We start from the raw sequence: 57,671 nt of genomic DNA on the forward strand, positions 1-57,671 counted from the left end.
CCCGCCCGCCGGCGTGCTCGCCCGCTCGCTAAAAACGCTCCGCGTTTTCTTAACGCCCGCGCCTCGACCGAGGTTCGAATCTCCGCAATGCCCCCGTAAAGGAAAAGCCCCCGTTGCCGGGAGCTTTAAAGTCAATTGGTGCGGCGTATAGGATTCGAACCTATGACGTTCTGATTCGTAGTCAGACCCTCTATCCAGCTGAGGTAACGCCGCAACGCACGGATTATTATGCACGTGACCCCTCGATGGGTCAAGCGACAATTTGGAAAAATTTTACGAAGTGATGATTAAGACGCTCGCGCCTCGACCGAGGTTCGAATCCATGCGGCGTCCGCCTAAAAGAAAAGCCCCCGTCACCGGAGGCTTTCAATTTCAATTGGTGCGGCGTATAGGATTCCGCGCATCCGCTGCGCGGATCCGCACCGGCTTCGCCCGCCTGCCGGCGGACTCGCCCGCTCGCTACGGACGCTCCGCGTCCGCTTCACGCTCGCGCCTCGACCGAGGTTCGAATCCATGCGGCGTCCGCCTAAAAGAAAAGCCCCCGTCACCGGAGGCTTTCAATTTCAATTGGTGCGGCGTATAGGATTCCGCGCATCCGCTGCGCGGATCCGCACCGGCTTCGCCCGCCTGCCGGCGGACTCGCCCGCTCGCTACGGACGCTCCGCGTCCGCTTCACGCTCGCGCCTCGACCGAGGTTCGAATCCATGCGGCGTCCGCCTAAAAGAAAAGCCCCCGTCACCGGAGGCTTTCAATTTCAATTGGTGCGGCGTATAGGATTCGAACCTATGACGTTCTGATTCGTAGTCAGACCCTCTATCCAGCTGAGGTAACGCCGCAGCGCAAGACATATAAAACCACTTTAGCTTATTGGAGTCAAGCACAATCTCAAACTTTTTTGTGGAACGCAGTTTTGTCACGCTGCTCCGCATATACCACCGTTCCCCGTACGATCGATTGGCTTTTCGATCACGTCAAACTTAGCATCAAGTTCCCTCAGGAGCGATCTCACCCGCTGGGCACAATCATAATCGGCAAACGAGATGCTCAGCATGCGCGCAGCCTGGTTAGATGTCCGGACCCCATAGAAATGCTCCAGGGCCACAAGTCCCTCATGCGTCACAAAGGTCTCGACCACATGCGGCGACTCCTCAAAGCACCATTGGGTCAACGGACCCTCGCTCGTCTGTCGAACCACCAGGCCACCCATGCCAGACGGCTCACACGTTACAAGCAGATACTCCCCGCCCTCGTCGCTCTCAAACAAAACCACCCGATCATCAAACAGCTCCATCGCGTCCCCTTTCTCTCGCTCTTATTTAGAAAAAGCATAGCAGGTAGATGGCTGTATACAGAACAGTTGTTCGTGTGTTTTCTATTGAGCTGTCCGCACGGCATGGTATGGACCTGCGCACGAAATAGGGCGCCCCCGAAGGAGCGCCCTTGCATATCCCCTATGCAGCCAAGTTACGCGACCGGCTCGATCTTCTCGAGACCGCCCATGTAAGGACGCAGAACCTCGGGGATCGTAATGGTGCCGTCGGCGTTCTGGTAGTTCTCCAGAATGGCGGCCATGGTGCGGCCGGCCGGCAGGCCGGAACCGTTGAGAGTGTGCAGGTAGCGCGAACCCTTGAAGTTCTCGGGGTCACGATACTTGATGTTGGCGCGGCGAGCCTGGAAGTCACCGCAGTTGGAGCAGGAGCTGATCTCCTTGTAGGCGTTGTAGCTCGGCAGCCAGACCTCGACGTCGTAGGTCTGACGGGCAGAGAAGCCCAAGTCGCCGGTGCACAGGCTAATCACGCGATACGGAAGGCCCAGCTGCTGCAGCAGGTACTCGGCCTCGGCGGTCATGCTCTCGAGCTCCTCGTCGGACTCCTCCGGCTTAGCGAACTTGACCATCTCGACCTTGTCGAACTCGTGCTGACGGATGATGCCGCGGGTGTCGCGACCGGCGGAACCGGCCTCCTCGCGGAAGCAGGGGGTGAAGGCGGTGTAGCGGCGCGGCAGGGTGTCGGCGTCGAGAACCTCGCCGGCGTGCAGGTTGGTGAGCACAACCTCGGCGGTAGGGATCAGGAAGTTGTCGCCCGAGACGTGATAAGCGTCGTCCTCGAACTTGGGCAGCTGCCCCGTACCGAACATGGTCTGACGCTTGACGACGATGGGCGGCCACCACTCCTTGAAGCCACGACTCGTGTGCGTGTCCAAGAAGAAGTTGATGAGGGCGCGCTCAAGACGGGCGCCGGCGCCACCGAGAACGGTAAAACGGCTGCCGGAGAGCTTGTTGCCGCGCTCGAAGTCGAGGATGTCCAGATCGGTGCCCAGATCCCAGTGCGGCTTAAAGTCGAAGTCGAACTCGCGCGGGGTGCCCCAACGACGGCGCTCGATGTTCTCGTCCTCATCCTTGCCGTACGGCGTGGCCTCGCAAGGAATATTGGGCAGGTGAGCCATGAAATCGTACTGCTCTTGCTCGAGAGCGCCTCGGCGCTCGGCCAGACCGTCAATCTTCTCGTTGACGGCGCGCACGGCCTCCTTGGCGGCCTCTGCCTCGTCCTTCTTGCCCTCCTTCATCAGGGCGCCGATCTTCTTGGACTCGGCGTTGCGCGTAGCCTGGAGCTCCTCGACCTCGGTGATGACGGCACGGCGCTCGTCGTCGAGCTCAAAGAACTTCTCGCGATCCCAAGATGTCTGGCGGTTAGCCATGGCGACATCGATGGCATCGGGGTTCTCGCGAACAAACTTGATATCAAGCATTAGATCCTCCGGCGATATACATTCCATTTAGGTTGCAACCTTGTACATGTATGGGCAAGTATATACTTATGAGCGTTTACGACCCAACTCAACTACGCAAGAAGGCACCCAATGGACGCAGTTTTTTCCTTTTTGTTTGGCACCCGCACCGGTTTTGCCATCCTTTTCGCCGGCGGCATCCTGCTGTTTGCGATTCTTGCCTTTGTAATGGAGAAGCGCACCCATAAGATGTATGTCGACCGCGGCCCCAAATCCGAGGACGAAGAAGACGGCTTCTGGGACTAACCGACCAAAAAGGGACAGGTTTATTTTGGTCGGTTTTATCTGGACAAACGCAAGCGCCCCGCAACTGGAATTGAGCCAGTTGCGGGGCGCTTTTTCCACACAAGACAAAACCGCAGGAAAAACCTGCCAAAATAAACCTGTCCCTAAATGGCAGGTTTACTGGAGGGTTGCGTCGATTGCCTTGACCAGTGCGCTGCGCATGCCAGCATCCTCGAGCGCGACGACGCCCTTGATGGTGGCGCCGCCGGGTGAGCATACGGCATCCTTCATCGCCGCAGGATGCTGGCCGCCTGCAAGCTGCAGCTTCGCCGTGCCCAGCACCATCTGGCTCACAATGCGATAGGCATCGGCGCGCGGGATACCGTGCTTGACGGCCGCGTCGCCCAAGGCCTCAATCGCCATGGCGACAAATGCCGGTGCGCAACCGCCCACGGTACCGCCCACAAACAGCAGGCTCGTGTCGAGCTCAACGACGGCGCCAAGCTTACCGAGCAGGTCGAGCACAACAGCACGTTGCTCGTCGTTGAGCGTAGAGGACTTCTCGCAGGCGATAACGCCCTCGCCCACTGAAACCGGCGTGTTGGGCACCGTCGAGATGTGCGCGACACCCGGCAGGACCTGTTCCCACTTGGCGCTGTCCCAAGTCCAGGCGACCGAAAGGACAACCTTGTCGGCAAGAATGTCCTTGAGCGGAGCGAAGACCTTCTCGATCATGTACGGCTTGACCGCAGCAACCACGATATCAGATGCGGCGACAACCTCCGCCGCATCATGGCAGGCGACCATCCCACGCGCCTCGCAGCGCTCAACCAAGGCGTCGTAGCGGCCCGCGCAGGCGCACATGTCGCTCGCAGTCACACCGGCGGCAATCCAGCCATCGGCCATGGCGCTCGCCATATTGCCAAAACCGACAAATCCGATCTTCATATCACATAGTCCTCTCAGACACATTCCTCAAAACGAAAGGTATTGTCCCACGTCATTGTTTCGTATTGCCGACCTATTTGTGATATGGCTCGCCACGGCTGATCTTGCAGGCACGGTAAATCTGCTCTAGCAGCACTACACGCGCCAGGTTATGCGGCAAGGTAATGCGTCCAAAGCTGAGCATCTCGTCGGCTCGTGCGCGCACGTCATCGCTCACGCCGTCCGAACCGCCGATTACAAAGGCAATGTCGCTGCTGCCTCGCAGCATAAGATCGTCGAGCCTCGCCGAGAGCTCCTCACTCGAACGCTCCTTGCCCTCGATAGCCAGCAGGATCACATGCGCTCGAGACGGCAAGGCAGCAAGAATCGCCGCCCCCTCCTTGTCACGCGCGGCATCCACGCCGCCCGCCTTGGCCGGGTCGATATCGGCCACCTCGCGGATATCCACCTTGGCATAGGCGCCCAGGCGCTTGGTGTACTCGGCACACGCGTCCTTCCAAAAGCGCTCTTTGAGCTTGCCAACACAAACGACGGTGTATTTCACGCGTGCCTACTCCTTCGAACCGTTTTGAACTTTGCCGGCGGTCAGCATCTGCTCGAACATAGAGGCCGACTGCGAGAAGTCGCTCGGCAGCACGACCGTCGAGGTTTTACCCGTGCGAGCAAACTCCGTCATCATCTCGGACCACTGCGTAAACATGAACAGTTGGTTGGCCTCATCGTTGCCAACACCTGTCTCCTGGATAATCTCGAGCGAGTCCTTAATGCCCAGAGCGATCGCCTTGCGCTGGTTGGCGATGCCCTCGCCCGCCTTTTCCATGGCCTCGGCTTCGGCGGTCGCCTCGGTGACGCGCTTGATGCGGTCGGCCTCGGCGAGCTCCTGTGCCGCAGCGCGCTTGCGCTGGGCGGCGTTGATGTCGTTCATAGAGTTCTCGACCTCAGTCGGCAGTGCGATCTTGGTAATGAGCGTCGACACGAGGGTGAAGCCGTAGGCAGCCATCTGCTCGGAAACGGTAGCGTTAACATCCTTGGCGATGTCATCCTTCTTGGCAAAGACCTCATCGAGTGTGTAGACGGGAATCGAAGAGCGCAGGGCGTCGGTGATGAAGTCACGCATCTGGTCGACGGGCTCCTGCAGCATATAGTAGCTCTTGTAGATGCCCGAATCCGCCGGGCCAGCACCCATGTCATAGCTCACGTGATATTGAGCCGAGACCTCGAGGCCGATAGTCACATTGTCCTGAGTCTTAACGTCGATACCAAAACCGTTTTTCATCGTGCGCAGGCTCACCGTGGCAGCTTTACGGTCGACTACGGGCACCTTCATGTGGAAGCCCGCGTTGACGATGCGGTTGAACTTGCCTAAGCGTTCGATGATCACAGCATGCTGCTGTTCAACGACATAGCAGGCGCTGGGCAGCAGCAGCAACAGGATGATGATGGGAATCAAAAGGCTGGTAAGGGCGGCGATGATACCGGAAAACAGCATGGTCTCTCCTCTGATAGGCACACGTTGGGACTAGGATACCCGCACGAAGCAGCTGTGTGACACCAACAAGAGGACCCGTGGTCAAAAAAGACCAAATATGAGTACTGTTACCAGTTTAGTAACAGCGTATTTGGGTCAAAATCGCCTCTTTGAACCCGAAGTCTATCGAAATTACTTCATTTCGTCTCATGATTGAGTCAAATTAGCGTACATCTGTTGCGTAAAATGAGCAAAAATGGCTTCGTGAAATGTCTCTATTTTCGTGCCAGTACTCATATTTGCCACTTTTTGACCGCAGGGGCATCTACCGCGCGAAATCGATAGGTCAAATCTGCCAAAAACGGCCCGTAACAAAAAAGCTCCCATTGCTGGGAGCTCTTTCATTCAATGGTGCGGGCGAAAGGACTTGAACCTTCATGGGGTTGCCCCCATACGGACCTGAACCGTACGCGTCTGCCAATTCCGCCACGCCCGCGTGCAGGAATTAGAATAACGGAGCGCCACCGTGAACGCAAGAACTATTTTTGAAAAAGTTTGCAAGCATTTTCCCAAGCGGCTTGCGCGATTGTTTCGGCGTCCTCACCAGTGCGATCGACACGGTCGTTGACCAGCGTGTTTGCCGTGATTGAAATCATTGCCGGCTCGCACTCAAGACCTCGAATGGGCTCCGGCGCCATATACGGGCAATCCGTCTCGAACAAAATGCGATCGAGCGGGGTCGCCGCAAATGCCTCGCGCACGTCATCGTTGCGCTTAAAGGTGGCCGCGCCGCCATAGGCGATATAGCAGCCCAAACCCACAAAGCGCTCCATCGTGGCGCGGTCCTCGCCAAAGCAGTGCAGCACACAACCGGCCTGGGGCACGCCCACCTCACGAAGCACGTTGTAGGCGTCCACGTGCGAGGTACGCTCCTGGTCCGTGTCCTCGTGACGCAGATGCAGCTCCACCGGCACGTTACGGCACACGGCAAGCTCGAGCTGGCGCGCCATGCAGTCAATCTGCACGTTATGGGGCGCCGGCGCGATATCGTCGTCATAGTCCATGTGGTAGTCCAGGCCGATTTCGCCAATACCTGCGCATAAGGGGTCATCGAGTGCGGCAACGACCTGTGCGTGAACGTCGTCGGTATAGTCCGGCGCGCCATACGGATGCACGCCGGCAAGATATTTAATCTGCGGAATATTCTGCATTGGCAGAATCTCACGCGTTAGCCAGTCGCTATAGTCCGCCACACTGCGCTTATCGGCAATGGGGTCGAAGATCGTCACCAACAGGTCGACGCCCGCGGCTTTAGCGCGCACGAGCGTCTCGGGCACTTCCTTGCCCCAAAACGAAAGCAGGTGCGCATGAGTATCAGCGAGCGGCGCCAAGGGCTCCGGACAGGCGACCGTTTTCTTTTTCTTGGTAAACGTCACACGTTCGGCATTAGGCATCATGGATGAGCTCCTGGGCCAGACGGACAAAGTCGGCAACATCGAGTGTCTCGGCTCGCGTGGTCGGCGCGATACCGCAAACCTCAAAGGCGGCATCGAGCACGTCCTTGGCAAAGCCGTTGGCGCTCATGGAATTGCGGATAGTCTTGCGACGCTGAGCAAATGCGGCGTCGATCACGCGGGCCACAAACTCGCAATCGAGCCCCTCGGGCACCACGCCGTCAACGCGGTCGATGCGCACGACGGCTGAGTCCACATGCGGCGCCGGCATAAAGCAGCGCGGCGGCACCTCAAAGCGACCCGTCACCTGCGTATACAGGCCGAGCTTTGCCGTATAGCCGCCATAGGTCTTATTGCCCGGCGTCGCGGCAATGCGATCGGCAACCTCCTTTTGCACCATGACGACGGCACGCTTGAGCGCCGGCATCGTCTGGAAAAATTGCAAAATGATCGTCGCCGCCACGTTATAGGGCAAGTTCGCGACAAATACCGTGGGCTCGCCGCCAGCAGCCTGCTCAATCTGCTCCGGGCCCACCTTGAGCGCATCGCCCATAATAAAGCGGAAGTTGGCATAGTCGGCAGCATGGGCATCGAGCACCGGCTCGAGCTCGGGATCGGCCTCGATCGACGTGACGCACGCAGCCTCCTGCAGCAGCGCAAGCGTGAGCGTGCCAACACCCGGACCCACCTCGAGTACGCGCTCGTCACCTGCAAGCTCGGCAAGCTCGCAGATACGCTCAATCACATGGTTGTCGATTAGAAAGTTCTGGCCCAGGCGATGCTTGGTCGCAAGGCCAAACTCCTCCAGCAGCTCCCTTGTTGCCGTGGGGTTTGCCAAAGGCGAAGTTGTCATAGTTGCCTCCTTAGCATGGTGGCGACGTCTTGAAACAAAAGGGCATGGACCGTTGCGGCCATGCCCTTACACCTAAACTGCGAATTGCCGATATGGCGCGCGGCGTCTTAACCCAGACGCGGGAACAGCGGCTCGCCCTTCTCGACGGGAGCGCCGCCGGCAAGCAGACCCCAAGCGCAAATACCCTTGAGATCGTCGCTTGCGGCCTCGTCCTCGCAGGACAGACGGCGCAGAGCCTCGGCAGAAGTCTGAGGCATGAGCGGCATCAGCAGGTGGGCGGCGATGCGGATGGCTTCGAGCAGGCTGTAGATCACAAACGCGAGCTCGTCAGCCTTGGCCTCGTCCTTGGCAAGCGCCCAAGGCTCGGAGTCCTCGATGTAATGGTTGGCGGCATGGACGAGCTCCATGACCTCGTCCTTGGCTCCACCGTAATCGAGCACGTCCATCTTGGCCATATAGCGCTCGACCAGGCCATCGGCAATCTTTGCCAGCGGACTGTCGAACGCATCGAACGATGCGGGCTTGGCGGGCGCGCAGCCGTCAAAGTACTTGCCGCTCATGTTGAGCGAACGCGAGATAAGGTTGCCCCAGCTGTTGGCCAGGTCGGCGTTGTAGACCTGCTCCATGCGATCGAAGCTGATGGCGCCGTCGGTGCCGGGCACCACGTCGGTCATGAAGTAATAGCGATAGCCCTCGACACCCAGCATGTCGATGACGTCCTGCGGAGCGATGGCGTTGCCGCGGCTCTTGGACATCTTCTCGGCCTTGCCGGTCTCGGCGTTGCGCACGGTCAGGAAGCCGTGGGCAAAGACATGCTCGGGCAGGGCCTCGCCGATGGCCATGAGCATGGCGGGCCAAATGACGCAGTGGAAGCGGATGATGTCCTTGCCCACGATGTGGAACTGCGCGGGCCAGCGATAGGCCAGCTCGGCACGGGCCTCGTCGGTGTCGACACCGTAGCCGACAGCCGTCATATAGTTGAGCAGGGCGTCGAACCACACGTAGGTCACGTGGCCCTCATCAAACGGAACCTGAATGCCCCAGTCAAAGCTCGTGCGGCTCACGGAAAGATCGTTGAGGCCTCCCTCGACAAAGCTGCGCACCTCGTTCATGCGGAACGCAGGCTCAACAAAGTCGGGGTGCTCGTCATAGAGCTTGAGCAGCTTGTCCTGGAAGGCGGAAAGTTTAAAGAAGTAAGACTCCTCCTGCACGCGCTCAAGCGGACGGTGGCAATCGGGGCACAGGTGCTGACCGACGCTGCCGTACTCCTCGTCACCCTTCTGGACCTGCGTATCGGTGAAGTAGGTCTCGTCGGGCACGCAATACCAACCATCGTAGCTGCCCTTATACAGGTAGCCGGACTCCTTCATGCGCTCCCACAGGTACTGTACGGCATGATGCTGGCGCGGCTCGGTGGTGCGGATGAAGTCGTCGTTGGAGATCTCGAGCTTGTTCCACAACTCCTTGAAGTGCGGAGCCTGGCTGTCGGTCCACTCCTGCGGCGTCATGTTGTGCTTGGCTGCGGCCTCGGCGACCTTCTCGCCATGCTCGTCCATGCCGGTCAGGAACTTGACGTTGTAACCGGCAGAGCGGCGATAACGAGCCTGGACGTCGGCGATGATGGTGGAATAAGCCGTGCCCAGGTGCGGATCGGCGTTGACGTAGTAGATGGGCGTCGTGATAAAGAACGAAGGCTTGCTTTGATCCATGGGGTTAGTCCTCCAGAAAAACGTTGCATACAGGGGATGATTCTAGCGCAAGGGCTGGATATCCTCCATCTATTGCATATCGAGCACCATGGCATAGACATCGCGCTTGCGGCGCGAATACTTCTGAGACAGGCGCTTGGCCACCGCAGAGGCGGGCTCCCCCTCCTCAAGCGCGGCGCGGATATCCTCGCGCAGGGCCTCGTCGGGATCTGCCGCCGCAGCGCCAGCCGGCACGATGCCGGCCTCCTCGTCCTCACTCGGCGGCGCGATGACCAGCGCAATCTCGCCCTTTACCTCGCCACGAGCATGCAGCTCCTCGGCAAGCTGGGCGGCGGGCCCACGCAAGACCTCCTCGTGTAGCTTGGTGAGTTCGCGGCAGACGGCAACCTCACGCTGGGGAAAGACCTCGGCCACAGCCTCGAGCGTCGCCACGATGCGATGTGGAGACTCGTAGAAGATGAGCGCGCCGGGCACCACGGCAAGGCGCTGCAGACGGCGCACGCGGTCACCGTGCTTGCGGCCCAAAAAGCCCTCAAAGAAAAATTGCTCGCAGGGAATGCCGGACGAAACGAGCGCCGTGACGCAAGCAGAGGGCCCGGGGATAACTTCGACGGGTACATCGGCCTCACGCGCTGCCTCGACCAGCGCCTGGCCGGGATCGGACACGCTCGGCATGCCGGCGTCCGAGGCAAAGGCGAGGGTTTCCCCCGCCAGCAGACGGTCGACCAGGCCGGCGGCGCGGCTGGCGATCACATTCTCGTCGCAACGGACAAGCGGCTTGGAGATACCCAGGTGCATTAGCAGCTTTGACGTCACACGCGTGTCTTCGCAGCAGATGGCATCGGCGGCGGCAAACGCCTCGCCAACGCGCGGGGACAGGTCTCCCAAGTTGCCGATGGGTGTGCCGACCACATAGAGTTTGCCCGTATGGGTGCTGTTTTGCGTCATATCAACCTATTCAATCATGCCGCGCTCGAGCGTACCGAGCGCCGCGCGGGCATCCCATGCCGCAATACGCTTCTCGGTCTTCCACGTTTGGAAGAACCAACCGGCAGCCGGCGCAAACGATGCCAGCTGATTGGCGATGAACACGCGCTCGTAGGCATTGCGGCCCTCGGGCGTAACCGACGAGTTGGCAAAGATCGCCGCACCCGACCATTCGCCCACCAGCACGGGGAACCCCGTCGAAATCGCTTCTTTAAGCTCGCGCTTGTTACGCGAAATCGCCGTCGTCAGCCCGCGGGGGCTCGTGATGTCGAGTGCATACTCGTCACGGTAATGGTACAGGTGAAGGTCCATGTAGACGTTCTTGTACTTGGTGCCGCGCATAAAATGCTTCCACTCGCTGGGATACCCCGAAGACGAGAAGACGACGATTTTATCCTCGGGCATATACGAACGGACGAGCTCGTAAGCATCGCGATAGAAGTTGCGCAGGTAGTGAGCAGGAATGCCATCCGTCATGGTAAAGAGGCTCTTGCGGACGCTCATCTGCGGCGTGTCAAGCAGCTCAATGCCCAGCAGGCTCTCGGCCTCACCGTAGCGATCGGCCAAACGCTCGAGCACGTCGAGTGCGACATGGCGGCCGTTAGTGGACGAATGCCACTCGGCAACAGCCTCCGGCGTGGTGGGCGAATCGTTGGAATCGCCCTGACCACCGGGCACAGTTGCCAGGTCAAGCAGCACGCGAATGTTGTACTTGGCAGCCCACTCAATCGCGCGGTCGATGTAGTCGACAACCGAGATGTAGGAGGCATCGGACTCCTGTGAGCCAAAGGCATACCAAGGCACCGGCAGGCGCACGGCGTTGAGGCCGATCTGCGCCATACGGCGAAAATCATCCTCGCTCACAAACGTCTCGTAATGACGACGCATGCGCTCGTTATAGGCGGCGGTGCCCATGGCCTCCTGTAGCTCAGCCGCGTTGGATGCACCGGTCGCCGCGTACAGCGACGGGGTCACCCAAGGCTCGGGAATAAACCAGCCAGAGAGATTAACGCCGAGTATCCTCTCCATCACCGCCCCCTTCGGATCGTGCAGGTCGAGCCCGCATCGTATTGCATAGGAAAAGTATTGTTTTGAGTATACCCGCGCGTGCGGACAGGCGACCGAATGGTCTGAAAAGTGACGCAAAAGCGGGAGGAATGTCTGGGATGCGCTTTCCGCAGGGGACTACATAAAAGAAAAGGACCCCTTTGCAGAGGTCCTAGTCAATTCAAGGTGGCGGGGAAGGGAATCGCGTCCGCGCGCTGCGCGGACGGACCGCTGCGGCGCTTGCGCGCCTTGCGAGCTGCGCTGGCAAACGCTTACGCGTTTACTCAGCTCCGCGCCCTCACGGGGTTCGATTCCATGTGGGGTCTGCATAAAAGAAAAGGACCCCTTTGCAGAGGTCCTGGTCAATTCAAGGTGGCGGGGAAGGGAATCGAACCCCTGACACGAGGATTTTCAGTCCTCTGCTCTACCAACTGAGCTACCCAGCCATTTGAGGTGTGCCTTGTTTCAAGGCTTGATTAGTATAACCAAGGACGCGTTCCGGTCAACCGAGAATTTTAAAAAAGTTTTTGAGCACAGCCTTGGTTCTATAAATCGGCACGTCAGAGGCATCAGCCGGAAGCAAGAAGTTTTTCACTCAGAGCCACACGGGCAAACTCACTTGGCGTCATCCCCTCGACAGCCGCCCGTCGACGAATGGCCTCCTTCATTCCCAGAGGAATCTTGACCGACAGCGTTGCCGTCCCCTCACCTGAGAGTGGGGGCCGTCCATGCACAATCCCACCAACGGTGTGTTCGCCATCCGGAAACTCTCCGCGCTCGTACGACTTGCACCACGCGTCAATCATTTCATCCGTTACAACCTGACCATTAGCGGCCGTATACGTCTTGCCCATCATCGACCCCTTTGCCGAGTCTGTTCAATCTTCTGCCAAAATTTCTTCTGGACTGGAGACAAGGCATGAATGATAGGCCACCCACGGACAAGCTCGACCGCGACAAGCTCCACGCTTCGTCCGTCTGGGAGCCATCCAATCGCAAGCCATCTCGGCGGCTCGTCCTTCGACTCGCGACGAATGCACTCAGTAACCGCAAGCCAGGCGCTAAGCACCTGCTTTTCCGTCAGGTGCTTTTTAGCGTTGGGATGGATCTCAACATCCATGCATCTTCTCCTCCATCTTACCCAATTTCGTATGACGAAAGTCCGCTGTCGCCAATTCTTACGCCGGCACTTGTTGGAGGGCAGGGAGCGAGGCGAGGATTGAGGGACGTTCCAGTACGGCCCAGGCGCACGGGTGAGAGCACATGCGCCACGGACGGACGTTTTCATAGCGTGCGAGGATGTTGCCGTTGCGGTCGATAAAGGCGATATCGATGGGATAGGCCATAAAACACGTGTGGACCGAGGAACAGTGCGGAAACGCCATGACGAGCGGCAGGCCGTTGGCGGCAACCGGACGCCGTCCCAGCATGCCGAGCAGGCGCACGACGAACGACTCCGCCACCGCAAACTCGGCCGGCGTCCAACCCAGCCTGTTGAGTGCCCGCGCGTAAGCGATGTAGGACGAGACCGCGGTCACATAACCACCCCCGGACGCCATGGATCGACCGTCACCGCGCGCTCGTGCGACAACGTTGTCGGCGCCCCCAGCGGAACGCCAGCGATGCTGAGAGAAGTCGGCCACGGCTCATAGTGCATGGTACAGGTGTAGGTCCTAAACGTACCGGATAGGGAGAGCAGGCCACCATCCGATGCCTCCGCGCCTTGCTCGCTCGACACTTCGATCTGCAAGTCATAGCCTTCCATGGCATTCAGAATTTGTGTCTGAACCGTCGCCGAGGCATCGGCAGAGCTTTCGTCGCCCTCCCCCTCCGACGCCACGGCGTGCGCCAACACGATGTCGGGCACCACGCGGTCGAAGCGCGCGACAGCGCTGGCAAAGATCATGACGTTGTACACGATGAGTGCCAGCACCAGCAAAACGGGCGTAACCACTGCCATCTCCACCGTCGCTTGGGCGCGCTCCTCGCGCAGACGCATGCGGATACTCATTACGACCCACCGCCCAGAGCGCCAACCAGCGTGGCGACATCGACGGTGAGTGGGATGGAGCCGCCGCCGGGCAGAGGAATCTCCGCAAGCGTGAACACCGTACCGCCAATGGTGCGTTCGACTTGATATTCCAACGCCTCGCAAAGCGCCTTGGGATCGGTCACGCCCAACGGAATACCTCGCAGCTTGTCTTGCGCTTGAGAGAAACCAGCAATGTCAGACCCCGGACTCTTAATGACGTTGGCGGAATCGGTCAGCACCGGCTTTCGCAGGCGCAAGTCGCACGGTTCCAAACCCAGCGCCGCCACGGACGCCGAAACGGTATCGCCGAGCCACGATGCGATGGAGCCCAACGCGCCGCCGCCCCCTCCTAGGTCTTTAATCATCTCGTCCATAAGTTCGTCGGCCGAACCTTGGATATCACCGTATCCTACGAGCAGCCGTCCCCAAACATCCATGACGCCGTCGAGCACGCCGGCAACGCCGCCCGAGCGTTCCTTCAATGTCGAGAAAAATCGCGAAAGCACGTTGTTTTGCGCCGTCGCCTCATCGGGCGCCAGCACCGCGGCAGAGATGGCACCGCGACTGCCAAGCTCAACAGCCGTGTTAAACGAGGAGTTAAGTTGATCGGGGCTGGTCATATCGCCCGAAACCGCAAGGGCGACCACGCCGTTGCGACCGGGCGGCGCGATACGCGGACGCTCAGCCGAAAGCGCTTGAATGGCCTGATCGAATGCGCTTCCCGCGCGATCTGCCTCGCCTTCGGTCTGTCGCTCGAGCTCAAGCTCTTTGTTGCGACATTCGGCGTAGTCTTCCATGGCGTCTTTGAACTTGTCAAAGTGATACTCGAAGCCGTTTTCGATCGATGTAGAAGGAGCGGCGACGGCACCCAGTGTCTTGACTCCAAAATGGCAGCGGTCGCATGCTTCTCTCCCGTCAAAGTCAGCAACCGATGACAGTCCTCCCGGCGCTCCCTTTTTATAGTTTGGGCAGCCAGTTCCATAATGGATGTACGTCTTGCCGTCATTGCTGCTCGTCGGCCACGCGGCATCGGTATAAAGATCGCTCGCCCTGACCTCGTCCGCATTGCGCGGCAGCAGCGGCAGGTCCGCGACGACGCTCGTGCCGTCGTCCACGATGGAGGCACGCCCGAGCTCTTCACCGGCATACCGATAGAACGCCTTTCGAGCGGCAGACTCCGCCTGCATCTCGACACCGCTTCCAAGCGGCTTTTCGTTAGCCAGGCGCTGACGGTAATATGTTCTCGCTCGGTCAAGCGCCACCTGGGGCTCCCACGTGACGCTCGATGCGTAATGTGGGTTGAGCTCGCCCGGCAGCGACGCCAGCTTCTTCGCGCGCTCCCACATGCACGAACGGCTACCAATCGTGCCCTTGTCCGACCCGCCGCAGTCCGCAAGCCAGGCGCGCTCTTTTGCTTTCGCCGTATCCTCAGAAGCCTCCTTCAACTTTTTGGCTGCGAGCTCTAAATCATCTGACGTGTCTTTAATAGCATCGGGCGAGATCTCGGACCCCTCGAGCGCAACGAAATCGGACTCGGACGTCCTGGGCACGGCAAGCGCCGTACCGGTATAGCTCACGCTATCGGTATCCTGCGCCGACACCGCCTGTGTAGCTCGCGCGGCAACCAGATACGGCAGAGCCGTCTCGATTTTCTGTAAGCCTTCCGATGCGCTTTTGGCAAACTTGTTGCGCGTTTTAATGATCCCAATCCCGGTGTCGACCATATTGCCGGCAACCGGCTCGGCACCCGGGATGAGGATGGCGACCAGGCCCGTCCCGATCGTGGCAAACCCCGCCAGCCCCAGACTCAAGATGCTCGCATCAACCACCGTGGCAGCCGTGTGATAGGACGACACTACGTTGGCACCCGCCAGCGCGCCGCTATCGGCCGCCACCTGGGTATCCCCGGCACGCGACATGCTCCATATCGCCGCGGTTGACGAAAACAACAACGTAAGCACCACTAGGATGACCACGGCAGAGGAAAGCGTGGTGTAGGCACCGTCTTCGATAAACAGGTCGATACCGGCTCGACCCATAAAGCCTCCTCGTTTGCGATGGCAGCTCGGACGGCGCGTCAAAACGCGCCTAGACCAGAAACGCTTAATCCCATGCAGCAATCCACGAATCATAATCTCCCTCCAGCCATTCGGGACGCGATTGATACGAGACATTGACCTTGAGCTCAACGTAGTCGCCCTCGGCGGTACCACCCATAGCCTGCGCAAACGCACCGATCACAGGCAACGGCTTGACCTCGCCGGAAACGGACACGGACGAGACGCCACCCGCACCGGCCCGGCCAAGCTCGATATCCCACGACAACGGCCCGCCGGCATGAAAGATCGAAACGTTGGGCACTGCGGCAAGCCGGCGGCGGGTGAACTCCTTAAGATCATCGTCCTCCGCCGTCGTCGTGGTCATGAGCCGCGCGGTCTCGGCGGCGGCAGACTCCATGACCGCGCGCGTATAGAGCAGGCACACCGGTTGCAGTGCGAGAAGGATGAGCGTCAGAAACGTCGGCAGCAAAAAAGCGGCCTCGACCGTAGACTGCGCCCGGTCCTCGCGCGCGATATCAATACAACGCGATGTCCTTAGCGCCCGCAGCGGCGTCGATAACCGACGTCGAGGCAACGCCATGGGATGCCGCCCGCTCGACCAGCGCCGCCAAGCGCCCATCGGTGCCAGCACGCCAAAGTCCCGCGATCGCCAGCACGATGGAAAGCAGCGCCACCGTGACGATGGCGTATTCGACCGTCGCCTGGGCAGATTCCTCGCGCAGGACGTCATGCATTTCACGACCCCTCCTTTGAGTTCGATGCCTGCGGGCTCAGGCGGATCACTCGCAGGCGGCACGAGGCATCGCCGACATCCGCAGCAACCGTCACCATATCGACCCAGCCGTGTCCATCGCGCACGATGGCGCCCCATACGTTGCCCTTAATATCGAGATAGCCGCTCAGGGCGAGCTGGGCCGTTGGCACCTCGCGGTAGGCGCGTAACATATCCGCCGCTGCCTCGGTCATCGGTCGGTCCTCGGACCATGCAAGCCGGACCGCAATCGCGTTGCCCTCAGGCGAATCCGTCGCAGTGGCAGACCGCTTGTCGAGCGTCCGCAGAAAGGTTTGCGCCGTGACAGCGACATCCGAATCGTCCGCATCTCGCGTCTCATCTTTTTGAGACGCCACCGCCGAATCTGAGCCCGAGTCGAAGGCGGCCCCAGAACGCTGCTGCCGCGCGGAGTTAAGCCCCCAAAGCACCGCCGCTATCGCCACGATCAGGCAAGCAAACACCAGCAGCACCCCGATGGGGCGCTCGCCCTCTACAGGCTGTTGATGCCCTCGCTGATCGCATCCCATAGCTCTTTAACCTTGCCTTTAAATGCAACGATGGCAATAATCGCGATCACCACAAGCACGCCCACCAAAATGGCGTACTCGGTGGTACCCTGCGCGCTCTCCTCCTGCAACAGTTCCTTGGCATGCTGGCGAGCGCGGATCGCCCGGCAAAAAGCCCAGTTCCAAGCCTTGTCAGCAACTTCGACCATCGTGTTCATGTATTCCTCCCTACATCATCCCGCCTGCTCCCAGCAGCGGGCCCAATATGGACAGAAGCAACGCCGGCAAGATGAGCGTGCCGGTGGGAATCAGCAGCTTGACGGGCGCACGCTCGATCTCGCGCTCAACCGCGGCGCGATGAGCTGCACGGATCTCGCGACTTTGAGCGGCCAGCGTCTCGGCAAGTGGGGCACCCAGGGCGAGCGCCTGCCCCACCGTGATGGCAAAGGTCTCGAGCGCTCGCACGTCCAGGTCGCGCGCGGCGGCCAACAACTCGTCCTCACGCGTGCCCACGCCCACCTGCCACGCCATGCGGGCCCGCTCAAGGCGAAGAGCCAGCACTGACCGGCGGTTGGCGCAGAAAATCTCAAGCGCCGCATCAAACGAAAGACCGGCCGAAAGACCCAAGCGAACAACATCGATCATCTCGGACACTTCGCCGAGCGACACTCGCGCCGGGCCGCCCGCCCCAACCGCGCCCTTCACTCGCGCGGTCAGGGCATCGGCCACCGAGCGACCCGCAGCAGCGACCAGCACTGCCTCGCGCTTGCAGGTACCTGCGATCTTGCGTGCATCCGCCCGATCCAAACCCGTCGCGACAAATACACTCAGGGCGCACAGGCAAGCCGCAACTGCAACCAGGGCGCTCATAGCTCCACCCTCATAATGCGCCGGATAACCACCAGGGCAACGGCGTTGAGGGCAAGACCCAGCACCACAGCGCCCGCACCGGCAGGCGTCACAAGACCGCGACGAAAATCTGCCGAAAGCAGCGCCAACACCGCGCACATGCCCGCCGGCATCGCCGCGACCATATGCGCCGACATGCGGGCCTGCGACGTCTTGACATCCAGGCGGCGCTTGAGCTCAATGCGCTCCCCCACCATGCTCGACGCCTCGGCCAGCAGGTCGGCAAGCGGGGCACCGGTTCGCTGCGACACCTTGAGCGCCAACGCGACAAGCGAAAGCCCGGGGGCGTCGATGCGGACAAGCAGGTCGTCGAGCGCATCGGTCGCCGAGATGCCGCAATCGATCGCCGCCGCCACCCGCAAAAACTCGGTATGCACCGGCTCTTGCGCATGAGCGCCCACAAAGCGCATGCCCTGGGCCAGCGAATGTCCCGAGGCAAGCGACATGGAAAGTGCGGTAAACGCCTCGGGCATGGCCTCCTCCACATCGTGTTGCTCGCGCCGACTCTCAAAGCCATCCCGGGCGACGCCAACGGCAAACGGAGCAACAAGTCCCAAGGCAAATCCGAGGGGCGATAACGACACCATCGTTAGCAAAACGCAGCAGACACCGCTCGATAGCAGCAGAAATGCCAGGCGAGTCGCGTTATCCTCAATAGCAAGCCCAAAGCGATCTGTGGGGACCAACGATGCCCACGAACGGGCGATCTTTTTCAGCAGATCGTTTTCCACCAGCTCACGCGGCAGCTTCTCTGCCACCGTTTCGAGCGCCTGACGTGCCAGCTCCGACGGCGGTACCCGCGGCACACGAGGCTCTGTCCCACACACCGTCGCGACAGAAAGCCCTGCCAAGCCCCCTACGACGAGGGGCATAGCGATCTCCATTCGTCCACCTCCTCTTGTGTAAGCGTCCCCGACCGCAGGCCTTCTGCGATAAACGGCGGCTCGCGGTCGAGCGTCCAGGTGCGCTCGGCGGCATCGAAAGTCACGTAGCGTTCGAGCTCAACACCGCCCGACACGCCGCGGTGAACCCCCGAATATGAGGCCACAAAGCGCCTGCCATCGGCGTGGCGCTCGGACATCACGATGCCATCGAGCGCCATGGCAATCTGCTCCTCGATGAGCTCGCTCGGCAGATCGATGCCATAACGTGCAAGCAACGTCAGACGCACCACGGTCTCCTGTTCTGAACCCGCATGAAGTGTGGTGAGCGACCCGTCGTGGCCCGTGTTCATGGCCTGCAACATGTCGCAGCACTCGGCACCGCGCACCTCGCCCACCACGATGCGGTCGGGGCGCATGCGCAGGGCATTAGTTACCAGGTCGCGGATCGTCACCGCGCCCTCACCCTCAATTGAAGCCTCGCGCGCCTCTAGGCGCACCACGTGCGGATGATGTGCAAACTTGAGCTCGGCAGAGTCCTCGATCGTCACGATGCGCTCGCCGGTGGAAATCTCGCATGACAACGCGTTGAGCAGGGTGGTCTTACCAGATCCCGTGCCTCCCGCAACCGCCAGGTCCTGTCGCAGCGACACCGCGCACGACAGCAGCTGCGCATACCAAAGCGGCAGCGATCCCAACCCCACGAGCTCGTCCAGCGAGCAGATACGGTCCGAGAACTTTCGGATGGTGAGAATCGGTCCGTCAATCGCCACAGGCGGAATCACCGCGTTGACGCGATAACCCGTTTTGAGGCGGGCGTTGACAATGGGGCTGCGCTCGTCGATACGGCGGCCAAGTGGCGAGATGATGCGGTCGATTAGCACACGGATCTGTTCGTCGTCCTCAAACGCGTGCTCGATGGGATACAAAACGCCGCCGCGTTCAAAGAAAGCCGAGCGGCAGCCGTTGATCATGATCTCGGTAACGGTGTCGTCCTCGATGAGCGGCTGCAACGGCCCCAAGCCCACCACATCATCCAAAATCTCGTCGATGATGGTCTCGCGCTCGGGCGTCGCGAGATCGGTCGGCTCCTCAACATTGAGCGCCGCCTCCACCGCGGGACGCAATTCCGAGCGGGCAAGCGCCGGGTCGATATAGGCGCTGATACGCGCCACTTCGTCGTAACCCATGCGGTCCATTACGGCGCGCTTGGTGCGTCGTTTCACCGCGCGGCGACGCCCTGCATCTACAGGCGCTGCCGTCGCTGCAGCGCCGGCAGCCTTAATCCTCGTTTGCAGGCTCATCGCTGATCACCCTCGCGCGACCAGGGAAGGCGAATACGCGGGCGTTCGGTGCGTGTTGCACGGTCGGCGACCATATCGCTCCAAGGGCCGACGGCGCACCCCAGTTCCACGAGCATCTCGCGCGTGGCCTCGCGCACACTGGTCGCAAAAGCGCTGGTCTGCCCCACTGCCTCGTCAGCGCGCCCAAACGCCATGAGCGCGGCGAGATCCTGTCCGCCATCGGCGATACGAATCTTGGAGCTCAACGCACAGGCAATCTCAAAGCGCATGGCGACGTCCTCGTCTGCCCCGCGCGCACCGAACCGGTTGAACACAGCGCTCATGCGCGTGCGCGGCACACCTACTCGACTTGCCAGTTCAATGACGCGCGACGCCGATGTCGCGGACGACACCGCCGCATCGCCAACGACCAGACAACGGTCGCTCGCCGCCACCGCAGCCGCCACGGCGTCGCCCCAAAAGACCGAGGTATCGATAAAGACCACGTCGGATTCGCGACGCAGAACATCAAGCAATAGCTCCACCGGACGTGCCATGAGCTCGGCTTGCTCGGGCGCCGCGACGGGACCCCAGAGCGTAACGCCCGGCGCCACGCGCATCGATGCGGCTACGATATCCGGCTCGGCGAGCGCGCCCGCCGCCGACGGCTCGATAAGTGCCGCTATATCGCGCGGAGCATCGACGCCTAACAAGTCGTAAAGGTTTCCAAACATCAGGTCCAGGTCGAGCACGGCGGCACGCAAGCCCAACAGCGACGATGTGTGTGCCATGGTGGCAACAATCGTCGACTTGCCGCAACCGCCCGAACCCGAAATGGCGCAGATGACCGGAGCTCGATGCGGCGGAGCGGCGGCGTCTGCCGGCGGCATCTGAAGCGGCGGGGCGGGCGTCGGTGACAGCGTCCCCGTCTCCCCCGCCGCAACCACACGCTGCGTCCAAGCCGGCATGGCAGCTTGTTCGGTCTGCGAGGCAGGCTCGTTCTGTGCAATCTGCTCATGCTGCATCGGCGACAACTCGCCGCACCCGGCAAAGCCCTCAACTTCGTCCAGTTCATCCGCCAGATTCACGCCGTGCACGTATCCCATATCTACAGCCGGGGAGTCGCCAGCATGCTGTGCCGGCCCTCCAGCGTCATCGTATACAAGGGGGTTCCGGGGGCGCCGACCATGCTCGGCTTCCGCTTTTCCATAATCATCAACACGCGGGCCTCTTGTAGCGCGAGGCGCCCCGGGTTCCCTATCAACAAAAGCATCGGGCTCAATCGTCATGCGCCGATCGGAATCAACCGCTCCCTCGCCCGCGCGCCCGTTGCCACATATACTGTGCGCAGCGATGACCTCGGTCGCCCCCGCGCGAAACAGCCCCTCGATATCCGACGGATCGAGCGCTTCTATCAACACGACCACGCGACTCACGCGGCCTTCGGCCGTCAGGCGCGCAACAGTCTTGCGCACATCTTCGGTATCAAACAGAGACGCCGCGATGATGGCAGCCCCGCGGCGCGACGGAAACGCCCGCGCCATGGAAACCAGCCCGTCCAGGTCACCCACGCGAAGCACCTGTGCACCCGCATCACGGCCCTCGACTTCCCGCTGCAACAGCCCGTAATCGCCGCACGCGCAGCACGCAAGCCAGATCGCCTTCATCACTCGTCGCCTCCGCTCTTTTTGCCGCGAGCCGTGGCGGGAATCGTCAAGCTGACCGTTCCCTTGCCCGAGGCGCCCAGCAGTTCCTTGACGTCTTCGGGGTCAGCCGCCAGCGTCACCCATTCGATCTTGCCCTCGCGCGTGGCACCGGAATCCTCACTGGTATCGATCACGTACGCGCCGCACAGCCGATCGGTTACGCCGTCTTTTTGCACATACACATCCACGTAGCTGCCCACGCCCGTGGCGCCGCCGACCGAGTGCTCGGCATCAACCGCCACCGAAACGGCGACCTTGCCCTTAGGCACCTCGAGCTTGTGGCTCTCGGCCTTGGTGTAGACATTGCAGATCACGGCGTTTTTGGGAATACGCGAAGTCGTCACGTCGCCGCGCACCTGGCGCAGCTCGGTCGCTGCGTCACGCGGCAGCAGGCTCGTCAGCCATTCCTGGGTTATGACATTGGTCTCATCGAGGGTCTCGCCCACATCGATATCGCGCGCCGCAACGCATACCTCGACGCGATTGCCCCCGTACTTGGCCAAGGTCTCAGCCTGGACCTGTTCGGCTTGCGAGCGGATCGACGAGCCGTAAACCATGCAGAGCAGAGCAGCGAGCACGCCTGCGACCAGACTGATGGCGATGCGCTTGCTCTTGTTCACGGCCGCTCCTCTCATGGCAGTGCCGGGCGAATGCCCGTACCACCATTGTCTGGGCGGTCAGAGTGCAAAGCGGCGCAATCGCGATCTTGGTTTTCGATGTCAAACCAATCGCTGACCAAAAACTGACCAGCCCGTCAAGCTCGTGGCAAGGTTTTGGTCAGCACGTCAGCAAACTGCATGTTTCGAGGCTTTTCCACAGCAAAAAAGCCGTCTCCCGAACAGTTGGGAGACGGCTGTCATAGGAAAAATCAATTACAAATGGACATCGGGATCGAGCATTTGAGCGCTCACGCGCATGGATGACGCCAGGTTTTGGAACGTTTCCAGACGCAGGCCGTCGATCTGCCCGGCGTCCTCGGCCTCGCGAACGGCGCAACCCGGCTCATGGGTATGTGTGCAATCGCCAAACCGGCACGCTCGCGATGCCTCGACAATCTCGGGGAAGGCGCGCGCCAGACCCCGCTCGTGACCCACGAGCGGTAGGCTGCGCAGGCCCGGGGCATCGGCGATCACGCCGGCGTCGCCCGGCAGCGCCACCATCACGCGCGCAACGGTAGTGTGGCGGCCCTGATCGTCGCGTTCGCGCACACCGCCGGTCGCCAACGTATCGTGGCCCAGCAGTGCATTGAGCAGCGTCGACTTGCCGGCACCCGACTCGCCCAGAATCATGGCGCAGCTCCCAGCGGGCACGCAGGAACGGACCTCGTCCAGGCCGCGGCCCTCGGCAGAGGACGTCACGATCACGCGCACGTCCGGACCCACCAGGCGGCGCACGCGGTCCAGATCGCGCTCGAGCTCCTCGGCATCGCAGCGGTCAGCTTTGGTGAGCACCACCACCGGCTCGGCATCGCAGTCGAGCGCCAACACCAGCGAGCGCGCCACGCGGTCGAGCAGCACCTCGCCAGCACCGAGCGCCTGCACGATTAGCACGCTATCCACGTTGGAGCAGAGCACCTGGCGCTCTCCGCGGGCACGGCCGCGCCAACGTTCAAAGCTCGTATGGCGCGGCAGCACGCACTCAATCACGCCCATATCGTGCCCGGGAGCGCGGCGCACCGCCACACGGTCGCCCACGGCAGGCAGCAGGACCTCGTCCTCGCCGCGCGACTTGGCAAACCCCACGGCATGCTCGGCGCGAAAGGTGTCGTCGGCAGCAGCCACCAGCGGAAACCCGCGATCCAAGCGCACCACGGCGCCAAGCTGCATCTGCTCGGGCTCCTCGGCATGTGCGCAGAAATCATCAAAGGCAGTCTGCTGGGCTTCATCGACCGGCAGGTCATCAAACGCCGGAACGTCCTGCAGCGCGTCGAGTCCCGGCACGCTTGCCAGCAGCTCCTCAGCAGATGCGGGAGCCTCGGTCGCGAGCTTCCGGCGACGATCGCGCTTAGCCCGCGCCCCCGTCGTCTTTTTCTTCGCTTTAGCCTTAGCTTTGCCCACAGATTCCTCCCAGCACAAAACCACACAACTGAGCAGGTATTTTAAAACAAAAAGAGCTGGCCGGGCAAAGCCCGACCAGCTCACAAACTTTCCCTCAGCTTATGGTCCTGAGAGGTTATCCGAAGGCCCACCCGCCGGGAGGGGTTTCCCAAGGGCACATCCCGCAGCCGCAAAGCGGCGAGGACGTGCCCGTGGAAACCCCGCAGGCGGTCGGGCCGGTGGGAAGGATAGCCTTTCGACCTACTCCTTCTCCACGGCGCGCATGATCGCCTTGTAGATCTCCATCAGCGGAATGATCAGGAAGGCAAGGCCCAGCGCGGCGATAACACCCTTGAGCTCGAGCGTCACGGGACCAAAGAACATCTCGGCAAGCGTCGGCTGCACGGTTACGATCACCGTCAGTACCAGCGCCAGCGCGGCGGAGGCCCACAGCCACTTGTTCTGCTTCTTCATGGTGAACAGCGACGCACGACGGCTGCGCATATTGAAGCAGTGGAAGATCTCGACCATATTGAGCGTGATGAACGCCATCATCACGCCTTCCTCGTCGGCATTGCCTGCGATCATATCGGCGATGTGGATGTAGCCCATGTCAAAGTACACGCCCACAAAGAAGCTCGCCAGCACCAGCACGGTAATGATCAGGCCCTGGACCACGCAGTCCAGGCCCATATTGCCGGCAAAGACGCCGTCCTTGGCGTTGCGCGGCTTGCGCTTCATGATGTCGCCCTCGGCGTCCTCCATGCCCAGCGCGAGCGCGGGGAAGCAGTCGGTGACCAGGTTCACCCACAGCAGCTGCACCGGCTGAAAGATGGTAAAGCCGATGAGCGTGGCGATGAACACCGAGAAGACCTCGGCAAGGTTGGCCGAAAGCAGGAACTGGATGACCTTGCGGATGTTGTCGTAGATACGACGGCCCTCTTCGCAGGCACCGATGATGGTGGCGAAGTTGTCGTCGGCAAGCACCATGTCGGCAACGTTCTTGGTAACGTCGGTGCCGGTGATGCCCATGCCAACGCCGATGTCGGCGCGTTTGATGGACGGGGCATCGTTGACGCCGTCGCCCGTCATGGCCACGATCTGGTCGCGCGACTTCCAAGCCTCTACGATACGGGTCTTGTGCTCGGGCTGGACGCGGGCGTACACGCCGTAGTCCTCGATATGCGCGTCGAGCTCCTCGTCGCTCATGCGATCGAGGTCGGCACCGGTGATGGCATGGCTGCGATCGGTGACGATTCCCAGCTGCTTGGCAATGGCCACGGCGGTATCGATATGGTCGCCCGTGATCATCACGGTGCGAATACCGGCATCGTGGGCCTCGCGGATGGCGTCGGCGACCTCGGGGCGGACAGGGTCAATCATGCCGGACAGGCCGCAGAAGACCAGGTCATGCTCGAGCGCAGCGGGACTGCAGTCGGCGGGAACCTCGGTGTAGGTGCGGCTCGCCAGCGCCAGCACGCGCAGGGCCTCGTCGGCCATGGCTTTGTTGGCCGCCACGAGCTCGGCACGACGCTCCTCGGTCAGGGGGACGACCTTATCGCCCTCGTAGATGTGGGTGCACAGGCCGATCACCACGTCGGGCGCGCCCTTGGTGTACTGCTCATACTCGCCGTCCAGGGTCTCGACGACCACGGACATCATCTTACGACCCGAGTCGAACGGGGCCTCGCCCACACGCGGATGCTCGGCAGTCAGGCCGGTGAGGCCCGCCTTGCCGGCGTCGTTGACAAGCGCGCACTCGGTCGGCTCGCCCACGGCCTCGCCTAAATCCTCGTCCCACTGGGCATCGGAGCACAGCGCCATACCGGCCAGGAACTTCTCCTTAGGCGCAGCAAGCTCGTGCTTGACGACGGTCATCTTGTTTTGAGTAAGGGTACCGGTCTTGTCGGAGCAGATGGTCTGCGTGCAGCCGAGGGTCTCGACGGCAGAAAGCTTGCGGATAATCGCCTGGCGCTTGGCCATCTTGGTCACGCCAAGCGACAGCACGATGGTCACAACGGCGACCAGGCCCTCGGGGATGGCAGCGACGGCGAGCGAGACGGCGACCATAAAGGTGTCGAGCAAAGCGGTCGGGTCGGTAAGGACGTTGCCCACGCCGTGGCGGAGGATATCGACGCCAAAGATGACGACGCAGATGACGATAACCATGATGGTAAGGATGCGGCTGAGCTCGGCGAGCTTCACCTGCAGCGGCGTGAGCTCTTCCTTAGCCTCGGCCAGGGCGCCGGCAATCTTGCCCATCTCGGTGTTCATACCGGTGCCGACCACGACGGCGCGGCCACGGCCGTACACAACGGTGGAGCCCATGTAGCACATGTTCTTGCGGTCGCCGAGCGGCACGTCATCGGTGCCCGCAGCAAGCTCGATCACGTTGGCGTGCTTCTCGACCGGCACGGACTCGCCGGTGAGTGCGGCCTCTTCGATCTTCATCGTGGCGCTCTCGAGCACGCGGCAGTCGGCCGGGACGGAGTCGCCCGCCTCGAGCATGATCACGTCACCGGGCACGAGCTCGGCGCTCGGCAGGTGCACGAGCTTGCCGTCGCGCAGTACCTTGGACTGCGCCGCGCTCATCTCTTGCAGGGCTTCGAGGGCCTCCTCGCTCTTGGCCTCTTGGACTACGCCCAGCACCGAGTTGACGATAACGACGAACATGATGATGGCGACATCAGCAAAGTCGGGCTCGCCCTTGACCATGCCCGTGAGCGCGCTGATAACCGCGGCCGCGATCAACATGATGACCATGGGGTCGGCCATCTGCTCAAAGAAACGCTTCCAAAGCGGCGTTTTCTCGGCTTCCTCAAGCTTGTTAGGGCCTGTCTTGGCAAGACGCGACGACGCCTCGCCGTTGCTCAGGCCGAGGTTCTCATCGACACCTTGGTCGCTGAGCACCTCCGCCGCGGCGGACAGGTATTCCTTTTGCATATAGAGTCCCCTCCTGGGATTCGGGCCACTCAGCAGATTGATGCCCGATCATAATTCCCAGGAGAAGGGCAAGGGCTCATCAAGGCTGCCGTGCTGAGCGGCAGTTGATAGTGGAGCTATGGTACCCCAAAGCGACGCGTCTAGCCAAAACATTCCATCTGGAAACACGGCACAGGCGCAACGGTGCAGACAGTGTGATGCTCGAGATTGATAAAACGTTTTTTCTTCAGCGCATCGGCAAACTGAAATATCGCCCAGATAGCAGCGGTAAGACCGCTTGGTAAAAGTTTTTCTTTAGTCTTTTTTGACTAAAAGATGAACTTCTAAATCGGCGTACGGTCGATTTTTTGGGGTATTCGGTCGTCATTTCGTTATAATCAACTCAGTTTTATTTCTTATGGTTTATCTATCAGCGCAAGACGATGTCAGATGGAGGTCTGAATGTACAAGCGCACTAAGATTGTATGCACCATGGGTCCCGCCTGCGATAGCGACGAGACCATCCGCGAGATGATCAAGGCGGGCATGAACGTCGCCCGTTTCAACTTCTCGCACGGCTCTTACGACGAGCACCACGGTCGCATCGAGCGCGTCCGTCGTATTTCCAAGGAGCTCGGTCTGCCCGTCGGCATCCTGCTCGACACCAAGGGCCCAGAAGTCCGCACCGGCCTTCTGGTCGACGGCAAGAAGGTTGCCGTCAAGACCGGCGACAAGATCGTCGTCACCGCTCAGCCCACGTCCGAGGATTTCCACGGCACCGCTGAGCACATCTCCCTCGACTACCTGGCTCTGCCCTCCGAGGTCGAGAAGGGCTCCCTCATCCTGATTGACGACGGCCTGGTTGCCCTCGAGGTCGAGTCCGTCGACGGTCAGGACATGACCTGCGTCGTCAAGAACGACGGCCTGATCGGCGAGCGCAAGGGCGTCAACATGCCCAACGTCAACATCTCGCTGCCCGCCATCACCGAGCGCGATCGTCAGGACATTCTCTTTGGCCTGACCGAGAACATCGACTACATCGCCGCTTCCTTCATCCGTGACGGCGAGTCCGTCCGTGGCATCCGCAAGCTTTGCCGCGAGAACGGTGGCGAGCACGTGACGATCTTCCCGAAGATCGAGTGCGCCCTTGGCGTCGAGAACTTCGACGAGATCCTCGAGGCTTCCGACGGCATCATGGTCGCCCGTGGCGACCTGGGCATCGAGATCAAGCCCGAGCTCGTTCCCCACATCCAGAAGGAGATCATCGCCAAGTGCAACGCGGCCTACAAGCCCGTCATCACCGCTACGCAGATGCTCGACTCCATGCAGCAGAACCCGCGCCCGACGCGCGCCGAGGTTGCCGACGTTGCTAACGCCATTTACGACGGCACCGACGCCGTCATGCTGTCCGGCGAGTCCGCTGCCGGTAAGTACCCGGTCGAGGCCGTTAAGATGCAGGCCAGCATCGCTCTCGAGACCGAGAAGTACCTCCCGGCCCACGCTCCGCTCGAGGTTCCGGCTGACGCTCACGGCACCCGCGTCGTCAACAACGTTGTGGGTATGTCCGCTGTGAACATGGCCACCACCGTTGGCGCCAAGTGCATCACCGTGCCGACGACCACCGGTCGTACCGCTCGCCTGATCTCACACTTCCGTCCCAACATGCCGATCTGCGCGTTCTCCCGCCACGAGTGGGCCGTCCAGCAGATGATCATGTACTGGGGCGTCATCCCGCACCAGGCAGAGATTACCCAGGGCACCGTCAACGGCACGATCGTCAAGGCGATCGAGACCGCCAAGGAGCTCGGCTACGTCGAGGCCGGCGATCTGACCGTCGCCACCGCCGGCGATCCCCGCATGAGCGTCCAGCTCGAGGACAAGGTTTCCTCGACCAACGTCGCTTACGTCGCTCAGGTGCGCTAAATCGCACTTGCAAGCAGATTTGCATTGCAAAGGGCCCGGAAGGCTTCGCCTTCCGGGCCCTTTTTCTGTGTGCCAATACCTGCACACGGCAAAACACGCACTCATTTCTTTACCAAAAGCGCGAAATCCACCCTTCAGGGCCCAAATAATAAAGTCCCAAGCGCTAAAAGTGTTCGCCCGGTGGCAAACCCACACCTTAACCGACGCTGCTAAATCGTTTTAGCAAGGTCAAAAATGACTATGTTTTCGGAAGTGCGGGGAAAAATTGCTCACCCCCAAGCACAAGCCCTTTTATTTCAACAAAACCCCTGATAAAGTTGGCTCAAATACTCCTTGTGCTTTGCCTGCTTCTCTTTTTCCCCGCACTTCCGAAACCGATAGCCTTTCTAGCCCAAACAACGCTCAAACGATCGGATTGCTATGTCATTTCTCGCTTGCGGACCCTCGGCTTTCCAGTACTATCGCATCCCGCCCCAGATACTGGGACTCTATCCGGCAATCCTGCCGCCCGACCATGACCATCGCTTGGTGCATTACTCAAAACAGCCAGTATTTGAGGATCTACTCGACAAGCCGGTCTGGAGATTCGTGGGCGAAAAGGGTCGCCGCGCGAACGGCAAGCTTTTTCGCAGCCGCCTGCTGACCCAGGAACCACCTCCCGGGTCGTTTAGGCAAACTGAACATGGATTTGATGTCACATCGCCCGAGTTCACACTGCTCAACCTTGCTACGCAGGTCTCACGCAACCAGCTGCTCATGGCGTGTTATGAGATGTGCAGCTCATTTGCAGTATTTACGCCCTGCGAGCGTGCGCAAAAGCAACTTGATGAGGCAATATCCCTTAAGCTCATTCCACCCGACTGTGGCTGGGAGCGCGTTGTTGACACCAAGGGCAATGGCACCAATTTGTGGAAACGCGCGCCGCTCCTCAGCGCGGCGGATATCGCCGCGTTCGCCAAGCAGGCCGCAGGCCTGCGCGGCGTCAAGCAACTCCGTTGGGCCGCCAAACGCATGACAGGACAGACTGCCTCACCCTTCGAGGTCCAAACATCCATGCTCATCTCACTCCCCCGCGACGAAGGCGGCCTGGGCATAGACATCACCAATAACGCGCGCATCCCGCTCAGCGAAGCCGCACGTTCGCTGTATGACAAAACCTGCTGTTACGCCGACATCCTCATCGAAAGTTTCACCGACAGCATGGGTGTCATTCTGGAATGCCAAGGCCGCTCCGCTCATGACAGCGAAGCCGCGAGCCTCTCCGATGCCGAGCGCGCCACCGCACTCACAAGCATGGGCTACGACGTCATCCAACTTACCTATGACCAGATTAAGGATAAGAAGAGCTTCGACCACATAGCCGAGCTCATCCATAAAAAGGCTGGGCTTCCCTACACCCCAAAGACCAAACAGGAGTGCGACGCCGAAGATGCCCTGCGGCAAAAGCTATTTGTCGATTGGGACGAGCTGTTCACTACCGGGCCGGCCAGCTAGCAGCTAGCAATCAGGGGCAGTGCGGGTGTGCCGGGAGCGGCTACGCGCTCGGCAAAGCCTGCCTCGGTTAGCTCGATGACCTCGGTAAACGTTGCATCGAAAAATTCCTCGGTTAGCAGGCGATACGGCGGATGATCGGGCTCACCGGGGTTTTCGCGTACAATCTCGTGCATGACGCCGATAGTCTTGAGCACATACTCCTTATGGATGGGATACTGCCCAAAACGCGTCGCCGCGGTATACAGGCGATTGGTCGCACGCGGAATCGAAACAATGCCCAGCGTCTTGCCAAACCAGTCAAAGTCGCCTTGCTTTTTAATGCGGAACTCCTCACACGGCTTGCCGCCGTGCGCCTCCAGATACTGGTTCACACGCGTGTTCCATACCGTGTCGGCCACCAGATGCGACCAGACGCCCAGCGTTAAATCGAGCAGCGACTGCGCCACATCTTCGGACGCAAGCGAGAACTCACTAGCGCCGGGACCGGCAACCGGCTCGGCATACTTGTAGCGCTGGGGATAGTGCACGCGGTTCAGTCGCTCGCGTTCCTCGACAATCGACGTCGCCGCAGCCGGCGCACCTATCGGCATACCCTTGAGCAGCGGCGCCACATAAGTGTCCCAAAACTCCTGCTCACGCGGCTTGGGGATAGGCTCGGGCTTGGCAAAGTGCGTAATGCGGTACGGGATGGGATCGGCGATGCCAGGGACCATATAGCCCACGAAGATATCCGGAACCACGCAGCCAAACAAAAAGGCATTGCGGTCGCGCACACTATCGGCAAGCACACTGGTGCGATCCAGCAAACGCTCCGTCTGAGCGATATGAATGTTCCAGCTTGGCATAGCCACCCCCATAAAAAACCTGGATAACTATACCATCACGGCAAAGCCGCGCAGGCGGCTACGCACGCTTTACGCAGCAACTAGTCCGTAGCACCGCTTTCGGTTCCATACGACGGCGAAGGCGCCTCGACCACATGGTGATATCGATCGATATAGATGGCGCGGGCACCCAGGCGTCGCACCAGATCCTGGTGATGCGTACTCATCAAGACCGTCTTACCCGCCGCGACGTAGGCCAGCAAGAAGTTGACCACGATGTCGCATGAATCTTCGTCGAGTCCATTGGTAGGTTCATCAAGGACCAAGATATCCGGGTTCATCGACACGACGGCCGCCAGCGCCACACGCTTCTTTTGCCCGCCCGAGAGCTGATAGGGAGAGGCGTCGGCAAGGTCGGCAACCTGGAACAGCCCCATGGCATCGCGCACGCGGCGCTCGAGCTCGTCTGCCGGCAGCCCCATCTGGGCGGGGCCAAACGCGACCTCCTCGCCAACCGTGGCGCAAAAGAGCTGCGCATCGGCATTCTGGAACACAAAGCCCACGCGCTGATGGAACCGCTGGGCCGTCGCGGAATCCTTGAGATATGCCGCATCGACCGCATGCCCGTCGAACAGGTACGCACCCGCGTCCGCGAGTTCAAGACCGTTAATAAGGCGCATGATCGTCGTCTTGCCGCAGCCATTCGGACCAAGCAGGGCAACGAGCTCGCCACGATCGACCTGCAGCGACACACCATCGACAACCGTATGCCCCGCATAGGAAAACACCACGTCGCGTAGCTCGATGAGCGGCGCGACCTCGGCGCCCGCACCGTTCGTGCCCGCCGCATTATTCATATCGATCGTCAAAACGCCGCCCTTCCCTACTCACATCGACAGTTCGACCGTCCGCGCTACAACACCGCGCACAACACGACGAGCAACGCCACAACGGCCGCGTAAACGGCATCGCGCCAGCCAAACCCGGCGCGCGCGGGCGCCGGATACGCACCGGCAAAGCCGCGACAAAGCATAGCCTCGTCCATCGCGCGGCTGCATTCCATCGCCTTGATAAACGTCATGCCCATGATACCCGCCAGCGAGTCGGTGCGCGAAAAACCCGCAGGCGCGGATCCGACGCTGCGCAGCATGACCGATTCGCACAGATCGTGCGCCGTGAGTCCCAGCACCTCGATATGCTTGAGCGCCATATCAAACGTAAAGATAACTTCGTCGGGCAGATGCAGCATCTTGAGCGCCGCCGACATGCGGCTCCAGGTAAGCGTCCACGAAACGCCCAGTACCAGCGACACATTAATGAAGGTCTTGAGCGCGATCTTGAGCATGGCGCCCGTGGCAGAAGCGCCCAGCAGCAGAGCAGGCAGCGCCAGAACCACTGCGAGTCCCGCGGCGCCGAGCGCCGGCACAAAGGTCGCGCGCAGCCCGCGTACAGGGCGCACGGCAACGAGCACCAGCGCGATAGCCGCCATCAACATGAGATACAGCGGGCTTTGCGTCAGACACACGCACAGGACGCAAACGAACATCCCCACCAGGCGCACCGGAGCCGAAACGCAAGAAAGGGCGCGGTCGACCATCGACCCGCCCTCGTGCGCACCTCCACCCAGGCGAACCCGCTCAAGCAGGCTCGCCAGGTGCAGGACATTCTTTTGCATCACACGATGCCGAGCCCCCACGGGCTCGTAACGCTGCTCGACCGTAAGCCAGCTAGGCAGCTCGGCTATTGCCATGAGCACCGCTTTCCTTGACCGTCAGCGAGACCAGGCGGAATGCGATGGTAAGCACCGCCACGCCAATCACGCCCGAAAGGATATACATCGCGGCCTGGCCGGCAAAGCCAAGGCCCTGCTCCTCGGAATAGACCTGCAGGTAGTCGCCCGTGGGCAGCGCATCGGCAAAGGTCGGAGCATCGAGGCCGACCGAAGCCTGCAGACTGTCGTCACCAGCCTCCTGAACGGCGGTCGCGGCGCCCTCAGCGTCCCACTCGCCCCAGGCGTCACCCGTGGCCAAAAGGCCCAGCGGCGTGGCCAATACAAGTACGGCGACCAGAATGAGCGTGGGGATTAGGGAAGTCTTCTTGGCGGTACCATCGGCGGCAAGCTGGCCATCGACGGCCTCGGGCCCGACGATAATGCTCGGCGCCGTCTTCTTAATGAAACCGTAGATGGCGGCCGTCGCCACGCCCTCGATCACGCCGGCAACCAGCATATGCGGAATCAACATAGCCGGAATAGCCACGGACAGTGGGAAGGGGCAGTACAGCGGCGCGCCCGAAACGTTGGTAAAGAGCATCGGCTGAATACCAAACTCGATTGCCGCGCACAGGGCCGCCAGGCACAGGCCGACCCAACCGCTCACGACGGCAGAAACCGAGGTGCCCCAGCTCTTGTCGTGCAGACGACTGTTGAGCGCACCGAACACGATAGCAGCGACAAACGGCAGCACAAAGGCCATGTTAAAGCAGTTGGCGCCAAACGACAGAACGCCGCCGTCGCCAAACAGCAGCGCCTGCAGCGCCAGCGCGACCGAAACCGCGATGGCAGCGGCCTCGGGACCCAGCAGCAGTGCGATGAGCGCACCGCCGACGGCGTGACCCGTGGTGCCGCCGGGCAGCGGCACGTTGAACATCATGAGCAAAAAGGAGAACGCGGCGCAGATGCCCAGAAAAGCCATGTGCTCGCGATCGAGCGTGGCGCGCACCTTCTTGATGCAGTGAACCCAAACGGGCACCATCGCCACCGCCATGACGGCATCGGTCTGCGGGGACAGATAATTATCTGGAATGTGCATGTATGCCTCCCGATTGTCGGCACGCAATCGCAGCGCCGTTTGAATCACCTTGATAGTGTTACGTATTGATAGATTCGTAACACGCCGCCGGCTATCATAGCAAACGGCGCACTGCCAACAAAGCAGTGCGCCGTTTTGCAATACATTCGTCACAGACGCAAGCGATCTTAGCCGCGGACCTCGCCGTTTACGCCCTTGCACACCTTGGTGACGATCTTCTGGTGCGCCTTCTCGACCTCTTCGCTGGTGAGCGTGTGATCGTCGGAGCGATACGTAAGCGCAAAGGCCATGGACTTCTTGCCCTTGCCAATGCGGACCGGATCGCGGTAGACATCGAACAGGCGCACGCCCTCGAGCAGCTTGCCGCCGGCACTGGTAATACGGCGCTCGAGGTCCTCGCAGGTCACGGAGTTGTCGACCACGATTGCAAGGTCGTGCTCAACAGCCGGGTACTGCGAGAACTCACGGTAGTTCTCCTGGTTGCGGGCACCCTTGATCAGCTTGTCCAGATCGAGCTCAAAGGCAACGACGACCTCATCTATGCCGCAGGCCTCGCGCGCCTCGGGGTGAATCTCGCCGACCCAGCCCAGCACGGTACCGCCAGACAGAACCTCGGCCGCACGGCCCGGCTGCAAGAAGGCGTAGCCCTCGCCCTCGGCGGGACGGAAGCGCACCTTCTCGATGCGCAGCTGAGCGAGCAACTCCTCGACAATGCCCTTACCAAAGAAGAAGCGCAGCTTGCGATACTTCATGTTCCAGGACTGCTCACTCCACTGGCCCGAGAGCACACCCGCCACGGACTTGGTCTCCTTGGGCAGGCTGGCGTTCTCGCGGCCGTGGAACAGGCTGCCGACCTCGTACAGGTGCACGTTGGGCGTGCCGTGGGCCTCGTTGTAGGCCACAGACTGCAGCAGACCCGGCAGCAGCGAGCGGCGCATCTCGGTCTGCTCGGCCACCAGCGGGTTCATGAGCACCACGGGGCAGCCGCGGCCCTCGGTGGACATGCCAATCTTCTCCAGGTCGCCCGGGGCGGCAAAGCCAAAAGTCGTGGTCTCGTTGAGGCCGCAGGCGCGCAGGATCTCGCCAACCTTGCGGGTGAGCTTCTGCTCGCGGGTCAGGCCGCCGATGTGGTTCTTGGCAGCCGGGATGGTCGCCGTCACGCGGCCCATGCCCCACAGGCGCAGGACCTCCTCGATCAGATCGATCTCGCGCGGCAGGTCAGGGCGGAAGCTCGGCGGGGTAACCATAAAGTCCTCGCCGTCGCGCTCGACGGTGCAGCCCAGGCGGGTGAGCGAGCGCTCGATAAAGTCGGGCTCGATGTCGGCGCCGCAGATGGCGTGCACGCGGGCCAGGCGCAGCTTAATGCTGTCGATGGTCTTGGGCGCGGGGAAAACGTCGACGTAGCCGGGAGCGACCTCGCCGCCGGCGATCTGCTCGATGAGCGCGCAGGTAACGTTGGCGACATCCACGCAGCCGGTCTCGTCGACCTGGCGCTCAAAGCGGATGGAGGCATCGGAGATCAGCGACAGGTCGCGGCTGGTGTGCGAGGTGCGGCCGGCGTTGAAGCAGGCGCTCTCGACCATCACGTCGACGGTGTCGTCCTCGATCTCGGAATCCATGCCGCCCATAACGCCGGCCAGCGCCACGGGACGCTCGCCGTCGGTGATGAGGCCCATGCCGGCGTCGAGCGTGCGCTCCTCGCCGTCGAGGGTCGTGAACTTCTCGTCCTGCCGGGCGGCGCGAACCACCACGCGGCGATGGCCCTCGCGCTCGGCAAAGGTTGACAGGTCAAAGGCGTGCAGCGGCTGACCGGTGAGCATCATCACGTAGTTGGTGATGTCGACGATGTTGTTGTGCGGACGCACGCCCAGGGCGTTGAGGCGCTTGACCATCCAGTCGGGCGACGGGCCGACCTTCACGTTGCGCACGATGCGGGCGACATAGCGGTCGCACAGGCCCTCGTCGGCAATCTCGACCGAAAGCTCGTCGTCGGTCGCGCGGCCGGTCTCGGCCTTGATGGCGGGCAGCTCAACGTGAAAATCGCGGTCGAAGATGGCACCGGTCTCGCGGGCCATGCCGATCATGGACAGGCAGTCGGGGCGGTTGGGCGTGATCTCGCAGTCGAGCACGGTATCGCTCGAGCCCACATACTCGGCAAACGGCATGCCGCAGGGCGTATCCTCAGGCAGAATCATAATGCCGGAGTGGTCGCCGCCCAGACCGAGCTCGCGCGCGGAGCAGTTCATGCCCATGGACACGACGCCGCGGAGCTTGCTCTTCTTGATCTTGACGTCGCCGGGCAGAACTGCGCCGATCATGGCCGTGACGATGTGGTCGCCGGCCTCGAAGTTCTGCGCGCCGCAGACAATCTGCAGCGGGGCGGGATTGCCGTCGGCGTCGAGGTTCTTGTCACCCACGTCAACCGAGCACACATACATATGGTCGCTATCGGGGTGCGGGGTCTTGGTGAGCACCTTGGCGGTCACCACGTGGTCGAAGGACTCGCCCACGGTGTCAATCGCCTCAACCTCGGTGCCGGTGCGGATATACTCGTCCGAAAGGGTCTTAGGATCTTCCGGAATATCGATCATGGTCTTGAGCCAGTCGTAAGAAACGCGCATCTAACTGGTCTCCTTTCATAAATGCGGCTTTGAGCCAAAAACTGCAACGGAGACGGGTTTTCCAAGTGCCGCAGATTGCCTTGAAAGAGGAGGGCCGCGTACTTAGGTACGCAACCGACGATTGAAAGGCAAGGTGCGGTGCTTGGGAAAGCCGCCGGGCCTAGAACTGATTTAAGAAGCGCATATCGCCCGTCATGAGCGTTCTGAGGTCGGGCAGGTCGTAGCGCAGGGCCGCGACGCGCTCGGCGCCAATGCCAAAGGCGAAGCCGGTGTACTTCTCGGGGTCGATGCCGCAGTTGATGAGCACGTTGGGATCGACCATGCCGCAGCCCAGGATCTCGATCCAGCCGCTGTGCTTGCAGAAGTTGCAGCCCTTGCCGCCGCACACGTGGCAGCTCACGTCCACCTCGCAGGAAGGCTCGGTGAAGGGGAAGAAGTGCGGGCGGTAGCGCGTCTTGCGGTCCTCGCCAAACATGCACTTAACAAAGTAGTCGAGCGTGCCCTTGAGGTCGCCAAAGGTGATGTCCTCGTCGACGACCAGGCCCTCGATCTGGTTGAACTGCGGCAGGTGGCAGGCGTCGGCCGTGTCGGGACGATAGACGGTGCCCGGGCAGATCATGTAGATGGGCGGCTTTTGCGACTCCATGGTGTGGATCTGCACGCCCGAGGTCTGGGTGCGCAGCAGTACGTCGGACTCGCCATGGGCGTGAGCCTCGGGGTGCGCGACGCTGCCGGGGTTGTTGTCGACCACGTAGAAGGTATCGCGGGCCGAGCGGCTCGGGTGATCCATGGGCGCGTTGAGCGCGGTGAAGTTGTAGTAGGAGGTATCGACCATGGGGCCGGACTCGACGGTGTAGCCGATGCCGCAGAAGATGTCCTCGGCCTCCTCGATGATCTGCTTGATCAGGTGCTGGTGACCGATTTGCGGACGGATGCCCGGCAGCGTAATGTCGACGGCCTCGTGCTCGAGTGCGTGCTTGAGGGCGGCGGCCTTCATCTCGGTGGTGCGCTCGTCGAGCATGCCCTCGATCAGCTGGCGCATCTCGTTGGCGCGCTTGCCCATGACGGGACGATCCTCGGGAGCGAGCTTGCCCATCATACGCATCAGGCCGGTGATGCGGCCCTTGCGGCCGAGCAGCTCAACGCGCGCAGCCTCGAGCTTTGCGGCGTCGTCGGCGCCTGCGACGAGCTCCTTGGCCTCTTCCTCGAGTTTGACCAGATCATCAATCAGACTCATGTCTTCCCTTTCGTCTCTCGCGTATCCGCGCTCCGGGACGGCTGACGCCACCCGATGCTGCGGATGCGCGGCCCGGTTCGGTAACAAAAAAAACCGCCCTCGGGCATGTGCATTGCCCAAGGACGGTTAAATTCCGCGGTACCACCTTGTTTGACCCGGCGGATGTCTGGCCCGCCGCGCCCACTCTGCGCCTCTTGTCGCGAGGCTCACGGCTTCCCTACTGGGGCTTTGCTGCCACTGGCCGCGCGCCCGTTGAGGTCGCTGCTCGGGAGTGAACGCTTGGCCCTTGCCACCGCAGGAAGGCTTGCAGCCCATGACCTTCCCTCTCTTGCCGGCGACACGGCGGGCAAAACCCTCTCCGTCAACGCATTGGGCTATAGGATAACACATTTCGCGAACGCATCGCCGCGTTCCGTTTTGTTCGCGCTGGGTACAAAGCAGGTAGCTGTGCAAACTGGCCGTGCACCCGCCTGCGGTGCTCGGCCTGCGAGATTAAGGATACGATATGGGAAAGAAACTCGATAAGAAGGCCAAGCCCGCAGCGGGCAAGACGCCTAAAGGCATGAAGGTCGACAAGGCCGTCAAAAAGTTCCGCAAACTCGAAGGCAAGCTGTGGACTCGCGAGTACCTGCTCAAGATTGCCGAGTTCGATGGAGCGACGATTGCTCCTGCCAACGGCGCTGCCGCCCGTGCCGACGCCATGGGTACGCTTGCCGGCGAGCATCACAAGCTGCTGACCAGCGAGAAATCCGTTGAGCTCGTACGCTCGTTAGCGCGCGAGACGGTTGCAGGCGGACATGTAGACGACCCGCAGCTGCTCGACGAGATCCGCGTGCTCGGCCGCGACCAGCGCGAAGCGAGCGTTGTCCCTACCGAGGAGGCCGAGGCCTGGACCAGGCTCACCTGCGAGGCCGACGCCGTGTGGCACAAGGCCAAGACGGCCAATGACTGGGCGAGCTTTGAGCCCTATGTGGACAAGATTGTGGGCCAGCTCAAGCATCAGGCCGAGCTTATGGACCCCAAGCGCGACCCATACGACGTTTGGCTCGACCAGTACGAGCGCGGCCTTTCCGCCAAGAGCTTCGATGCATTTTGTGACGAGGTCAAGGCCACGGTCGTGCCGCTCGTGCACGCCATCGGCGAGCGCGGCCAGCAGCCGGCCGCCGACTTTTTGCACGCCCACGTGCCCGAGGCTGCTCAGCGTGCCATGAGCTTCGACCTGATGAAGCTTGTCGGCCTGAACCTGGACGACACCACGCTTGCCTTTACCGAGCACCCGTTTAGCGAGGGTTTTGCCGTGGGTGACGCGCGCATCGCGACGCACATCTACGAGGACGATTGTATCTCCAATGTCTACAGCATCATCCACGAGGCGGGACACGCCATGTACGAGCTGGGCGTGAACCCCGCCTATGCGCGCACGTGCCTGGAGGGCGGCACCTCTATGGGCATCCACGAGAGCCAAAGCCGATTCTTCGAGAACACCGTGGGCCGCAGCCGCGCCTTTATGGGGCCGCTGCTCGAGGTACTGCGCCGCCACGCGCCCGAGGTCTATGGCAGCGTGGACGAAGACACGCTCTACCGCGCCGTGAACATCGCGCAGCCGTCGCTGGTCCGCACCGAGGCCGACGAGCTCACCTATCCGCTGCATATTATGGTGCGCTACGAGATCGAGCGCATGCTGTTTGCCGGCGAGGCCACGGCCAAGGACATCCCCGCGCTTTGGAATCGCTTTATGGACGAGTACCTGGGCATTCCCGTTCCCGACGACACGCACGGCTGCCTGCAGGATACGCACTGGAGCGGTGGCTCGTTTGGCTACTTCCCCACCTATGCGCTGGGCAGCGCCTACGACGCCATGTTTGTGCCGGCCATGTGCCGCGACGGCGTCGACCTTACCGATGCCTGCGCGAGCGGTGATCTGGCGCCCGTCCGCGCCTGGCTGGGCGAGCACATTTGGCAGTGGGGCCGCGCCAAAGACGCGCCGGAGCTCATCAAGGGCGCCTGCGGCATGGCATTCGATGCTCGTTACTACTGCAGCTACCTGCAGGACAAGTTCACCACGCTCTACGAGCTGTAAAGCTTAGGCGACACGCCAACGCAAAGGGGCGCCGCAGGATCTATCCGCGGCGCCCCTTTTCCACCTAAGCCAGAGACCCGGCACTTGGGGACGCTCCTTTTATGCCGGCACAATAGGAACGTCCCCAAGTGCCGGAAAATGAAATTGAACGTCAGATTGCCGCTTGGAGCCGTTTGCAGCGTCGATCGGTTACGCGGTTTGGTAAAAGCGCGTAACTAAAGGGCTTCGAGTGCGGCGGCGATGCGCTTCATGGCGGCGTCGGCGGCCGGTTGGTCCGGAGCCTCAGCCAGCACGCGAATCACCGATTCGGTTCCGCTCTTGCGCACCAGCACGCGGCCCTCGCCCGCCAGTGCGGCCTCGGCCTCGGCGATGGCGGCCTGCACGCCCATGTTGTCCAGTGCGGCGTCCTTGTCGGTCACGCGCACGGCGACCTGCGCCTGCGGCAGCAGCTTGCACGGAGCCGTGAGCTGCGAGAGCGTCTCGCGCTCGGCACGAATCACTTCCATCACGCGCAGCGAGGTCATAATGCCGTCGCCCGTGCGCTCGATATCGCCAAAGATCGTATGACCCGTCTGCTCGCCGCCCAAGCTGTAGCCGCCCTCGCGCATCTTGGCATACACGTGACGGTCGCCCACGCCGCTAGTCACGGCGCTCAGGCCGGCAAGTTCCAGCGATTTAATCAGGCCAAAGTTGCTGGCGATCGTCGGCACCACGGTACCGCCCGAGAGGCGCCCGTGCTTGTTCAGGTACACACCGCACACGTACAGGATCTGGTCGCCGTCGACCACGCGACCGCGCTCGTCCACGGCCAGGCAGCGGTCGGCATCACCGTCGTAGGCAAAGCCCACGTCCAGGCCCTGCTCCACCACGTGGCGCTGCAGGCGCTCCATATGCGTGGAGCCACAGTCGACGTTGATGTTAAAGCCATCGGGCGCAGCATTGATCACGCGCACGTCGGCACCCAGCGCGTCGAACACCGGCTTGGCGACCGAGGAAGCCGAGCCGTTGGCACAGTCGAGACCGATCTTGACGCCCTGCAGCGAAAAGTTCGCGCTTGCAATGAGCGAGGCAATATAGCGGTTGCGACCCTGCATGTAGTCGACCGTGGCACCGATGTGGTTGCCCGTGGCCAGCGGCACCTCGCTCTTGTCATCGATGTAATCCTCGATGAGCTCCAGTACGTCCTCGTCCATCTTAAAGCCGTCGCTGTTGACGAGCTTAATGCCGTTATCGCAAAACGGGTTGTGGCTCGCACTGATCATGATGCCGCAATCGAAGCAGCCCTCCACGGCCTGATGCGCCACGCCCGGAGTGGGGATCACGTGCAGCATGTAGGCGTCCGCGCCGCTCGCGACCAGGCCGCTCACCAGCGCCGCCTCGAACATATAGCTCGAGCGACGCGTATCCTTGCCCACGATCACGCGCGCCTTGGCCCCGCGGTTGGCGCCGTAATACCAGCCCACAAAGCGGCCGATCTTATAAGCGTGCTCTACCGTCAGCCCAACGTTGGCCTCGCCGCGAAAGCCGTCGGTGCCAAAGTACTTCATAAGAGATCCTCCCTATAGACAAAGGCGCGCCGCCAAAGCAACGCGCCGCCAGCCTATTATCCTTTAAAGCAACCGCAGGGGCTACACCGTGAGGAACATCATCACGATGATCATGGCAAAGCCGATAAGGTCGGTCGGCAAAAACACCGTGCCCAGCATAACGGCGCTGGTGATGGTCGCCGAAACCGGCTCCACAGTTCCGATGAGGCTCGCACGTACCGAGCCGATGTCCTTAACGCCCTGCATATAGAGCATGTAAGCAAAAAACGAGCCGATAACCACGAACACCGCGAGCGCCTCGACGCCGGCAGCGTCGAGCGCCGGCATATGCGCCCAAGGCTGCACGAAGAAACACGAGACCACGCCCGCCGTGAGCATTGCCGAGCCCGTGACGGTAGGGCTGCCGTATTCGGGCAGGATCTTGGCGGGAATCACCGCCATGCATGTAGCGCTGACCGCACACATGAGACCCGCGATCAGGCCGAGCGGCGAGATATTCAGGCTGGTGGGGTCGCCACCGGTGGCGATTAAAAAGGTGCCACCCAGAGCCAGACCGATGCCGATGACTTCGCGAGTACGCGGCATGCGGCGATCGGTCACGCAGGTGTAGCCCATGATGATAACGAGCTGCAGGCACTGGAGCACCGTCGCGGTTCCGGCGTTCGTCAGACGCACGGCCGAAAGATAGCAAAACTGATTGAACAGCAGGCCAAAGGCGGTAAAGAGCAGCAGCTGCCTGCGATCGGCGGCTGTGGTCCAGAGCTTAATCAGGCGCTCGCGGTCGCGCGTAACAACCACGGCCATAAAGAGTAGACCGGCGAGAATCTGGCGCACGCTCATAAGCCACAAGGTGTCGACGTGATAGGTATCGAACAGAAAACTCGCGCTGGTGCCCGAGAAGCCCCAAAACGAACCGCCCACCAGCGTAGCCAAGACGCCCATGATCAACTTGCGCGTCGAAGCGCTGTTCAGGCGGTCGCGCCATGCACGGCGGGTGCTGCGGCTGAGCTCGTCGGTGCCCTCGGGCACATCAATGTTCGATATATCGGTCATCGGCACCGAAGCTCCTGCGCCTTCGACCTGCTCGACGCACTCTTTGCTCATTCCACTCCCCCGAAACAGCCTGGAAACAATTCGGCTTACCTTACCACGGCGAAGGCACCAGCCGGAGGCTTGTCCGCTTATCGGTAGGACAATTCCGCAGGCGTCTTTCCATAGCTCGGTACCGCAATGGCCTTGCATTATGCGACAGTCAAATCGCGGCAGCAGGCTCTTTTGAAATGGATATGACAAAGCCCCCGAATTCCACAATGCAAGGGTTGATTTCCGATCTCAGCCGAACACATTGAGCAGATAGGCCGTTCCCGCACCTAGCCGAACGCCCCCGCGGCCCCTCCCGGGGCCCGGGGGCGCCGTTTTCCCAGTTGAAGGAACGGTGGAGATGTGTTTCGATGGGTCCGGTGGCCATGCTCCGCCCGCCGCCCGGCGCCTCTTCCCAGACTCAGCCGGACGGTCGGTTCCGTCTATTCCGTTTTCCCTTAGGCTAGGACAGCGGGGCATCGCCCCTTTCCGCGCGCGCCCGCGCGATGAGCCCCGGCGTCAGGTCGAGCTCGCCGATGGGCACGTCCTCCACGCCGTACGCATCCAGCAGCGCCTCCGCGTCGGCGCCGAGCATCGCCCGGAAGGCGCGGGCGGGCGTCGCGAAGCCGAGCGCGCCGCGCAGCTCGGAGTTCACGTGCGACATCGCCAACGACAGGTCCGCCGGGGCCAGCCGGTCGAACCTGAGGCCGCGGCCCTTGGGGGCTGCTCGAAGCAAAAACGAACGATCCCACGGACCTCGCGCGCGCCGTCGAGCTCATCGAGATCGGCGGGGGCATCGACGCGTGTCGTGATCTCGCACTCAAGCTCGCGCAAGAGGCGCAAGACACCAGCCGTGCGCTCGCCGAGAACGGCGTCATTTCGCACAACGCCGCTGACCTGCTCTGCTCCATGGCCGATTTCTTCATCAATCGGAGCGTATAGCGGAGTCGCAAGCGCGTAAACCCTCGAAACCTCCCCCAGCAGTGCATTTTGCTCGCGTTTCCGCAAGATTTCGATTTCAGAATGCACATGTTGGGGAGGTTTTGGATTGCTGTGGCGACCGGCGGTCCGATGTAGCCGCAAAAGGCCCATCAGCCGCCGTACATCCTCGCCGGCCGCCTCAGCTCGCCTTGGCACGCAGGCGACGATACAGCAAGCCGCCCAACGCCACGCACAGCAGTGACACGGCAACGACGACACCAACCACCAGCCAGTTTCCGCTGCCCGCAGCGGATGCCGCGGCCGTCGAAGTCACAATGGAGGGAATGCGCCCAAACGTTGCGATGAGCACCACGGGGGCGAAGCGCATCTTGGTGAGGCCGGCGAAATACGTCAAGAAGTCCTTCGGGGTTCCCGGGATCAAGAAAATCACCAGCATGACCAGCTCGAGTCGCTTCGCATTATTGAGCCACGAAAACCGGTCGAGAAGGCTGCGGTCGAAGAAGAGGCCAACCAGGCTCCAGCCCCATCGACGCGTCGCCCAATAAATCGCCGACGTCGCCAGCCCCGAGGCGACGAGACACAGCGCCGTCCCCTCCCAGAAGCCAAACGCGTAACCACTCGCCAGCTCCACAGGCTCGCCGGGCAAAAAGGCCAAGAAGATCTGAGTGACGTTGATTCCAAGCATGACGAGACGACTTATCACGCTGTGGTCGGTGACGAACGACCGAACCGCCTGAGGGTCTGCAAGCCATGCCAAGATCCCCGGAAGATATTCCCAGCATGCAGTCGCGAGGATCGCGGCCGAGGCCGCAAGCGCCAAAAGCACGCGACGGCGCAGGATTCGACGGCGGGCATCGAGGCCATCGTCCTCTGCGACGGCCTCGGCCGACATTGCCGCAGCGGTCGCGAATGAGGGGGCGTTTGCGGTCCGCGCGCCGGCAGAAGAGGCGTCGTCCAGCGCGTCATGAGCGCCCGCGACTCGATTGCGAAGCTCGCTCAAAGCGCTTACGTCAAGACGGCGAGCGGCGCCCCCGCAAGAAACCTGATCGGAATACCCTTCGGCTTCGGGCTGCATCCTCATCATCGCGTTACCTCCTTGTGTACCTGACAAGGACAGTTTCGCAACTTGGTGTCTATGTTTTGTCTACCAGCAATGACAATTCAGTAAGCCTTACGTTAAGGTAAGTCATTCTTAAGGTAATAGCAGGTAACTGGTTCGCCGACGGCTCGATGAGCCCGGCGACGCCCGCGCAGCGCGCGCCCTCGTCACAACTCCCCCGTTTCGTCCCCATCGCCGCCCGTGCTAAACGTCGCCGTCACACGTGCCCCGCCGGTCGAACCATTCCCTAACTCAAGCGCTCCCCCGTGTAAACCGCACAAAATGCTCGACACATTCAAGCCCAGCCCAAAATGCTCGGCAGATTTGTTCTCGCTAAAGAACGGATCGCACCCGCGCCGCAGGGCTTCGGGCGTAAAGCCCGGACCATCATCGGCAACGCTCAGAGCCAACCTGCCCTCGCGAACAGAAATCTCAACCTCGATGACGCCCTTCGCATGGCCGCACGCATTGCTCAAAAGGTTGTCGAGGACCTCTTCGACCAGGGGTAGGTCGATGTAGACCATGTCGGGACGGGCGCCATCTTCACCCTCGTCGATTGCAACCCTCAACGCGAGCCCTTCCCCGCGCGCCGCAACAACCTCGTTCGCATGCGACTCGAGCTCATCCATAAGAGACCGCGACGCCAGCGGCTTGCGGTCTACAGGCCGATCTTCGAGCTTGCTCAGCCCTCCCATCTCCGTTGCGTACCGCTCCAAACGCACCACCTGGGCCGACAGGGCATCCAACGAACCAACATCGAGCTCATCGCCGCGACGCAGGCGCATCTGCGCCATCTCGACCGTCCCCTTGAGCACCGTGATCGGCGTTCGGAGGTCGTGCGCAAACGCCGCATTGAGCTGACGCCGCCCTTCGGCGGTGCGCCACAGCTCGCGCTGGGCATCGAGCAGCGACGCCCTCATATTCTCCAGCGTCTCAGACAGGCGACCAAGTTCTTTGCCCCGCACGCGCTCGATCGAGAAATCCAAATCCTGACCGGCGATGCGCCCCGCGGCGCTCGCCAGCTCCCCCAAGGGCCCGGCGATGTGAACGCGGTAGAAGTGCTTGAACGTGAGCCAACCCAGGCCGCCGTACGCCAAAACGGGCACAAGCCCCGTCGCAAGCGTGAGGACCCAAGGCATCGGACCATCGGGAGGCGGTGAAGCCGCATAATAGGCAGTGTTCGAGACGAGCCCTTCGCCAAACGTCTCCTCAAGATCGGCTCCCGTCATGTTTTCAAACAGCTCCACGCTCTGCGCGCGGCCCGCGCGGCTCAACGCGTCATAGCGGGCGAGGTTCTCCGCCGGAATCGTGCTGTTCACCTCGAGGATCTCCTCCTGCGGATAACCCTCGTTGTAATTGAGCCCCCAGTCGTAGAGGTGCACCTGGCCGCTACGAACCATGTCGACGGTCGCGTACAGCGTGCTGATGGTGCGCCCGCCCTCCGGCACGTAATCGCTACCAGTCCCCCAATCGCCCGTCGCAATGAAGACCGCGTACGGCCCATCGCCTGGCAAGTTGAGCTCGGATGCGGGAAGCAGCTGCTGAGAGGTGGGGTCGTAGATGTATGGGCCCGAATCGATCACGCCGTGCTCGGTCAAACCGTTATCGAGCGTCACCTCAAGTTCGTAATATCCATTATTCCAAGCCGCGAGCACCTCGATGGCACTCAGCGCAAGCACCGTGGCCACAACAAGATAGGCGACCAGATACGCCGTGAAGATCACGCCCAACGGCCGCAGGCTCCACCAGGTACGCAGGCGCTCTTTTCGCGGCAGACGTTTCAGCTGTTCGCGCTCAAGCTCGCGGGCCGCGCGTCGCTCGGCGCGGCGAGCTGCGCGGCGGTCGCGCCTGCGGACAGAACCGCCATTGTCCCGACAACCGTCCTCGCAAGCGACAACTCGGCCGTCTTCGTGAGGCGCATGGCGCCCGCGTGGGCCCTTACCAAAACCTGTCACTTTGCCACCCACTTGTAGCCCACGCCCCATACCGTTGCGATCGGATCGTCCGCGATCCCCGCCGACGTAAACTTGTTGCGAATGCGGCGAATGTGCTCGCGCACCTGCGACGGGTCACCCGCGGCGTCCCATCCCCACACGCGCTCGTAAATCACATCGCGGTCAAACACCTGGCCAGGGCGCTTGCTCAACAGGGCGATGATGTCGAACTCGAGCTTGGTCAAGTCGACGGTCACCGCGTTCGAATCGCCCCCGGCGGACGAATCCCGATTACCACCCGCACCGTGAACCTCAACGATGCGTTGAGCGTAATCGATGGTCATCTCGCCAAAAAAGCGGACGGCGCCGTCGCTTTGCCGATCGCGAGCCCTTCCCTCGCGCGCCATGTGCGCCGCCACGCGACGACCCAGGACCTCGAGAGAAAAAGGCTTGAGCACGTAGTCGTCGGCACCCGCCGCAAAACCATCAAGCTGGTCCATATCCTCAACGCGCGCCGTTAGAAAGATGATCGGGCAGCTCACATGCTTCCGCACGCGGCGGCAGACCTCGAAGCCGTCCATCCCCGGCATGTTTACATCGAGCAGCATGATATCGGGGGCGGGGCCAGAAGAAGCCGCCGCCAGGGCCGACGGCCCATCATGGGCAACCGAAACCTCGTAGCCCTCCATGTAGAAAAACTCCGCGAGCATATTTGCGATATCAGCCTCATCATCTACGACCAGCATGTTCATTGTCGGCCCCCATACTACTCAAACAACGGCACACGCCTCGTGCAATCGTGCGCAAGACGGCGAAGCCAGCACATACTTCCCTGAAACCTTGCCACAAACCTGTCTACGCTTTGTCGATAATTTGACCGCAAACGGTCACCTGCAGGCGGCGAGCGGCTTTTTCTCACCAGACCACAATGCAAGCGATTTTTAAAAATGTTCTTGCCACCGAGTTCAGGCTCCGTTATATTATCCCTTGCGCACTTGCGCACCCTTGATCGGGCGTTTAGCTCAGGGGGAGAGCGCTTCCCTGACACGGAAGAGGTCAGAAGTTCAAATCTTCTAACGCCCACCAAATGTTCACAGCTCAGAGGCTATGTCTCTGGGCTGTTTTGTTTTATGTCGCCAAATCCGCTGGCAGCTCCAACCATCATCGCAACGTAGCATCAATTCACCTGACGAATGGCTGCCAAATAAATACAATACCCCAACATCAACAATAGCCAGGCACAAAACTGCGCCGCAAACTGCTCCAACCGCCCAATAGCCACCGAGGCCGAGACCAACGCGTCTCGAACCCATCCGAACCGCAACTTCTCAGCAAAACGCCGCGATGTCTGCGCTCTGCGGTATCCTTGAGCCACTTGCACCTGCAGCACCAAGGAGCCGCCATGCGCACCGAGCTCGATGTTCCCTTTTCGCACAAAGAAGAAGCCAAGGCGCTGGGCGCCAAATGGGACCGAACCAAGAAGATCTGGTATGTACCTAGCGGCGTCAACCCCGAACCCTTTGCCGAGTGGCTGCCCGGTGTTGACCGATCCGACCTCTCGGCGCCGTATATATATCTAGTACTGGGCAAGCGCGAGTGCTGGAAGTGTCACAAAGAGACCTCGGTCGCGGCCTTCGGCATTCCCTATCGAACCGATAACGACGAGAGCATCGCCATCGCGCACGCACCCAACGAAGCCGGGCACATTGCCATCGACACGGCCAACGCCAACGCACTCGCCATCGTGCCCGCTCTTGGCTGCGCGCCGGGCGAGATCCGCGACTACCTTCATAAGCGCTGCGGCTACAAGCCCGTGGGCGCGCGAGCCTCCAAAGCCCCGTCGCTCGGCAACACGTGCACCAGTTGCGATGCGCTGCAAGGCAGCCGCTATCTGTTCGAGGAGCCCTCATCCCCGTTTGCCCTCACTGCCATCAACAAGCTGCCGGCACTGGAGTTTGTGCGCGTCGAAGTTGCCGGCGTCTTTGGCGTCCCGGCTACGCGCACTGACTTTGACCAGGCGCTCTTTACCTGGGCACGTGACCATCACGCCGAGTTCCACAAGCAACTCGGTGAGGGGATTTATTTGTAGGGACGGAGAGGCCTTCACAGCCAGCTCCTCCGCATCACCTATCCCTCGTCGCCGGCGTCGTACACGATATCGAGGCCACAAACAGGGCATTTCTCCGGGTACACCGGCATATGAACGCCTGTCCGTTTTCTCACTTCGTCACTGAGTCTGTCGCGCGCATCGATGAACCGAATGTCGAGACACGGTATTTGCGAGCCGCAACAAGGACAGGCGACGACAAACGACCCGCAATCAACTTCTACGCTCGGAAACATATTGTTGTCGATAAGGGCACGCGGCAGTTTTCCGTACTTCCCCATCACGACATCGCCTCGCCAGCTCACGCTCGCTCCCTTCCCGTAATTGAAACCAGGAAGAGCATGCACCAGCAAGTGCGCGCGAAATTGCATCGCCACGCGATCCGATCAAACAACACGATCTTAAAAGACCACCAAAGCCAAATACGCTAATACGGCAGAATCCCCGCCTTTTCACGCTTCCTTTCCGAGCGATCGAACTCAATGCGATGGGCCTCAAGAAACGCCGTATTGGGTCGCCACTGACGCTCATTCGGCTGCCTTAGCGTCGCACCTGCAAAGGAAGCGTAGTCGGTCTTATCCAGCAGGTACGATCCGCACAGCCGATATTCACCGCAAACAGGCTCAAACGAAATCAGATGAGCATCAAATAGGGAATGTAAGTCGCGCCGAAGCAGAATGCCATTGCTGGCAACTTGCGATTTAGGGCCCGAGTAATTCTCGATATGTGCAGCCTCCAGAGCTTCGCTGACGCCGCAGTCCGACACCGCGCAACGGCCGTCATAGGCGGCAACGAGCTGCTTGCGGAACCATTGTTGCCCCAGTCGCTCGCGCCTTAACGCATAGCGAACTTTTTCGTCATCGGTCGCATCCCGTCCGGCAAACTCAATGTCGACTGGCATGTGCTTCAGATAGCTCATGTCGGACGCAAAACGAGGGTCAGGCCCGCCTTTATGAACGGGACCATGCAGAACAAACCAGCCGTTTTCGGGCTCGAACCGTTCAACAAACGCAAGGCCAAGCACCTTATAGCCCACCTCAGTTGCAAATATGACTCCAACTGGAACGCCACATTCCATGCAGTTGAGCATTTTCCGGTTATAGTCTTGGTCTCGAGAACCAACGGTGCCCGGCGCTTGAACCGAATACTTAATGACCCACGTGCCGTCATCCAAATAGAGCGGAGGAACATCGGTATAGAAACTCTTTTTAGAGTTATGAACCGAGAGCGCAAAGATCTTATCGGGATCTTGCTTCACCCGATCCTGGCCCGGCCAGAAGATCCCTGAATCCCGCGTTACGGGAAAGAAGTCCGAGCCAATTCTCAAACGATACTGATATTGAGGGCTATCTTCCTTGGTGTGGTGCGGAAGGCTGGTCCAAACGCCGCCGCGCTGCTCCTCACCCAGAAACCACTCCCATGCCTCAACGTATTCGGAAGGCACGAGACTGCAGGCACGGTCATAGCTTGGTCCATCCATCAACGGAACAGCAAGGTCAAAGTCGTTCATCGCCAGCACCTACAACCATACGAACACGAGTCATGCCCTTCAATAATATGGCCGAGAGTCAATTATTACGAGATCTCATTCCGCAATCGGCACATCGTTGATGCTCTCGGTTTGCCGCTGGCGCGCCCGCGCCCCACTACCCCACTCCCCTGTATACTGATGTAGCACGTGTTTCGTCCGGGCTTGCTGGGCCGGATTGTTCATGGGAGGGTCTTATGGCTGCTTCGAATCCGCCTAAGGGGAGCGTTTCTTCTTCGCCCATCAAGCCGGTGACGCGCAAGGCCGTGCGTTGCCAGCGCGAGGTCGCTTGGCTTGTCACGCAGGCGGCGGGCAGGATTGTGGCGACCACTCAGGACGTCAATGCGCCTACGCCGAGCTTTGTGTTAGCGGCGGCGCTGGATTTTGTGCGCCAATTGGAGCTTGCCGCACAGGATGTCAGCGGCCACCTCGACTACCAGAATGTTATGGCACCCGACCTGTTGACCTTTTGCCGCATGGCCAAGTTGCCCGCCGCACCCAATGCGCTTTCGGACGCAGGCTATATGTTTACGCTTTCGGGCGCGGACCTTATCCGCGACATCTATGCATACTGCAGCGAGCTCGCCGAGCGCCACGTCTTTGACGCGGCAGAAGTCAAACCGGGATATGTCATCAAACTGGTTCTTAGGCTGTTCTTGATGGGCGGGTTCGGGGCCATGCCGGCGTAAGCCGAGTCTTTAGCATCACCGTCGACTGGGCAACAACTGCTTTACCCTGGTGGGCGCCAATCGAGAGTCGATTAATGGGTCGCCTCGTCCACTAACGCATTTATTCCACGCGCTCTGACAGTCGATATTTGCGGTTGCGGCTTGTCGACGGCGCCGTCGGCTCAAGCTCACCCTGCGCAATGAGTGCATTGACGCGTGCCCTAACCTGGGAAACCGTGAGTCCCGTGCGCTCCGCCAGTTCGCGCGTCCCCAATTCGCCGTAGCGCTTGAGTGCCGTCATAATCAAGTCCCCGCCATGATCGACCGGCTCAACCTTTGAACGGTAAAGTACGACCTTGAACCGATCGAACCCCGGGCAGAACAGGGGATCGGCCAGACCATGCGCGCGCATGGCATCGATCATCATCGGGATGCCCGAGCCATTTCCCTCAGCCGGCGAGCCTGCGCCATCCGGCAGTGGAACAATCGACATGAGTTTCACGAGCGTTGCATTACGACATCGGGAGCTGCCGTCAAACAAGTTCTCGCGAGTCTTCCCTCCATAAAGGCCGCCGGGATTCGTCACCTCGATACGGTCGTCAAAAACGTCGACGGCGATCGATTGCCCACAGAACCGATCCCCGTATTCCCTGTGGATAACCGCGTTGGCGACTGCCTCGCGCAGGACCTCCTCGGGAATCTCCAGCGAGTCGATACGCGAGATGCCTTGGACGGTCGAGGTGCGGCGCAGGTTTTTGGCGACAGCCGCGACGGCATCCGAGATCATTTCGCCCAACGTTCCCTCGCAGATCGTACGGTCCATGAACCTCAACGACCCCGCCGCGCCCTTCTGCGTTCCGGCATAGACCGCCACATCGATAAAGAGCTTGGGATAGAACTGCTGAGGATAGGCACCCGCGGCCAGGAGCCCGGCCTTAGTAACATTGCCCTGGGAGTCGAGGAAATTCAGGCGCTCCAGCTTCGTTTTCTTGTCCGGCGCGCCGCGCATTGCACGGGGTGTCAGCGAGAAAGCACGCTCTATCGTGCGGTCGACCAGGGCCTCGTCAAGATCGCCTGCGACCGCGCCGGGTACTGCATCGCGATCACTGGGGCTCGTCCGTTCATACGATGACAAGGACAGGACCTCAGTCGACGAAAGCGGGACATCTTTGTCATCGATGCGTTTGTAGCTGCCGCCTTGAGCGCCCCGCTCTATGACATAACAAGGCTTGCTCGACGGGTCGAGCTCCTCAATCGCGATGACCAGAACCACGGTGCCCTGAAGCTCCACGCGTTCAATGGTGTATTTGGGCGGATTGGCCAGTTTTCCGCGGCCGCCGGCATCACCCATGCCCGCTACGAATTGGTTGAGCACCTTCTCGGTCTCAAAGTTCTCAACCGGGACAAAGCCCGCGCGCTCGCTCACGCCGAGCACGATAATTCCGCCAGCGGTATTCGCGAATGCACTAACCGTTTCCCATACGTCGCGGGAAAGCGTCGTGGCGCTCTCCTTGACCTCGACGTTAAGATCGTCCGAGCCCATGCGCCTTAAAGACTCGAGCAGACCGGTCAGCTCGTTTTCGTTCATCTGCATGTCCTTTCGCTCGATCCTGCGGGTGTACCCCAGACGGACACTTCTCATCTCTCGGTTATCTCTCATAAGTATCTCTCATCTTTCTGTTATCTCTCATATTAAAGATGAGTGAGAGATGAGAGATAGGATGTCTGCTAGTTGCTTCATTTAAACATGTTTTTGCTGGTAGAACAATCGATATTGAAACAATATCACGATTGCTTTTTCTCTATTCTGTTCAGTTATCTCTTATAATTATCTCTCGTCTTTCTGTTATCTCTCGTATTAGAGATGAGTGAGAGACGAGAGATACGTGAGCGTGGATTTTTGGACGGTCGGAAAATGAACGTGGATATTTGGACGGTTTTTGGGCGTTTTGAGGCTAATTCCGTCCGAAAAACCACTGTCATTTGGCGGGCGTCCGAATTTCCACGCTCGTGTGTCCGAAAATCCACGCTCATCCGGCAGATTGGTCGAGGGCCCCATATGGGTATACTCTCGAGGATTCGACTCGATTCGCCCCCGCTGGGGCGTCAAAGGAGACTGCATATGCCCACCACCTCAACTGACCCTCGCGCCGCTGCTGCCGCGCTGCTGGTGCCCGGTACCACCTGCCACGGTTTTGCCGTCGAGCGCTGCGAGACCGTGCCCGAGCTCGACTCGGACGCTTACGTGCTGCGCCACACCGCCTCGGGCGCTCGCCTGCTGTACCTGGCATGCGACGACGAAAACAAGGCCTTTGCCATTGGCTTTAAGACGCCGCCGGCCGATTCCACCGGCGTGTTCCACATTCTTGAGCACTCGGTGCTGTGCGGATCGGCCAAGTTTCCCGTCAAGGAGCCGTTTGTCGACCTGATCAAGAGCTCCATGCAGACGTTCCTCAACGCCATGACCTACCCCGACAAGACCATCTACCCCGTCGCCACCACCAACGAGCAGGACCTGTACAACCTGATGGACGTGTACCTGGACGCGGTGTTCAACCCAGCCATCTATACCAAGCCCACCATTTTTGAGCAGGAGGGCTGGCACTACGAGTTGGACCTGCCGGAGAGCGTCGAGGACGAGGGCGACGGCGGCTCCGCGAGCCTGCGCGAGGGCACGCTGCGCTATAACGGCGTGGTGTTCAACGAGATGAAGGGTGCGCTGTCCGACCCCATGAGCGTGCTGGACGACGCCGTCAACGCCGCGCTCTATCCCGACACCGCCTATGCGCACGAGAGTGGCGGCGACCCGCGCGCGATTCCCGCACTCACCTACGAGCAGTTCCTGGACACGCACGCGCGCCACTACAATCCTTCCAACTCCTACATCACGCTCTACGGCGACCTGGACGTGGACCGCGCCCTGGCCTTTTTGGACGAGCGCTATCTGTCGCAGCCGAGTGCCGCGAGCCGCCGCATGGACGCAGCCGTTGCCGCCGGCGAGGACCCGTCCGCGCTGGCGCCCAATCCGCTGGGCGTACAGGCGCCTGTGACCTGCGAGTACAAGCGCATCGAGATGGCTACCACGCCCGAGAACGCCCTGGTGGGCCTGGGTCTTGTGCTGGGCAGCGCGCTCGACCGCAAGCGCACGATCGCGGCGGACATCCTGTTCGAGGCGCTGCTGGGCTCCAACGAGGCACCAGTTAAGAAGGCCATTCTGGCCGCCGGCCTGGGCGGCAACGTGGTGAGCTACACCGCGGCCGAGAGCCTGCAGCCCTACGAGCTCATCATGCTGCAAAACGCGCAGCCCGGCGTGGCGCGCGAGCTGCGTCGCGTGTTCCAAGACGCTTGCCGCGACCTGTGCGAGCATGGCGTTCCGCGCGGGCGCCTGGAAGCCATCATCAGCAGCAACGAGTACGACCTGCGCCAGCGCGACTACGGTATCGCCGACGGCGTGGCCATTGCGTGCGACGCGCTGAGCACCTGGCTCTACGATGACAACGCCGCGACGCTGGCGCTCAAGTACGGCCCGGTGTACGAGGAGCTGCGCGGCGAGCTGGACGGTAGCTACTTTGAGGACCTGCTGCGCGAGCTGGTGCTGGAAAACGACCACATGGCGCTCGTCGAGCTGGTGCCGGTGGACGCCGCCGAGGGCGCAGAGGGTGCCGAGGCCGCCGAGCTGGCAGCCAAGCGCGATGCCATGACCGATGCCGAGCTGGCCGACGTGGTCGAGCGCACGGCCGCGCTGCGTGCCGCGCAGGAGGCAGAAGACACGCCCGAGGCCAAGGCCACGCTGCCGCGCCTGCGCGTGTCCGACATTGGCGAGGCGCGCCCCGAGCCGCCGCTGGTCGTAGACACGACCGCGCCCATCCCCTGCCTGCGCCACGGCATCCCCACCAACCGCCTGGCCTACGCCATGCAGTATTTCGACCTGAGCTGCGTCGCGTTTGAGGACCTGCCCTATGTGACACTGCTCTGCCGCCTGCTTAAGCAGCTGCCCACGCGCGAGCACTCGGCCGAGGAGCTCGATAATCTCATCGCCGGCAAGCTGGGCTTTTTGAGCTTTACGACCGATGTCATGACGCAGCCCGACGTGGACGGCGTGCGCCCCTACCTGCTGGTAAGCGCCGGCGCCCTGTCCGAGAAGATCGATGCGCTGGCAAACCTGCCGCGCGAGGTGTGGTCGAGCACGCTGCTGCTCGATGCCGACGCCGATCGCGTGCGCGACGTGCTCACGCAGATTCGCATTGGGCTTGAGCAGGGCTTTATCAACAACGGCCACTCGGCAGCACTCGGTCGCGCGATGAGTTACAGCTCGCCTTCGGCCGTGGTGCGCGAACAGCTCTCGGGCGTGGACTTCTACCTGTTCTTGCGTGATCTGCTCGAACACTTTGACGAGCGCTTGGATAGCCTGCGCGCCAAGTTTGCCGAGCTGGCGGGCCGCATCTTTGTGGCCGATGGCTGCCTGGCGAGCTTTACCGGCAGCGACGAGGACTTTAACGCGTACTGGGCCGCCGCGGGCGACCTGGGGTTGAGCGCGGACGCTGGCGGCGGCGCTGCCGGCCGCGACGCGCTCGTGGTGCCGGTGCCGCGCGACCGCCACGAGGCCTTTGTCATCCCCAGCGACATCTGCTTTGCGGCAAGCGCGTGCGACCCGCGTCGTCTGGGCATCGACGTGACGGGCGCCTGGGCGGTTGCCGCCAACGCGCTCTCCTACGATTACCTGTGGAACGAGATCCGCGTAAAGGGCGGCGCGTACGGCTGCGGATTCCGCGCGGCCGGCGAGCGCCAGGCGGCGTTCTACACCTACCGCGACCCGGCAATCGATCCCTCGATTGAGCGCGTGGCGCGCGCGGGAGAATGGCTCGGCAGCTTTGAACCCGACGAGTCCGCCTTTGAGGGCTTTATCGTGAGCTGCGTGAGCGGCATGGACGCGCCGGTGAAGCCCTACGCGCTCACCAAACGCCGCAACACGACTTACCTGGCCGGCCTCGATCCCGACGCGCGCGAGAAGCGCCGCGCCCAGATGCTCGCCGCCACGCCCGGTGAACTGCGCTCGCTCGGCGCCGATGTGACGCGCATCGCAGCCGAGTCGCCGACCTGCGTCTTTGGCGGCCGAGACGTCATCGCCAAGAGCAACGCCGACTTTAACGTCGTCGACCTGATGGGCTAACGCACGGCAAAGGTAGATTTTTGGGGCATGTCTGAAAATCTACCTTTTTTCTGCGGTTTGAGCGGGGCGGCGCAGCCCACCGCGGCGGTTTGTCTCAATCTGTAACATTTAGGTCCAATTTTGCCGAGTTACTGTTACAGATTGAGACAAACCGCCGCAGACGCCCACTCCACAGCACAGACCACCACAAAGGTGCCTGTCTCCTTCCTCAGTTGTGATTCGAACACTTGTTCTATACGCACACATGTTCTATAGTAGAGGTGCTTGCATCAAACTGAAATTGCAACTAGAATATAGTTGCAGAATGTGAGGCGGGATGACTCGATCCGATAAACTCATCGCCCAGCTGCTTAGCTGTCCTTCAACGTATAGATTCGCTGACTTTCTTAAAGTTATGGCTTCATATGGCTTTGAAATGGACAGCAAAGGCAAGACATCCGGATCGCGCGTTCGCTTCTACAGGCCATCAGATGGCAGGATGATCGTAATGCACACGCCTCATCCATCTGACGAATTGACAGCGGGGACCATTCGAAACATCGTTCGCTTTCTGCAAGATGTCGGAGGTAGTCATGAGTAACGTTTTGGCATACAAGGGTTATTTCGCCCCAGTCGAGTTCGATGCCGAACAGCATGTGCTAACAGGTATGGTCGCCGGCATTAGGGACGCAATCGTATTTGAAGGCTCCACGGCTGAAGAAGTGGAGCAATGCTTCCACGACGCCGTCGACGATTACCTTGAGTTTTGCGCCGAGAAGGGCAAGGAACCCGAGCGGGCTTTTAAGGGCTCGTTCAACGTAAGAACGGGCTCTGAGCTCCACAAGCAAGCAGCGCTGGCGGCGGCAAAGAAGGGTGAGTCACTCAATAAGTTTGTGACTGAAGCGATCGCTGCGGCGCTGTGAAGCCAACGTCGAGTCGAAGCCGCCACAAAGGGCGCCTTTGCGGCGGCTTCGACGTTTGCCCAGATAAAACCTGCCAAAATAAACCTGTCCCTTTTTGGTAGGTTTGGGAGAGGGAGCTGGGATGGATAAGGCTGAGTTGCGACGGGCGGTGATTTCCCGGCGCGATGCTCTTGATTTGGATGTGCGTGCGGCAAAGTCCGCCGTTATCTGTACGCGGCTGGTTGAGCTGTTGGATCGCTCGGATGCCGCGGTGCCGCACACCGTTGCCATCTATGCCGCGATGGGTTCCGAGGTCAACCCTGCCGCGTTTGCCGCTGCGGTCGCCGCGCGCGGCTGGCGCGTGGCCTATCCGTGCATGCTCTCGGCAATTAATGCCGCAGCTTGTGGCCAGCGCATGTGCATGCGAGCAGTTGCCGCCGACGATGCGTTCGCGGCTCCGTTTATCGCCCACCCCGCGCGGGCCTTCGCGGCCACGGACATCGACAGCGACCGCTTCCCCATCGTGCCTGCCGAAGCACTCGACATGATTGTTGTGCCGCTCGTGGCCTTCGATCAAACCGGCGCGCGTCTGGGCTACGGCGGCGGTTGCTACGACCGCTACCTGCCCATGCTCTCACCCGCATGCCAAATCATCGGCATCGCCTTTGATGAACAACGCATCAACCACGTCCCCACCGATGCCCACGACCTGCCGCTGCCCAACATCATCAGCGCCTAATCGCCGCCACATCAGCCACGGCTACAGCAGTACCATCGCAGTCTAGTGCTCCTCGCCGGCGCGGGCCAGGTCGTAGGGCGTGGTCTGGTAGACGTAGTAGTTGAGCCAGTTGGTGTAGAGCAGCTGAGCCTGGCTGCGCCAGACGTTGCGCGGCTCGGCGGTGGGGTCGTCGCCCGGGAAGTAATGTGCCGGCACCTCGGGATCAAGCCCGCGCTTCACGTCGCGCTCGTACTCCAGACGCAGCGTGTCGGTATCGTACTCGGGGTGGCCAAATACAAAGAAGCGGCGACTGTCGGTCGACTTGACGATGTACAGGCCCACCTCGTCGGACACGGCAACGACCTCAAGCTGCGGCTCGGCTTCCACGTCCTCGCGGCGCACATCGGTATTGCGCGAATGCAC

50 protein-coding genes and 5 tRNA genes (1 of these 55 only partly in view) are annotated in these 57,671 nt (G+C 61.2%); 11 read left to right on the forward strand and 44 right to left on the reverse strand.

The features are described 5' to 3' along the window. Window positions 1-136: 136 nt before the first annotated feature. The 4 genes from DW029_RS03905 to serS form a co-directional block, all read right to left on the reverse strand. Window positions 137-213 (reverse strand) — tRNA-Arg (locus DW029_RS03905). A 546-nt stretch (window positions 214-759) separates the two neighbouring features. Further along, a tRNA-Arg gene (locus DW029_RS03910) sits at window positions 760-836 on the reverse strand. 77 nt (window positions 837-913) lie between these two features. Further along, a complete protein-coding gene (locus tag DW029_RS03915) occupies window positions 914-1,291 on the reverse strand; it encodes a hypothetical protein (protein ID WP_117734697.1) in 378 nt (125 codons plus the stop codon). A 173-nt stretch (window positions 1,292-1,464) separates the two neighbouring features. Beyond that, window positions 1,465-2,748, reverse strand: a complete 1,284-nt coding sequence (serS, locus tag DW029_RS03920; RefSeq protein WP_117734698.1) for a serine--tRNA ligase — start codon at window positions 2,746-2,748, stop codon at window positions 1,465-1,467. A 111-nt stretch (window positions 2,749-2,859) separates the two neighbouring features. Between serS and DW029_RS11440 the strand changes: the two genes are divergently transcribed. Beyond that, window positions 2,860-3,033, forward strand: a complete 174-nt coding sequence (locus DW029_RS11440) for a DUF6724 family protein (protein WP_171025133.1) — start codon at window positions 2,860-2,862, stop codon at window positions 3,031-3,033. A 156-nt stretch (window positions 3,034-3,189) separates the two neighbouring features. Here the strand turns inward: DW029_RS11440 and proC are convergent, their stop codons facing one another. The 25 genes from proC to DW029_RS04050 form a co-directional block, all read right to left on the reverse strand. Next, a complete protein-coding gene (gene proC / locus DW029_RS03925; RefSeq protein WP_118345342.1) occupies window positions 3,190-3,960 on the reverse strand; it encodes a pyrroline-5-carboxylate reductase in 771 nt (256 codons plus the stop codon). Between the two features lie 73 nt (window positions 3,961-4,033). After that, on the reverse strand, window positions 4,034-4,504 hold the full coding sequence (rlmH, locus tag DW029_RS03930; protein ID WP_022094530.1) for a 23S rRNA (pseudouridine(1915)-N(3))-methyltransferase RlmH: 471 nt from the start codon (window positions 4,502-4,504) through the stop codon (window positions 4,034-4,036). A gap of 6 nt (window positions 4,505-4,510) precedes the next feature. Continuing rightward, entirely contained in the window at window positions 4,511-5,449 is a 939-nt protein-coding gene (locus DW029_RS03935; protein WP_117743156.1) for an SPFH domain-containing protein, read from the reverse strand. A 388-nt stretch (window positions 5,450-5,837) separates the two neighbouring features. Then, window positions 5,838-5,924 (reverse strand) — tRNA-Leu (locus DW029_RS03940). 43 nt (window positions 5,925-5,967) lie between these two features. Next, window positions 5,968-6,885: a TatD family hydrolase gene (locus DW029_RS03945; RefSeq protein WP_118345343.1), complete on the reverse strand. Its 918-nt coding sequence runs from the start codon at window positions 6,883-6,885 to the stop codon at window positions 5,968-5,970. After that, window positions 6,875-7,735: a 16S rRNA (adenine(1518)-N(6)/adenine(1519)-N(6))-dimethyltransferase RsmA gene (gene rsmA, locus DW029_RS03950; RefSeq protein WP_118345344.1), complete on the reverse strand. Its 861-nt coding sequence runs from the start codon at window positions 7,733-7,735 to the stop codon at window positions 6,875-6,877. The genes DW029_RS03945 and rsmA overlap by 11 nt, the downstream gene beginning before the upstream one ends. Before the next feature lie 107 nt (window positions 7,736-7,842). After that, a complete protein-coding gene (gene metG, locus DW029_RS03955) occupies window positions 7,843-9,444 on the reverse strand; it encodes a methionine--tRNA ligase (protein ID WP_118345345.1) in 1,602 nt (533 codons plus the stop codon). 69 nt (window positions 9,445-9,513) lie between these two features. Beyond that, on the reverse strand, window positions 9,514-10,392 hold the full coding sequence (rsmI, locus tag DW029_RS03960) for a 16S rRNA (cytidine(1402)-2'-O)-methyltransferase (protein WP_118345346.1): 879 nt from the start codon (window positions 10,390-10,392) through the stop codon (window positions 9,514-9,516). Window positions 10,393-10,398: 6 nt separating this feature from the next. Then, window positions 10,399-11,460, reverse strand: a complete 1,062-nt coding sequence (locus DW029_RS03965; RefSeq protein WP_117634285.1) for a glycoside hydrolase family 5 protein — start codon at window positions 11,458-11,460, stop codon at window positions 10,399-10,401. Between the two features lie 391 nt (window positions 11,461-11,851). Further along, window positions 11,852-11,924, reverse strand: a tRNA-Phe gene (locus DW029_RS03970). Window positions 11,925-12,047: 123 nt separating this feature from the next. Beyond that, window positions 12,048-12,335 carry a hypothetical protein gene (locus DW029_RS03975; RefSeq protein WP_147336903.1) on the reverse strand — a complete coding sequence of 96 codons (288 nt, stop codon included), beginning with the start codon at window positions 12,333-12,335 and terminating at the stop codon, window positions 12,048-12,050. A 321-nt stretch (window positions 12,336-12,656) separates the two neighbouring features. Beyond that, window positions 12,657-13,016 carry a DUF192 domain-containing protein gene (locus DW029_RS03985; protein WP_233502120.1) on the reverse strand — a complete coding sequence of 120 codons (360 nt, stop codon included), beginning with the start codon at window positions 13,014-13,016 and terminating at the stop codon, window positions 12,657-12,659. Next, a complete protein-coding gene (locus tag DW029_RS03990; RefSeq protein ID WP_055285913.1) occupies window positions 13,013-13,489 on the reverse strand; it encodes a TadE/TadG family type IV pilus assembly protein in 477 nt (158 codons plus the stop codon). The genes DW029_RS03985 and DW029_RS03990 overlap by 4 nt, the downstream gene beginning before the upstream one ends. Further along, window positions 13,489-15,549 carry a hypothetical protein gene (locus tag DW029_RS03995; protein WP_118345348.1) on the reverse strand — a complete coding sequence of 687 codons (2,061 nt, stop codon included), beginning with the start codon at window positions 15,547-15,549 and terminating at the stop codon, window positions 13,489-13,491. Before DW029_RS03995 ends, DW029_RS03990 begins: the two co-directional genes overlap by 1 nt. A 64-nt stretch (window positions 15,550-15,613) precedes the next feature. After that, a complete protein-coding gene (locus DW029_RS04000; protein WP_117734710.1) occupies window positions 15,614-16,150 on the reverse strand; it encodes a TadE/TadG family type IV pilus assembly protein in 537 nt (178 codons plus the stop codon). Next, a complete protein-coding gene (locus DW029_RS04005) occupies window positions 16,086-16,304 on the reverse strand; it encodes a hypothetical protein (protein ID WP_117734711.1) in 219 nt (72 codons plus the stop codon). The genes DW029_RS04000 and DW029_RS04005 overlap by 65 nt, the downstream gene beginning before the upstream one ends. 1 nt (window position 16,305) lies before the next feature. Beyond that, window positions 16,306-16,869, reverse strand: a complete 564-nt coding sequence (locus DW029_RS04010) for a hypothetical protein (RefSeq protein ID WP_118345349.1) — start codon at window positions 16,867-16,869, stop codon at window positions 16,306-16,308. Beyond that, entirely contained in the window at window positions 16,833-17,066 is a 234-nt protein-coding gene (locus DW029_RS04015) for a hypothetical protein (RefSeq protein WP_117734713.1), read from the reverse strand. The genes DW029_RS04010 and DW029_RS04015 overlap by 37 nt, the downstream gene beginning before the upstream one ends. 10 nt (window positions 17,067-17,076) lie before the next feature. Beyond that, on the reverse strand, window positions 17,077-17,718 hold the full coding sequence (locus tag DW029_RS04020; protein WP_117734714.1) for a type II secretion system F family protein: 642 nt from the start codon (window positions 17,716-17,718) through the stop codon (window positions 17,077-17,079). Continuing rightward, window positions 17,715-18,641 (reverse strand): type II secretion system F family protein, encoded by a 927-nt coding sequence (locus tag DW029_RS04025; RefSeq protein WP_118273095.1) that lies wholly within the window; start codon window positions 18,639-18,641, stop codon window positions 17,715-17,717. The genes DW029_RS04020 and DW029_RS04025 overlap by 4 nt, the downstream gene beginning before the upstream one ends. Beyond that, complete coding sequence (locus DW029_RS04030) at window positions 18,614-19,942, reverse strand: CpaF family protein (RefSeq protein WP_118345350.1); 1,329 nt, start codon at window positions 19,940-19,942, stop codon at window positions 18,614-18,616. The genes DW029_RS04025 and DW029_RS04030 overlap by 28 nt, the downstream gene beginning before the upstream one ends. After that, window positions 19,939-21,588 (reverse strand): P-loop NTPase, encoded by a 1,650-nt coding sequence (locus tag DW029_RS04035; RefSeq protein ID WP_117763565.1) that lies wholly within the window; start codon window positions 21,586-21,588, stop codon window positions 19,939-19,941. Before DW029_RS04035 ends, DW029_RS04030 begins: the two co-directional genes overlap by 4 nt. Continuing rightward, window positions 21,588-22,247 carry a Flp pilus assembly protein CpaB gene (gene cpaB, locus DW029_RS04040; RefSeq protein WP_233543792.1) on the reverse strand — a complete coding sequence of 220 codons (660 nt, stop codon included), beginning with the start codon at window positions 22,245-22,247 and terminating at the stop codon, window positions 21,588-21,590. Before cpaB ends, DW029_RS04035 begins: the two co-directional genes overlap by 1 nt. A gap of 252 nt (window positions 22,248-22,499) precedes the next feature. Continuing rightward, the gene (gene rsgA, locus DW029_RS04045) at window positions 22,500-23,453 is read right to left on the reverse strand and encodes a ribosome small subunit-dependent GTPase A (RefSeq protein ID WP_199582536.1); all 954 of its coding nucleotides are present in this window, start codon (window positions 23,451-23,453) and stop codon (window positions 22,500-22,502) included. 471 nt (window positions 23,454-23,924) lie between these two features. Then, complete coding sequence (locus tag DW029_RS04050; protein ID WP_118345352.1) at window positions 23,925-26,606, reverse strand: cation-translocating P-type ATPase; 2,682 nt, start codon at window positions 26,604-26,606, stop codon at window positions 23,925-23,927. A gap of 441 nt (window positions 26,607-27,047) precedes the next feature. On the opposite strand from DW029_RS04050, the gene pyk reads away from it, so the two are divergent. Together pyk and DW029_RS04060 are read left to right on the forward strand one after the other, a co-directional pair. Next, window positions 27,048-28,508 (forward strand): pyruvate kinase, encoded by a 1,461-nt coding sequence (pyk, locus tag DW029_RS04055; protein ID WP_089572705.1) that lies wholly within the window; start codon window positions 27,048-27,050, stop codon window positions 28,506-28,508. 525 nt (window positions 28,509-29,033) lie between these two features. Continuing rightward, window positions 29,034-30,002, forward strand: coding sequence for an endonuclease domain-containing protein (locus tag DW029_RS04060; RefSeq protein ID WP_233543793.1), 969 nt, complete (start codon window positions 29,034-29,036; stop codon window positions 30,000-30,002). Here DW029_RS04060 and DW029_RS04065 read toward each other — a convergent pair. From DW029_RS04065 to pheS, 6 genes are all read right to left on the reverse strand, one after another. Next, the gene (locus tag DW029_RS04065) at window positions 29,999-30,847 is read right to left on the reverse strand and encodes a hypothetical protein (RefSeq protein WP_118345353.1); all 849 of its coding nucleotides are present in this window, start codon (window positions 30,845-30,847) and stop codon (window positions 29,999-30,001) included. The two genes, DW029_RS04060 and DW029_RS04065, sit on opposite strands and share 4 nt — an antisense overlap. A gap of 80 nt (window positions 30,848-30,927) precedes the next feature. Continuing rightward, window positions 30,928-31,695: an energy-coupling factor ABC transporter ATP-binding protein gene (locus DW029_RS04070; protein WP_118345354.1), complete on the reverse strand. Its 768-nt coding sequence runs from the start codon at window positions 31,693-31,695 to the stop codon at window positions 30,928-30,930. Window positions 31,696-31,739: 44 nt separating this feature from the next. After that, window positions 31,740-32,576: an energy-coupling factor transporter transmembrane protein EcfT gene (locus DW029_RS04075; protein WP_118345355.1), complete on the reverse strand. Its 837-nt coding sequence runs from the start codon at window positions 32,574-32,576 to the stop codon at window positions 31,740-31,742. Further along, window positions 32,554-33,636 carry a cobalt transporter CbiM gene (cbiM, locus tag DW029_RS04080; protein WP_117743140.1) on the reverse strand — a complete coding sequence of 361 codons (1,083 nt, stop codon included), beginning with the start codon at window positions 33,634-33,636 and terminating at the stop codon, window positions 32,554-32,556. The genes DW029_RS04075 and cbiM overlap by 23 nt, the downstream gene beginning before the upstream one ends. 167 nt (window positions 33,637-33,803) lie before the next feature. Beyond that, window positions 33,804-36,257 carry a phenylalanine--tRNA ligase subunit beta gene (gene pheT / locus DW029_RS04085; RefSeq protein ID WP_118098062.1) on the reverse strand — a complete coding sequence of 818 codons (2,454 nt, stop codon included), beginning with the start codon at window positions 36,255-36,257 and terminating at the stop codon, window positions 33,804-33,806. A gap of 160 nt (window positions 36,258-36,417) precedes the next feature. Beyond that, a complete protein-coding gene (gene pheS, locus DW029_RS04090; protein ID WP_117794012.1) occupies window positions 36,418-37,494 on the reverse strand; it encodes a phenylalanine--tRNA ligase subunit alpha in 1,077 nt (358 codons plus the stop codon). 505 nt (window positions 37,495-37,999) lie between these two features. On the opposite strand from pheS, the gene DW029_RS04095 reads away from it, so the two are divergent. After that, window positions 38,000-39,574, forward strand: coding sequence for a carboxypeptidase M32 (locus tag DW029_RS04095; protein ID WP_118345356.1), 1,575 nt, complete (start codon window positions 38,000-38,002; stop codon window positions 39,572-39,574). Window positions 39,575-39,789: 215 nt separating this feature from the next. Here the strand turns inward: DW029_RS04095 and glmM are convergent, their stop codons facing one another. The 6 genes from glmM to DW029_RS04125 form a co-directional block, all read right to left on the reverse strand. Further along, window positions 39,790-41,121, reverse strand: coding sequence for a phosphoglucosamine mutase (glmM, locus tag DW029_RS04100; protein WP_118345357.1), 1,332 nt, complete (start codon window positions 41,119-41,121; stop codon window positions 39,790-39,792). Between the two features lie 81 nt (window positions 41,122-41,202). Further along, window positions 41,203-42,225, reverse strand: coding sequence for a DMT family transporter (locus DW029_RS04105; RefSeq protein ID WP_199582528.1), 1,023 nt, complete (start codon window positions 42,223-42,225; stop codon window positions 41,203-41,205). Window positions 42,226-42,664: 439 nt separating this feature from the next. After that, window positions 42,665-42,937 carry a hypothetical protein gene (locus DW029_RS04110; protein WP_199582531.1) on the reverse strand — a complete coding sequence of 91 codons (273 nt, stop codon included), beginning with the start codon at window positions 42,935-42,937 and terminating at the stop codon, window positions 42,665-42,667. A gap of 384 nt (window positions 42,938-43,321) precedes the next feature. Continuing rightward, window positions 43,322-44,227, reverse strand: coding sequence for a TVP38/TMEM64 family protein (locus DW029_RS04115; protein ID WP_233543794.1), 906 nt, complete (start codon window positions 44,225-44,227; stop codon window positions 43,322-43,324). A gap of 182 nt (window positions 44,228-44,409) precedes the next feature. Beyond that, window positions 44,410-46,197: a HAMP domain-containing sensor histidine kinase gene (locus DW029_RS04120; RefSeq protein ID WP_233543795.1), complete on the reverse strand. Its 1,788-nt coding sequence runs from the start codon at window positions 46,195-46,197 to the stop codon at window positions 44,410-44,412. After that, the gene (locus DW029_RS04125; protein ID WP_118345358.1) at window positions 46,194-46,928 is read right to left on the reverse strand and encodes a response regulator transcription factor; all 735 of its coding nucleotides are present in this window, start codon (window positions 46,926-46,928) and stop codon (window positions 46,194-46,196) included. Before DW029_RS04125 ends, DW029_RS04120 begins: the two co-directional genes overlap by 4 nt. Window positions 46,929-47,187: 259 nt before the next feature. Here DW029_RS04125 and DW029_RS04130 point away from each other — a divergent pair. After that, window positions 47,188-47,262: transfer RNA gene (locus tag DW029_RS04130), tRNA-Val, on the forward strand. Between the two features lie 316 nt (window positions 47,263-47,578). After that, the gene (locus DW029_RS04140) at window positions 47,579-48,265 is read left to right on the forward strand and encodes a DUF5710 domain-containing protein (protein WP_118093930.1); all 687 of its coding nucleotides are present in this window, start codon (window positions 47,579-47,581) and stop codon (window positions 48,263-48,265) included. A gap of 445 nt (window positions 48,266-48,710) precedes the next feature. Here the strand turns inward: DW029_RS04140 and DW029_RS04150 are convergent, their stop codons facing one another. Further along, complete coding sequence (locus tag DW029_RS04150) at window positions 48,711-49,793, reverse strand: HNH endonuclease (protein WP_118345360.1); 1,083 nt, start codon at window positions 49,791-49,793, stop codon at window positions 48,711-48,713. Between the two features lie 215 nt (window positions 49,794-50,008). On the opposite strand from DW029_RS04150, the gene DW029_RS04155 reads away from it, so the two are divergent. After that, window positions 50,009-50,500, forward strand: a complete 492-nt coding sequence (locus DW029_RS04155) for a hypothetical protein (RefSeq protein ID WP_118345361.1) — start codon at window positions 50,009-50,011, stop codon at window positions 50,498-50,500. 100 nt (window positions 50,501-50,600) lie between these two features. Here the strand turns inward: DW029_RS04155 and DW029_RS04160 are convergent, their stop codons facing one another. Beyond that, on the reverse strand, window positions 50,601-52,067 hold the full coding sequence (locus tag DW029_RS04160) for an ATP-binding protein (protein ID WP_118345362.1): 1,467 nt from the start codon (window positions 52,065-52,067) through the stop codon (window positions 50,601-50,603). A 534-nt stretch (window positions 52,068-52,601) separates the two neighbouring features. On the opposite strand from DW029_RS04160, the gene DW029_RS04165 reads away from it, so the two are divergent. The 4 genes from DW029_RS04165 (at window position 52,602) to DW029_RS04180 (ending at window position 57,269) form a co-directional block, all read left to right on the forward strand. Next, the gene (locus tag DW029_RS04165; RefSeq protein ID WP_118345363.1) at window positions 52,602-55,649 is read left to right on the forward strand and encodes an insulinase family protein; all 3,048 of its coding nucleotides are present in this window, start codon (window positions 52,602-52,604) and stop codon (window positions 55,647-55,649) included. 316 nt (window positions 55,650-55,965) lie between these two features. Further along, window positions 55,966-56,229: a type II toxin-antitoxin system HicA family toxin gene (locus tag DW029_RS11850; RefSeq protein ID WP_118345364.1), complete on the forward strand. Its 264-nt coding sequence runs from the start codon at window positions 55,966-55,968 to the stop codon at window positions 56,227-56,229. Then, a complete protein-coding gene (locus DW029_RS04175; protein WP_022094981.1) occupies window positions 56,222-56,551 on the forward strand; it encodes a type II toxin-antitoxin system HicB family antitoxin in 330 nt (109 codons plus the stop codon). Before DW029_RS11850 ends, DW029_RS04175 begins: the two co-directional genes overlap by 8 nt. 121 nt (window positions 56,552-56,672) lie before the next feature. Then, window positions 56,673-57,269, forward strand: coding sequence for a 5-formyltetrahydrofolate cyclo-ligase (locus DW029_RS04180; protein WP_118345365.1), 597 nt, complete (start codon window positions 56,673-56,675; stop codon window positions 57,267-57,269). A 42-nt stretch (window positions 57,270-57,311) separates the two neighbouring features. Here the strand turns inward: DW029_RS04180 and metA are convergent, their stop codons facing one another. Next, window positions 57,312-57,671: the end of a homoserine O-succinyltransferase gene (gene metA / locus DW029_RS04185; RefSeq protein ID WP_118345366.1), read on the reverse strand. It continues 567 nt past the right edge of the window; 360 of the gene's 927 nt are visible here — the last part of the coding sequence; its start codon lies off the right edge, out of view; it ends in the stop codon at window positions 57,312-57,314.

The organism is Collinsella sp. AF38-3AC (genome assembly GCF_003474365.1).
In the GTDB taxonomy this organism is placed as follows: Bacteria; Actinomycetota; Coriobacteriia; order Coriobacteriales; family Coriobacteriaceae; genus Collinsella.

Coding starts and splice junctions, on each gene's coding strand:
- DW029_RS03915 (WP_117734697.1), bottom strand. CDS start 1,291: ATGGAGCTGTTTGATGATCGGGTGGTTTTGTTTGAGAGCGACGAGGGC.
- serS (WP_117734698.1), bottom strand. CDS start 2,748: ATGCTTGATATCAAGTTTGTTCGCGAGAACCCCGATGCCATCGATGTC.
- DW029_RS11440 (WP_171025133.1), top strand. CDS start 2,860: ATGGACGCAGTTTTTTCCTTTTTGTTTGGCACCCGCACCGGTTTTGCC.
- proC (WP_118345342.1), bottom strand. CDS start 3,960: ATGAAGATCGGATTTGTCGGTTTTGGCAATATGGCGAGCGCCATGGCC.
- DW029_RS03935 (WP_117743156.1), bottom strand. CDS start 5,449: ATGCTGTTTTCCGGTATCATCGCCGCCCTTACCAGCCTTTTGATTCCC.
- DW029_RS03945 (WP_118345343.1), bottom strand. CDS start 6,885: ATGATGCCTAATGCCGAACGTGTGACGTTTACCAAGAAAAAGAAAACG.
- rsmA (WP_118345344.1), bottom strand. CDS start 7,735: ATGACAACTTCGCCTTTGGCAAACCCCACGGCAACAAGGGAGCTGCTG.
- metG (WP_118345345.1), bottom strand. CDS start 9,444: ATGGATCAAAGCAAGCCTTCGTTCTTTATCACGACGCCCATCTACTAC.
- rsmI (WP_118345346.1), bottom strand. CDS start 10,392: ATGACGCAAAACAGCACCCATACGGGCAAACTCTATGTGGTCGGCACA.
- DW029_RS03965 (WP_117634285.1), bottom strand. CDS start 11,460: ATGGAGAGGATACTCGGCGTTAATCTCTCTGGCTGGTTTATTCCCGAG.
- DW029_RS03975 (WP_147336903.1), bottom strand. CDS start 12,335: ATGATGGGCAAGACGTATACGGCCGCTAATGGTCAGGTTGTAACGGAT.
- DW029_RS03990 (WP_055285913.1), bottom strand. CDS start 13,489: ATGAGTATCCGCATGCGTCTGCGCGAGGAGCGCGCCCAAGCGACGGTG.
- DW029_RS03995 (WP_118345348.1), bottom strand. CDS start 15,549: ATGGGTCGAGCCGGTATCGACCTGTTTATCGAAGACGGTGCCTACACC.
- DW029_RS04000 (WP_117734710.1), bottom strand. CDS start 16,150: ATGGCGTTGCCTCGACGTCGGTTATCGACGCCGCTGCGGGCGCTAAGG.
- DW029_RS04005 (WP_117734711.1), bottom strand. CDS start 16,304: ATGCATGACGTCCTGCGCGAGGAATCTGCCCAGGCGACGGTCGAATAC.
- DW029_RS04010 (WP_118345349.1), bottom strand. CDS start 16,869: ATGGGATGCGATCAGCGAGGGCATCAACAGCCTGTAGAGGGCGAGCGC.
- DW029_RS04015 (WP_117734713.1), bottom strand. CDS start 17,066: ATGAACACGATGGTCGAAGTTGCTGACAAGGCTTGGAACTGGGCTTTT.
- DW029_RS04020 (WP_117734714.1), bottom strand. CDS start 17,718: ATGAGCGCCCTGGTTGCAGTTGCGGCTTGCCTGTGCGCCCTGAGTGTA.
- DW029_RS04025 (WP_118273095.1), bottom strand. CDS start 18,641: ATGGAGATCGCTATGCCCCTCGTCGTAGGGGGCTTGGCAGGGCTTTCT.
- DW029_RS04030 (WP_118345350.1), bottom strand. CDS start 19,942: ATGAGCCTGCAAACGAGGATTAAGGCTGCCGGCGCTGCAGCGACGGCA.
- DW029_RS04035 (WP_117763565.1), bottom strand. CDS start 21,588: ATGAAGGCGATCTGGCTTGCGTGCTGCGCGTGCGGCGATTACGGGCTG.
- rsgA (WP_199582536.1), bottom strand. CDS start 23,453: ATGCAGCTTGGCGCCGTGGTGCGCTTGGATCGCGGGTTTCCGCTGGTG.
- DW029_RS04050 (WP_118345352.1), bottom strand. CDS start 26,606: ATGCAAAAGGAATACCTGTCCGCCGCGGCGGAGGTGCTCAGCGACCAA.
- pyk (WP_089572705.1), top strand. CDS start 27,048: ATGTACAAGCGCACTAAGATTGTATGCACCATGGGTCCCGCCTGCGAT.
- DW029_RS04065 (WP_118345353.1), bottom strand. CDS start 30,847: ATGCCAAGCTGGAACATTCATATCGCTCAGACGGAGCGTTTGCTGGAT.
- DW029_RS04075 (WP_118345355.1), bottom strand. CDS start 32,576: ATGGCAATAGCCGAGCTGCCTAGCTGGCTTACGGTCGAGCAGCGTTAC.
- cbiM (WP_117743140.1), bottom strand. CDS start 33,636: ATGCACATTCCAGATAATTATCTGTCCCCGCAGACCGATGCCGTCATG.
- pheT (WP_118098062.1), bottom strand. CDS start 36,257: ATGCGCGTTTCTTACGACTGGCTCAAGACCATGATCGATATTCCGGAA.
- pheS (WP_117794012.1), bottom strand. CDS start 37,494: ATGAGTCTGATTGATGATCTGGTCAAACTCGAGGAAGAGGCCAAGGAG.
- DW029_RS04095 (WP_118345356.1), top strand. CDS start 38,000: ATGGGAAAGAAACTCGATAAGAAGGCCAAGCCCGCAGCGGGCAAGACG.
- glmM (WP_118345357.1), bottom strand. CDS start 41,121: ATGAAGTACTTTGGCACCGACGGCTTTCGCGGCGAGGCCAACGTTGGG.
- DW029_RS04105 (WP_199582528.1), bottom strand. CDS start 42,225: ATGAGCAAAGAGTGCGTCGAGCAGGTCGAAGGCGCAGGAGCTTCGGTG.
- DW029_RS04115 (WP_233543794.1), bottom strand. CDS start 44,227: ATGATGAGGATGCAGCCCGAAGCCGAAGGGTATTCCGATCAGGTTTCT.
- DW029_RS04125 (WP_118345358.1), bottom strand. CDS start 46,928: ATGAACATGCTGGTCGTAGATGATGAGGCTGATATCGCAAATATGCTC.
- DW029_RS04140 (WP_118093930.1), top strand. CDS start 47,579: ATGCGCACCGAGCTCGATGTTCCCTTTTCGCACAAAGAAGAAGCCAAG.
- DW029_RS04150 (WP_118345360.1), bottom strand. CDS start 49,793: ATGAACGACTTTGACCTTGCTGTTCCGTTGATGGATGGACCAAGCTAT.
- DW029_RS04155 (WP_118345361.1), top strand. CDS start 50,009: ATGGCTGCTTCGAATCCGCCTAAGGGGAGCGTTTCTTCTTCGCCCATC.
- DW029_RS04160 (WP_118345362.1), bottom strand. CDS start 52,067: ATGAACGAAAACGAGCTGACCGGTCTGCTCGAGTCTTTAAGGCGCATG.
- DW029_RS04165 (WP_118345363.1), top strand. CDS start 52,602: ATGCCCACCACCTCAACTGACCCTCGCGCCGCTGCTGCCGCGCTGCTG.
- DW029_RS11850 (WP_118345364.1), top strand. CDS start 55,966: ATGACTCGATCCGATAAACTCATCGCCCAGCTGCTTAGCTGTCCTTCA.
- DW029_RS04175 (WP_022094981.1), top strand. CDS start 56,222: ATGAGTAACGTTTTGGCATACAAGGGTTATTTCGCCCCAGTCGAGTTC.
- DW029_RS04180 (WP_118345365.1), top strand. CDS start 56,673: ATGGATAAGGCTGAGTTGCGACGGGCGGTGATTTCCCGGCGCGATGCT.